Here is a 56,920-nt window from a genome sequence, read left to right as displayed (position 1 = left end):
GGCCGAGGTTTGCTTCGTCCTTAAGCATCAGATCGAACCCCGTTGCGTTACCTAGCTCCGAGACGGCGGGCGGCGCAAAGGCGAAGATCCTGGCGTCCCTAATGGTGTTGAAAAAGGCGCCAGCCTTGGCCGCGACATCGGTGACACTCAGGCCAGGCCCCGTGCGCTCGTCCCAGGGTTTGAGTTGAACAAAAGCGAAGCCCATATTTTGGCCGCTGCCCGCGAAACTGAAGCCTGACACGGAGAACACGCCTTCTACCGCATCTTTTTGATCGACCAGGAAGTGATGTTCAACTTGCTTGATAATCTCGTCCGTTCGCGCCCTAGTGGCACCTGGCGGCAATTGCATATTGGTGAAAAGCGTCCCCTGGTCCTCGTTCGGTAAAAAACCGACCGGCAACTTCATGAAGACGAAAACCACCAACGCTACAACCACCGCATAAACCAGCATGTACCGCCAACCCTTGTTCAGCATGTGGCTGACGACGCCCTGGTAACGGAGATTGCCTCGTTCAAAAGTACGGTTGAACCAGCCAAAAAAAACGCGGGTGGCCAACGTATGCCCTTGCGCAGCCGGTTTGAGCATCGTCGCGCACAAGGCTGGGGTGAGGACCAATGCGGCAAGTACCGACAACGACATCGCTGAGACAATGGTGATGGAAAACTGGCGGTAAATAACGCCACTCGAACCGCTGAAGAACGCCATGGGGACGAACACAGCAGCCAATACCAGCGCGACTCCGACCAATGCACCGGTGATCTGATCCATCGACTTGCGCGTCGCTTCCCTGGGCGGCAAACCCTCATCGCTCATGACCCGTTCGACGTTTTCAACGACAACAATTGCGTCATCCACCAGAAGTCCGATGGCAAGCACCATGGCAAACATGGTCAAGGTATTGATCGTGAAGCCGCAAACAGCCAGGACCCCAAAAGTACCCAAGAGCACTACCGGCACCGCGATGGTCGGGATCAAGGTGGCGCGAAGGTTCTGCATAAACAGATACATGACCAGAAACACCAGCACCACCGCCTCGACTAACGTACGCACGACCTCTTCAATTGAGATGCGCACGAACGGTGTGGTGTCATAGGGTTTGTGCACCTTCATTCCTTCGGGAAAGAACGTTTCCAGCTGCGCCAGGCGCGCATCAATAGCTTTGACGGTATCCAGCGCATTGGCACCGGTGGCCAACTTAATCGCCAATCCAGCCGCAGGCTTTCCGTTATAGCGACCTATCGTGTTGTAGGTCTCGCTGCCCAGTTCGATACGGGCAACGTCGCGCAAACGCACTCTCGAACCATCGGTCAGAGTGCGCAACACGATGTTCTCGAACTCCTCGGCCGTTCGCATACGGGTTTGCGCGGTGATCGTCGCATTCAGCTGTTGGTTGCTCGCTGCTGGCAGGCCACCCAACTGGCCTGCAGACACCTGAACGTTTTGCGCCTGAATGGCAGTTTTAACGTCCACCGGCGTCAGACTGAAGCTGGTGAGCTCATCGGGGTTGAGCCAAATCCGCATGGCGTATTGCGATCCGAACAAGGTCGTATCGCCGACGCCCTCAACACGACTGATGGCTTCCTGGACATTCGCCGCCACGTAGTCCGACAGATCGGAACCGTTCATGCTTCCATCTTCTGATGTAAAAGCCAGAACGTTAAGGTAGTTGCTGGCCGATTTACTGACAGATACGCCTTGCTGCTGTACCTCTTGCGGCAACAACGGCGTGGCGAGCGCCAATTTATTCTGCACCTGTACTTGGGCTGTGTCTGGATTGGTCCCGTTCTCGAATGTCAGCGTGATGGTGACGGTGCCTGAGGACTCACTGGTCGAAGCCATGTAACTCAGCCGATCCAACCCCTTCATCTTCTGTTCGATAACTTGGGTAACTGTATCCTCCAGTGTTTTAGCTGAAGCACCAGGATAGGTCGCGACAATTGCCACGGCAGGTGGCGCAATGGCTGGATATTGTGCAATAGGTAATGTCAGGACGGAGATAAGACCCGCCAGCATCACAATGATGGCAAGGACCCATGCGAAGATCGGACGATCAATAAAAAAGCGCGCCATTTTCGTCTGCTTCCTATTGATTTTCAGCGGATGGTTTCACTGCAGAAAGATCGGCAGTGTATGAGCGCGTGGGCTGCCCTGGGGCCCATGGCGTTACCTCGACCTCTAAGCCAGGCGCAGCGCGTTGCTGACCGTCCACAACCAGTTGGTCACCTGCCTGCAAACCGCTACGAATCAACCACTGATCACCAATGGCGCGGTCGGTTTCTAATACGCGACGCTCCAGCTTATTGCCGGCCCCCACAATATAAACTGTCGGTTTACCAGTGCTGTCTCGACTGACAGCTTGTTGCGGTACTAACAACCCCTGCTCTTTTATCCCTATTTGCATAACAGCCCGTACATACATACCCGGCAACAGGTCCGCATTGGGATTTGGAAACACCGCACGCAGGGTGATTGCGCCAGTATCCTGATTCACGGTTACGTCAGAGAATTCCAACCTTCCCTCCAGGGGGTAAGTACGACCATTCTCCAGCACCAGCGCTACCTTTGCGGCGTTAGCTCCGACTTTCTGGATCTCCCCCTTTGCAAGGGATTCTTTGAGGTTGAGCAGCGCCGCACTGGATTGCGTTACGTCTACGTAGATGGGGTCGAGTTGCTGAATCGTAGCCATTGCTGTGGCCTGACTAGCGGTCACCAGCGCGCCGGGAGTCACGGCTGACCGCCCTACGCGTCCAGATATCGGCGCGTCCACGTGGGCATAAGCCAGGTTGATACGACTGGTTTCCACATTGGCCTTCGCTGCTGCGACATCTGCCTTTATCTCGCCCAGGTTGGCGACGGCGTCGTCGTACTCCTGCTGACTCACCGCATTGATGATGATCAGTTCCTTGTAACGATCAGATTTTAGCTGAGCGGTTCTAAGGCTTGCCTGGGCCTTGGCCAGCGCTGCGACATTGCTGTTGTAGGCTGCTTGGTAGGGCGCAGGATCAATTTCATAGAGCGTCTGCCCAGCCTTTACGTCACTTCCTTCGCGAAAGTTCCGAGCCTTGATGATCCCATTCACCTGCGGACGGACGTCGGCGACTAAGTAAGGAACAGTGCGACCCGGTAGCTCTGTACTCAACTCAACCGGCTGCTTTTTGACCGTAATCACACCCACAACCGGCGTCCCGGCTGCAGGTGGAGGGCCCATCGGGGGTTTGCCGCACGCACTGATGAGGCAGGAAATCGCCACGACAGCGACGGATGGTAAAAGAACTGCTTTGCGCATGACGAAGCTCCAAAAGTAGGAAGACGCAAACAATAACTAAACGGTACGGTATAGTTATTTGACGATGCGTTCCAAGTCAAGCAATACTGAACGCATTGGTTTAGAAAAAGAGATTCCGCTATGAGAGTCAAAACAGAAGCGAAGCGTGAAGCTATCCTTGCAGCTGCCTCCCAGGTCTTTCAGGGTGCAGGCTTTGAAGGCGCCTCGATGGGAGAGATTGCTGCCTTGGTGGGCGGGTCAAAAGCCACGTTGTATGGCTACTTCAGCTCCAAGGAAGAGTTATTTGTGGCCGCCATGAATGAGGAAGCCGTGAAAGAGTTTGAGCCCGTCTTCGGGACACTGGACAAAGAGGTTGAAGACCTGCAAGAGACCTTGCAGGTCTGTGGCGAGCACGTATTGGAGTTCCTGTGCTCAGCGACGCGAATCCAGACACGACGAGCCATCATCGCCGAGTCCGGACGAAGCACTATCGGAAAGCGCTTTCATGAACTGGGCCCCAAGGTAGGAATAAAGAGAACAGCCGAGTTTCTCGAGAGACAAATGACCCTGGGAAACCTCAGACGATCGGATCCGCTACTGGCAGCCGCTCAACTCACCGCGCTACTTGAGTGTGAAACCGTTACACCACTGATGCTGGGCATAAAAGAAAAACTCACGAAGTCAGAGATTAAAGGTTCTGTTGAGCGAGCCGTGAAGACATTTCTTGCCGCTTATGCCACCTCACACCAGCCAACAGAAACATCAGCAGTAGGGCTAGCCATTAAAAACTCCGGGAACACCGAGTCCTACCTGTAAGAGATAACGTTCCAAAGCGTGTAGGTTTTCATGTGTGACGATCGCCCCGACGTAGCCATCAGGGCGCACCAATATCCAATCGCCCATGGCCGGCTCATACGCTTCATAAAAGTGCCCTTGTTCATCAATGACATCGCCATGGGGGCCGAAAGTATGGATATGCAGTCCTGCACGAGACGGCACAGCGTCGCGATCCAAACCATAACCCAGCAAAGTCCAATGGGGGCCTTTATAAAGATTGAACAACCGCGAAGGATGTCCGGCTGCTCCCCTGATCAGCGCATCGGGGGCTCGATCGCCCGCTGACAAACCGTCAAGTCGCTCAGGCTGTTCCTGGGACAACGTGGACTCGGGATAGCCGATATCGAGTTGGTGCACCTCGCGGCCACGGCGCATATTGCCATGCTTCTGGGCCTCGAGCAGTCGGGTCGCCAGGCCCAGCATTGACGCCGCCACCGGCCGTCGCTCCTGCTCATAACTGTCAAGCAACGCTTCTGGTGCTCCCTGGATAACTGCAGCCAGCTTCCAGCCCAGGTTATAGGCATCCTGCACGCTGGTATTGAGGCCCTGCCCCCCTGTGGGCGGATGAATATGCGCCGCATCCCCCACGAGGAATACTCGATCCATGCGGTAGTGATCGGCAAGCCGGGCATTCATCGTATAGAGTGAAGTCCAGGACAGCGATTGAACCTGAATGTCATCGCGTCCCGTGCGCTGCGCCACCAAAGTCGTCAACGCCTCTGCGGTAAGTTCAATATCACCCTCGAGAGGAACCGGCCCCTGTATTTGAAACAAGTGAGTACCAGCCAGCGGGCATAACGAGATCTGCCGAGTCATATCGCCATCGTTGAATCGGTGCCAATAATCACGCGATAAACCCGTTATCACCGCATCGACCACCAAGGCACGGACGCCTAGAGTCTTGCCTGGAAAGCCAATACCTAAAGAATGACGCACGAGACTGCGGCCACCATCTGCACCTACCAACCATCGCACACGCAGCGTTTCTTCGCCGCCCTTGCCTGCCAGTTGCGCTGTCACACCGTCAGCGTCCTGCACGAAATCGACCAACTCGCAGGAAAATTCCGGTATCTGCCCCAGTTCCATCAGGCGCTCACGCATCACCCGCTCGGTTAAAAATTGCGGCACCATCAAAGGCAAATGATAAGGTTCGGCCGAGGTTGGCTTCCCGCGTTCCATTACATCAGCGTCGCTGTAGCTACCGTCGTTGTGGTATAGCCGCTCAGGCGGATAGACGCCTCCAGCGGCAACAATTCGATCGAGGATACCGATGTCCTCGAATATTTCCTGAGTTCTAGGCTGAATACCCTTGCCGCGGGATCCGTGGAACGGCTGCGCCGCTTTCTCGATCAGACGAAATGATATTCCCCTCCTCGCTAGATCGATTGCAAGCATCAGACCAGCAGCTCCCGCGCCGCAAATCAAAACATCTACTGCAAATTGCTCTTTCATAACGCCCCCGATTAAGTGCACTATGCACATACTTGGAGGAGTAAAGTGCTGTGTCAACAAAAAAAGTGCAAAATACACATATTAGCGCTCAGCTTCGAGAGCTTCACGGAGCGTTGCTAGAGATCGTAGGTGTGATGAATCGCCCTCAGCGTGATGAGGCGATGGTGCGAGAAGCCGGTATTTCTTTAGATGGCGCCCTGTTCCCGCTGCTGGTCCTGGTGGAGCGGCTGGGACCCATTGGCATAGTCGACCTTGCTGACCGCGTCGGACGCGATTACACCACTGTCAGTCGCCAAGTTTCAAAGCTGGAGGACCTTGGATTAGTCGACCGCAAGCAAGGCAAGCATGACCGCCGGGTCCGTGAGGCCGTTGTTACCAAAGGAGGCAAGGCAATGACTGATCGCGTCGATGAGGCTCGAGAGAGAATTGGACTGTCTATTTTTGCAACGTGGAAAGAGCGAGATGTTTCAGATCTAGTTCGTCTTATGGGAAGGTTCGCCGATGACATCAAAAAAGATCACCGGATGGCTCAAAAAAATTGACTAACGATAGGGTTGGGCCGTCGACATCATGATCATTGAGAGTTAATCCATTACAGTCTTGAGTCACCGCTCAAAAAATAATTTTGTGCGATAACTGTTTGGACTTGCCCCTACCAAACCGGACACCAACTCCCCGTTAAATTGATGCTGCCGCTAAGCGCCTGAACTCCCTCGGTGAGCGATAGTTCAAGGCGCTGTGTGGATGCTGCTCGTTGTAGTGCTCGAAGGCAATTGCCAAGTTACGCAACGCCGTTTCTCGATCCGGCTTGGGCATGTGCGCCACGTAATCTCGCTTAATCGTCTTCACGAAGCTCTCGGCCATGCCGTTGCTCTGCGGGCTGCGTACCGGGGTGGTCACCGGCTGTAAGCCGATCTGTAGAGCAAACAAGCGTGTCTGTCCGGCGGTGTACGCCGATCCGTTGTCGCTTAGCCATTGCACCGGCGTGGCGGGCAGTTGATCACCAAAACGCTTCTCCACGCTTTCCAGCATCAAGTCGCGAATATCATCGCCGCTGTACCCGGTCGGGCTGGCTACCCACCAGCCTCTACACGGCCGATGACATACCCGAGATCGACGCTTTGTTGATCAGCCACGATCATTACGATCACTTGGACTATCCAACCGTTCTGGCGCTTCAGTCCAAAGTCAGAAAGGTTATCGTGGGGTTGGGTGTAGGCGCGCATTTTGAGCGTTGGGGTTACGACATGGGAGCCGTACGCGAAGCCGACTGGAACGAAGTCATCGCGCTGACACCGAACGTCAGAGTCCACGTCACCACAGCTCGACACTACTCTGGACGCACCTTTACCCGCGATCAGTCGCTGTGGGTCGGCTTTGCACTTGTGTCTCCTGAGCAGCGGTTGTTTTTCAGTGGCGACTCGGGTTATGGCCCGCACTTTACCGAGATCGGCCAGCGACTGGGTCCGTTCGACTATGTCGCCATTGATGCCGGTCGGTACGATCCGCGCTGGGCGAACGTCCACATGAATCCGGAACAGGCCGCGCAGGCAGCCAGGCTCTCATGAATCGGGCAGTGTGATCGCGAGGAAGCTGAATCGAACCGCCGGGTGATCGGATATATGCCGCTCTCCTGTCACCCGAACACCCTTCTGTACTCAGCTCATCCAGTTCCCGCCATCAACGTTGTACGTTTGTGCGACGATGTAATCGCTCTCCGAGCCCGCCAGGAAAATAGCCATTCCTACCAGATCCTCTGCCGCCCCCATTCTCCCATATGGAACTTCAAGGCCGACGAGCCGCTTCTTCTCACCTAGAGGTCGGTTCTCGTGTTTGGCGAAGAGCGCGTCGACACCGTCCCAGTGTTCGCCATCGACAACCCCCGGGGCGATCGCATTGACATTGATTTTGTGCTTGATGAGGTTGAGGCCAGCAGACTGCGTAAGGCTGATGACCGCCGCCTTGGTGGCGCAGTAGACGCCTACCAGCGCCTCACCGCGGCGACCCGCCTGGCTGGCCATGTTGATGATCTTCCCGCCATGCCCCTGACTGATCATCTGCTTCGCCGCTGCCTGAAGCGTGAACAGCGTCCCGCTGACGTTGATTGCAAAAAGCTTGTCGTAGCTTTCCCGAGTGATCTCAGTGATCGGTGCAAGATCGAACAACGCCGCGTTGTTCACAAGGATGTCCAGCTTTCCTGCGTGGGCAACGACCTCGGCGATTGCTGCATCAATGGACGCCTGGCGGGTAACGTCCATCTCCACCGCGTAAGCTTGCGGCCCAAGCTCGGAGGCCGTCGCTTGAGCTCTTTCCAAATTGATGTCGGCGATAGCGACCGTAGCGCCTTCACCGATATAGGCCTGGGCAAACGAGCGGCCAATACCGCGTGCGGAACCCGTGATCAAAGCGCTTTTACCTTCGAGACGTTTCATTGAATCTACCTTTGTGGTTCGTGGCGCGCTTCATCGAAAGAGCGCGCCTGATGGAAGTCAGGCCGCGCGTGATGCCGCAGGGCTTACCGAAAGACCGCTCTCATCAAATAGATGGCAATGAGCGACATCGAGGGTGAGATAACGCCGGGCGGCGTACGGCACTTCGCAATCCCCCTGGACACGTACCGTCAGGCTTTCTCCTGAATCGACATTCACGTGGCAGAAGGTATCGCTGCCCAGGCGCTCGGTGACATCCGTCGTGACCGGCACTTGGCCTTCAGCGCCCAGGGTCAAATGCTCCGGCCGTATCCCGATCGTCACGGATTGCCCGACCGACAACGCACTGCTGTCGCGTGGAATGAGCAAAGTGGTTCCAGAGGCGAATCTAACCTCAACCCCCGACGCACGCACGGCATACACAGTCGCCTGCAAGAACCCCATTTTTGGTGTCCCAAGGAAGCCGGCAACGAACAGGTTGGCAGGGTGATGGTAGAGCTCGAGCGGCGAACCAATCTGCTCGATCCGCCCTGCGTTAAGCACAACGACCTTGGTGGCGAGCGTCATGGCTTCGACCTGGTCATGGGTCACGTAGATCATGGTCGCCTGCAGCTCCTTATGCAGTCGGGACAGCTCCAAGCGCGTCTGTACACGCAGCGCAGCATCAAGGTTCGACAGTGGCTCATCGAAAAGGAAAATCTTCGGGTTTCGGACAATCGCACGACCAATCGCGACCCGTTGGCGCTGACCACCTGACAACTGCTTAGGCTTGCGGTCGAGCAGAGAACCAAGCTCGAGAATCCTTGCGGCCTCGGCGACCTTCCTTTCCACATCCGGCTTCTTCTCACCGGCCAGATCCAAGGCAAATGACAAATTCTTGCGTACCGTCATGTGCGGATACAGAGCATAGGTTTGGAATACCATGGCCAGGTCTCGCTTGGCGGGAGTCACCTCAGTGATGTCTCGGCCGTCGAGCTCGATCGTGCCGCTCGTGACGTCTTCCAAACCTGCAATCAGGCGCAACAGGGTCGACTTGCCACACCCCGACGGCCCTACAAACACCACAAATTCCTTGTCCTTAACCTCGAGATCGATGCCCTTGATGATGGACAGTCCCTCGAAACCTTTCTTGAGATTTTCTATTTTCAAAGTGGCCATGCGTAAAGTCCTGTAAGAAATTGGAGCCTTCGCGAAATCATTGAATGCTCGACGTCGTCATTTGACGGCGCCAAAGGACAGCCCACGAACCAATTGCTTCTGACTGATCCAGCCGAAGATCAAGATAGGTGCGCAGGCCAATGTGGAAACTGCGGAAAGCTTCGCCCAAAACAGACCCTCAGGGCTCGAGTAGGAAGCGATCAGCGCGGTCAGAGGTGCGGCGCTGGAGCTCGTCAGGTTGAGCGACCAGAAGGCCTCGTTCCAGCACAGGATCATCGACAGCAGCATGGTCGACGCCAGTCCACCCTTGCTGATGGGCAGCAGCACGCGCAGCATCTCCTGTCCCAGGGTCGCCCCGTCCAGCCTGGCCGCCTCCAGAATCTCCCGGGGAATGTCTTTGAAGTACGTGTAAATCATCCACACCACGATGGGCAGGTTGATCAGGGTGTAGATCACGATCATCGCGATCCGGGTGTCCAGCAACCCCGCCCCCTTCGCCAGAAGGTAGATAGGCATGAGCACCCCAACTGGAGGAAGCATCTTGGTCGATAGCATCCAAAGCAGCGTCTGCTTGGTGCGCTTGGTCTCATAGAACGCCATCGAGTAGGCCGCCGGCACCGCGATCAGCATGCACAACGCTGTAGCGGAGAAGGAAATCAGCACCGAGTTCCACGCAAAGTGGAAGTAGTCACTGCGCTCCTGGATGTGCAAGTAATTCTCCAGCGTAGGCATGAAGATGAACTGTGGCGGCGTAGCGAAGGCATCGATCTCGGTCTTGAAACTGGTAAGCACCATCCAAAAGATCGGAAAGAACAACAGCAAAGCGGTGACCCAGGCCAAGGTGCCGAGCAGTACGCTTTGTAGAGACCGGGATTGTTTAAGCGTCATCATGGCGTTGTCCTCAGGCTTTGTCGGTCAGGTTCTTGCCAATCATGCGCACCAGCACAATCGCCGCGATGTTAGCGATCACCACCGCAATCAGACCACCGGCCGAGGCCATGCCCACATCGAACTGCACCAGTGCCTGGTTGTAGATCAGATAGGCGAGGTTGGTCGAAGCGAACCCAGGTCCGCCATTTGTCGTGGTGAAGATTTCTGCAAATACCGACAGCAGGAAAATCGTCTCGATCATCACCACCACCGCGATGGGCCTGGCCAAATGTGGCAGGGTCAAATGCCAGAAGATGGCCAGGGCACCCGCCCCATCCAATCGAGCGGCCTCTTTCTGCTCTTGATCGAGCGACTGCATGGCTGTCATCAGCAACAAGATCGCAAAAGGCAGCCACTGCCAGGAAACGATGACGATGATCGAGAAGAGTGGGTAATGAGCTAGCCAATCGATGGGCTGTGCCCCGAAGAACTTCCATACCGCCGCGAGGATCCCGGAGACAGGGTGGAAGATCAGATTCTTGAAGATCAGCGAACCCACTGTAGGCATGATAAAAAAAGGCGAAATGAGCAGCACCCTGACGATGCCGCGTCCAAAGAACTCGCTTGCCTCAAGCAAGGCTGCAATCAAGACACCAAAAATCACGCTGATCAGCAGCACGCTGCCCACCAGTATCAACGTGTTAAGCGCTCCGGGAAGAAAACCCGAATCTGTCACGAAATAGGCAAAGTTCTCCAGGCCAACGAACTCGTTTTCCCCTGGATTGAGCAGGTTGTAACGGATCACCGAAAAATAAACGGTCATGGCCAGCGGCACGATCATCCAGAGCAACAAAAGTGCAACCGATGGCGACACCAGAAACCATCCTGGATTGATCAAACGGCGGGCGCGTGATGGCGCCGAGGCCGCAAGCTGGGCTCGAATAGTGGACGTGTTCATGATTATTTACCTGTGCGGCTGTGACCGCCGGCGCTAAGCCGGCGGAGGTAAGGGGCTATTTATTTTTTGGGATAGCCCGCACGCTTCATCTCGCGCTCGGTTGTGGACTGGGCAGAAGCCAGCGCTTGCTCAACCGACATTTGTCCTGTCAATGCTGCGGAGAAAAGCTTGCCTACAGATGTACCGATCGACTGAAACTCGGGGATCACCACGTATTGAATGCCCACGTACGGAACGGGCTTGGCTGAAGGCTGCGACGGGGCAGCGTGCTTCATCATTTGCAACGTTACCTGAGCAAACGGCGCGGCCTTGAGGTAGGCGTCACTGTAGGTCGAGATGCGTGTTCCGGGTGGCACGTTCGTGATGCCATCCTTATCGGTAACTAGCTGGATGTACTCTTTGGAGGTGGCCCAGGTGACGAAGGATTTGGCGGCCTCTTTGTGCTTGGAGGTGGCAGGAATTGCCAATGACCAGGCATATAACCACGAGGACCCCTTGTCGGTAACCTCGATAGGCGCAGGCGCGAAACCTACGCTGTCTACCACCCGGCTCTGCTCCTTATCGGTGGTGAAAGATCCAGCCACGCTTGCATCAACCCAAATCGCACATTTTCCACTGTTGAAAAGGGCCAGTGTTTCGTTGAACCCGTTACTGGATATTCCCGGAGGACCGTATTTCTTCAGGGTATCAACATAAAACGTCGCTGCTGCCTTCCACTCAGGACCATTGAGTTCAGGCTGCCATTTCTCATCGAACCAGCGCGCCCCGAAGGCGTTGGCCATCGTGGTAAGCAAGGCCATGTTTTCGCCCCAGCCAGCTTTGCCACGCAAGCACATGCCATATTGATCTTTCGAAGGATCATTGAGCTTGGCAGCGAACTCGCCCAGTTGCGACCAGGTCGGCTGTGCCGGCATCGTCAATCCTGCTGCCTTGAACAGATCGGTGCGGTAGTACGTGATGGTGCTTTCGCCGTAGAACGGCAGTGCGTAGAGCGTATCGTTAACGGAAAGGCCCTGGCGTACGGCAGGAAAGATATCGTCGACGTCGTAGCCGGCCGGGAGGTCCTTCATCGGCTCTAGCCAGTTCTTGGCACCCCACATCGGGGTCTCGTAGGTGCCAATGGTCAACACGTCGAACTGACCACCTTGAGTGGCAATGTCAGTGGTCAGGCGCTGACGCAGAACGTTCTCTTCGAGCACGACCCAGTTCAGTTTGATGTCGGGATGCTGCTGCTCGAAGACCTTGGATAGCCGTTGCATTCGGATCATGTCACCGTTGTTGACCGTCGCGATGGTCAGCGTCTCAGCGGCATGGCTGGCAAGGGCGAATGACAGACCAGTAGAAAGAATTAGCGCATTCGTAATCTTCATGGGGCTCTCCACTCCAAGCCAGATGACCGGAGCTATTATTGTTGTTGTTCACCACTGGTGGGCAAATCAAGATCGCATCGCAGTGGTGGGCGAGTTGATTAAATCACCTACCCGACCCGCTCTCAAACGAATCCAGGACGCCGAATTGATACTTTTTTGATCGCTGCACCCTCCCCTAAACGAAATCAAAAAAGTATCACTTAGCTGCAATAGATGAACTACCAGTCCTGAGCGAGATCGGCGTATGGTTAGCGCATTCGATCCATAGAACAACTATAAAAGGGGCACGAGATGCCTGATAACCGCGCTGCTTTGTTCGAGCACCGACCAGCCGACCTTGAGGTCATCCTTCCTGAACCCGATCAGAGCTTTCGATGGTACGAGCACGACTATCCATACTCCCTCGCCCGCTGGAACCACCATCCTGAATATGAAATCCACCTGATTCGGCAAGGAAGTGGCAAGCTCTTGGCCGGGGATTACATCGGCCCCTTCACCGCAGGACATGTCGCACTGATTGGCCCAGGTCTTCCCCATGATTGGATGGGAGATATCGCGCCGGGAGAACAGCTCGTAGGCCGCGACGTGGTTCTGCAGTTTGATGGCGCCGCCCTACTCGACCTCCGAGGCTCATTGCCTGAGCTATCGGAGCTGAAAACGCTGTTTGAGCTGGCACAACGTGGGATCGAGTTTACTGGGGGGACGGCCGTGGAGGCCGCTTTGCTGCTTGAGGGAATCGGCAAGGCGACGGGGCTTCAGCGCCTGATCATATTCCTGCAACTGATACACACCCTCGCAAGGGCGCCAAAGCTCGAAATTCGGGTATTGGCCAGCGCCTGCTACTCACCGTCCTTGAACGAACGCAGCTCGGAGCGAATTAATCAGGCATTCGACTACCTGATCAATGAGCTCACATCTGACGTCCGGCTATCTGTCATCGCCGAGCGAGTAGGGATGAGCGAGGCCGGTTTTTCACGCTTCTTCAAACGAATCACTGGCCACGGATTCATGGACCTGATGCGCAAGCTGCGCATCCAGCGTGCATGTCGGCTACTCGTCCAGACACAGCTCTCGGTCGCCGAAATCTGCTTCGAGGTTGGCTACGAAAACGTCTCCAATTTCAATCGCCACTTCCGTCATGAAATGCATCAGACCCCGAGCGACTACCGGCGTACTACCGCCATGAAGCTCTTCAACCGAGACGGTCTTCACCCATCGCTACCGATCGCGCAGGTGCGGTGAGACAGCGTCTAACGATGTGACGCACGATCGTGTCCCCAGCCCGATACAAGAGAGGATGAATATGCAATTGCCGAGCGTTGTTGTGTTTGGTGAAGCACTGACCGACGTGGTTCAACATTCACCCGGACGGTGGCAAGGCTATCCAGGTGGCGCGCCCTGGAACGTGGCCCGCGCAATGAGTCGCCTGGGCGTGCCCACTGCCTTCGCCGGCTCGATCAGTACCGACTCACTGGGTGATGAGCTCGCACAGCAATCGAAGATTGCCGGTCTGGACATGAGATTCCTCCAGAGAGTTGACGCTGACCCTCTGGTAGCAATCGTGCCCTCCAGCCACCCTCCCCGGTATTTCTTTGCGGGCGAGGCCGATCTACTTTTTGATGTGGACCAACTCCCGGCAGGTTGGTTGGATGCGGCTCGACTCTGTCACTTCAGCTGTATCAGCCTTGCCCGTCAGCCATTGGGGGACAGGCTTGTTGAGGTGGCCAGGAGGGTGAAGGAAGAAGACAAGCTGATTAGCTATGACCCGAACTGGCGCAACCTGATGGACACCCGCTACCGCGAGCTGACTTTCCCGGCCATGGTGGAGCTTGCAGACATCATCAAGCTCTCGGATGAGGATCTTCGCCAGATATACCCTGGATTGAACGAAGAACAGGCGCTTCAAACGTTGCGGACGATGAATGCTAGTGCGCAGATTCTTTTCACCCGTGGAGCGAAAGGTATGGCGTTGTATGCTGCCGACGTGAAGTTTGAACAGCCCGCGATCGCCGTTGAGGTCGCTGATACGGTAGGTGCCGGCGATTCGAGTATGGCCGGATGGCTGGCCTCGACGTTGTTAGGCATCCAAGAGCCCCATGCACGATTGGAGTTTTCCGCTGCTTGTGCGTCAGTGTCTTGCTCGCATGTCGGGGCTTACGCGCCTAGTCGTGAAGAGGTTGAGGATTTGCTATCAAACCGCATGCAACATCAGCGCTGAAATTCGCATTACGTACCGCCATTTTGTCAGGAAGGCGGGACTCAAGAAGCACTGAATTGTTGGCGCTGATGCGATTTAGACCCAGGTTACTGATTTTATCTGACCCATGTGCAGCCTCTGAAATCCCACGCAAGGTCATCGCTTGCTGAGTATTCGAATGGGTCAATGACTTCCGGCGGCGTGGGTCAAAATCGCATCAGCGCCAACATCGAGAGCACCAAGACGATGATCGATCGGGTTGAAGCGCAGTTCGACATCAAGCCGTAACGCCTCATCGGCGGTACCGAGTACGGTACAGCGCCGATGTTGGCCTGGATGGTGGAGGAAAAGGACATCGAACCTCACGTGCCGATGCGGGACAAAACAGAGGTCAAACAATCCAACCTAATATGGAGATCCACTGAGAGCCATCCGAATCCAACTGGATCTCTGCCAGAAAATCGCCAGTCGCGATCGCTCGCACACCCGGTTCAAGTGGGGGCAACATTGGGGGCACATTTGAAATTTTTCTGCCTGAAAATGTTGTTCTAGAGCCTAGTCAAAATGTTTGCCGGGGATCCTGAGAGTCGTCTGGCAGGCTGTTTAGCTGAGCATTTCTGGCTTTCCACAAACCATGGAACTCCATTCACTTCCGGTAGATTGCTACATTGGGGGCACATCTGAGGGCATGATGAAGGGGAACGCTATCCCTTTCGGAAGCGGGACGTGAAGATTTTTTTTCTGAAACTTGCGGTATTCCTCCTCCCCCTGACTCTGAAACACTGCGTCCGATGCCAACAAATCAAACACAGCGCTGGAAGCGACGCCGATCACCAGGCGATTTTCTAACTCGTAGGGCATTGGAACCTCTCTTGATGCCTCTAAACGCAAATATTGATGGGCATCGAACATGCCGATCGATTTCAGGGCGGATCGAAAAGCACACATCGCGCGCCTCCTCCCACGCACAGCCAGGCATATCAATCTGCAAATCAATCTGCAGCTTTATTATGGGCGGATGACTTTGAACCTTGCTGATTGGCGCCGAGTCAGCTATCACCTGATCGCCGGATGTCGGCCCCAAGCTATTGTCCTGAGCGAAAATGGCATAATATGCCAACAATCAAAAGTACCTGTTTGCATAGAACTGGAGCTAGTTATGGCGACGCGAAACGTTGTGCTCACCCCTCACCAGGAACAGGTTATCCATGACTTGGTGCAGTCCGGCCGTTATCAGAATGCCAGCGAAGTGATGCGAGAAGGTTTACGTTTATTGGAGCAGCGCGTCGCCGAAGACACCGCCAAAATTGAGGCACTGCGCCAGGCGACCTCGATCGGCATCATGGATCTTGAGCACGGGCGCTTTACTCAGGTGAACGAAGGGGATCTGGAGCACTACCTCGAGGGCTTGAGCCTGGAGGCAACCCTCCCCGCGAGAGAGAAACACTGAGCATGCCGCAGTATCGGATTTCCAACCCGGCGCGCGCCGACATTGTCGACATCCTTAGGCTCTCCCAGACGCAGTTCGGCGATCAAGCACGCCAGCGCTACCAGGCGCTGATCCTCGCGGCGCTGCAAGCGCTTGCCGACACGCCGTATCCCCTTGGCAGCCACGACCGCGATGAGCTTGCACCGGGCCTTCGCAGCTATCACCTCATCTACTCACGCCAGCAGGCCAAACAAACCCATGGAACGGTCAAAAGCCCACGCCATATCGTGTTCTATCGTGTGGCAAACGACGACGTGATCGAGGTCGTCAGACTCCTTCATGACGCCATGGAAGTGCAGTTGCACTTGCCTAACGACTGATCAGCGACCTGGCCAAACGGCTTAACTGGCCAGGAATAGCGAAGGTAAGGCGCCCCTCTATATCTCAACCTGAGCGCCCTCGTTGTCAGCCGATTTAGGCGTTTTCCGTGACCAAGCGCCTAGCATTCGCTCCAGCTGTCGATGGACACGAGGATCGATGCCCCTAGCGACCAGAGCCCTGGCAACATCACGCAGAGCACGAGCATCTCGCGAGTCAATTTCAGGATAGGTGCAGAGAGACAGACCCGACAACTCCACTTAAGGATATCGACTCATACCCCATATCCTCTTCCGAACAACCAGGGATTTGCCACATTAGGGTTGTTCATCCAGTATAAGGAGGCGCACCAAATACCAGCCGCGGCCACCCAGGCCCGTGCCAAAAATCGCCATTCGCGATCGCTCGCACCGGGGGTGTGAGCCGCATAACTTGAGTATACCCCCCCAACAGGGTGACGCGGCGCCGGCTTTTTCCTGCTCGCCGATCACCAAAAGGTAAGGCACTTTCTGCAGAGTGGCTTCGCGGATCTTGTAGCCGTTCTTCTCGTTACGCAGGCCCACTGCCGCGCGCAACGATTTGAAGCGTCCTTGGTGAGACGTCGTATTGTTCATGGGTTAACTCCTGATTACGGATGGGATCGAGGCGGTTTGGCAAACCGGATCAAAGATGCAAGGCGGGCTTGGACTGGTGAACGCCATGGGCAGAAGGGACGCGGACCCGCAGCGCAATCAGCAGTGCGGCCAGCAGCATCAGCACGGCCGCTGCGACGAATACGCCTGCGCTGCCACCGAGGCTGAACACTGCACCGCCAGCGGCCGCGCCTGTGGCAATGGCGGACTGCACAGATGCCACCACCATGCCCCCGGCGCTTTCCGCCTGATCAGGTACCGCACTGGCAACCCAGTTCGACCACGCCACCGGCACACCACCAAAGGCCAACCCCCAGATCGCCAGGAGTACCGCCTGCCCCGGCACCGATGCCGGCAACAGCACCAACGCCAGTGCTGCAACACCGACCAGCGCGGGCATCAATACGAGAGTGGCCAGCGGGTGGTGCTCCAGCAGCTTCCCGGCCAACAGCGTGCCGGCGAAGTTCGCCACACCGAACCCCAGCAGCATCAGGGACAGCCCTTGTGGGCCGATGCCGGTAGTCCCTTCAAGGAATGGCCGAACGTAGGTGAACATAGCAAAGTGGCCGCTGTGCACCAGCACGCAACCGAACATCCCCATGGCGATACCCGGGCGCTGCAACACCTCGAGTACGGTGCGCAGACGTGCCGGCCGGCGCGGCGCAAGGCGCGGCAGAGTGAACGACTGGAACGCCAAGGTCACCATGCCTACCGCCGCTGCTGCAAAGAACGCGCTGCGCCAGCCATACAGCCCGCCCAGATAGCTGCCCAGCGGCACGGCAACGACCGTCCCGATAGCAATGCCGCTGAAAATGATCGACAGCGCCCGGGGCAACAAAGCACTCGGCACCAAGCGCATCGCTACCGCCGCCGCCATGCTCCAGAAACCGCCAAGGGCAATGCCCAGCAAGATGCGCATCAACAACAGCACCGCGAAGCTGGAGGAAACGGCGACCAACAGATTGGAGGCGACCATCAACGTGGAAAAACCCAGCAACACCCAACGTCGGTCGATGCCGCGGGTCAGGCCAGGCACCAGCAAGCCGGCGAACAGCGCCACCACGGCTGTCACCGTTACCGCCTGGCCAGCCAGCGCTTCGGACACTCCCAGGTCGGCAGCCATCAGCGTCAACAAACTGGCCGGAAGGTACTCAGCGGTCAGTAATCCGAACACCCCCATTGCCAACGAGAAGACGGCCATCCACGCGGGGTTCGCGGGCTCTACATCCAAGCCGACGCCGGAATGGCGGTCGGGTACGGCATTACATACACAGTCGGTCATCGTACGGATCTCCCTATCTTCATTGCGAACCGAAGTCTAGGCGCCGGGATCCGGATGATCTATGATCGAAAATCTCTATTTTTTGACTAAAACACCTGAACAATGCCTACTGATCAGTTTGCTCTCTCCTCGGACCTCATCAACGAACTGTTGCGCGGTATGCGCCTGCGTGGTGTCGAATACCGGCGTATCCAGGCAGGCCCTACCTTCGGTTTGGGCTTCACGGAAAAACCTGGGCACGCCTGGTTCCACTTCATAGCCGTCGGCAATGCGGTGCTGCGAATGGAGGATGGCACCACCTACGAGCTGTCTGCCGGCAACGCCGTGTTCATCTCCCATGGCGCCGCCCATCAACTGTTTTCACATCCGGACGCGCCTGTTCTAGACATCAACCGTCTAGACGGCACCCCGCTCGGTGACACCGTCAGCGCGGTGGATACCGGAACCGATGCCAGCCCCACGCCGAGCACTATTTTGTTCAGTGGTTGTATGGAGTTTGAACTGGGCAGTATCCATGGCCTTGGCAGGCTGATGCCGGGCCTGATGCTGATTGATGCCGGCGGCCAGCGTTACCCCGGGCTGGTACCGATCCTGACCACCATGGAACGCGAGGTCAGCGCCGCACGTGTCGGCTTCGCCGGTATCCTCGCGCGTTTGGCCGACGTGGTAGCTGCCATGGTCGTTCGCGGCTGGGTGGAGTGTGCCTGTGGGAATGCTTCTGGCCTGGTCGCCGCCTTGCGCGATCCACGCTTGGCCGGTGCACTGCTTGCGCTCCATCAACAACCGGGCCGCGACTGGACCGTTGCGCAGTTGGCAGAGCACTGCAATACCTCACGCTCGGTCTTCGCGGACCGCTTCCAGGTGACGATTGGCATGGCCCCACTGCGCTATGTCACCGAACTGCGAATGCGGCTTGCGAGCCAGTGGCTGACCCTCGAAAGGCTACCGATTGAAGAGGTAGCGCAGCGTTTGGGCTATACATCCCAGGCCGCTTTCAGTCGTGCATTCAAGCGCATTACGGGCAAGACACCGGGTTTGAGTCGTAAGTGTCGGCGCTGATGAAGAATTGACCCATCTGCCGAAAAAACGCTGACCCAAGCAACCTTCAAGGCTACCGCCATCTGTGCTGGGCATCTACCTATCCATGTTGGGGCAGTCTTGCCCCAGCAGGGAGGGCAATTGTGCATCACCGCCAACAATCATCAATCAAATCGGCGTTCTTGTTTCTGTGTTTCCCGGGATTCCGTGAAGAACCCTTTTTTATGGGTCGCGGTAGAGACGGCAGTTACCTGCCGCCCTCGCCCAGATAAACGACGTGTCAGTGAACGCGTGTCAAAGGACAAGGACGGCAAACGCGCCCCCGAAAGGCTTGTACCTCCAGCTGCGAGGGAAACAAGGATCGGTGGGTACTTCAGACCTTCCTTAGAGCCAGAAATCGAAATGGCGCTCTTCAAAACTTTGCGCCCTACCCTGTTTGAGCAACACACGAATGTCCGGTCCAAGCAGGTCCTGCGGACTATCCAACGGCCTGACTGGAGACGCCTCGAAGCGTCGAATGTTGGCACTAACTTGCTCCAGAATGTGACGGTCCTGACGTAGAATCACTCGAAAGAACCGACGCAATACACTGCGCTTAAGCGCAGCAGGAAGCCAGCCGTGTGCCGTCGCAATCCGAGCAAACAAGCGTACCTGATCACCACAAGGCGTCAGCCAAACACTGACTAGCAGATTGAGGCCATCGCGGTGATCGCGGTACTCGACTTCCAATAGGCCTGGCAAACGGAAGCGCCCCATACTGCTACCACGCTTACGTTCGAACAATTGCGAGATCAACCCAGACTGCTTTCCTTCCTCGCTGTATATCGCCTCAATGCCGTCGGTAAGTGGACGGACCCGAACACTGATCCTTTGTCGTTTTTTGTCACGTCGGATCCACCCTGCATGAACAAAGTGAGTATGAAACCCGTCAAGGAAATTCTCTGCAGCATCCTGCTGTGAACACCGTATCTGATCGGTGATCCAGAACGTGTCGAGTTGCTGGTTTACTGCGGGAGCAACGGGCGGCTGCGGCGGTTCCTCGACACCGAGACTGACCCACACCAAGCCATGGGCTTCGCAAATAGGCAGACTGTCGAGCAGCGGTTTGCTGCACCTCGTCAGATCCACGCCGGGTACTCGAGTGCAACGTCCATCAGCTGCGAAGCGCCAACCATGGTAAGGGCATTCGATACTCCCATCACGGACTTTACCTAAGCTCAATTGCGCGAAGCGATGCGGGCAGCGATCCGGCAATGCGGCGGGACGTCCTTTCTCGGCGCGGAACAGTACCAGCGGCATGTCATACACCTGGCATGCCAATGGGGCATTTCGCAGTTCGTGACTGAGTGCCACCGGCCACCACTGGGTCTTAGGATTCACAGTTTTAGCTTTCTCATCATAGGCACACCGATGCCGTGCAATAGACTGGCGAGCACGCCCCATACCAGTCGACGCCCCCAGGACAGATGAGCGACGTAGACCAGACTGTATTCAATGTGCGGCTGGCCGCCGCGCAACCGCTTGAACTCTGCGGCGCCGGAGCTGAAATTAAGCACTTGGCGGCGCTCGACGGCTTCTAGAAGACACAGATGCGTCAGTTGACGATACAACCCAACGCCTTGAGGGAGCGCAGTATCGTAGCCAACAATCGGAGCGCTAATGACTGCCTCATTGGCAAACCAGCCCAGCGCACCGTCAATACGCCCGTCAGGCCCACGCAAGACACGCAGTTCGAGCCAACCTTCACGTTGACCACGTTGAATCCATTTTGCGCTGTAGTGCGGGTTCAAGCGGCAGTACTTGTTCAGATAAAGAAGGTTGTAAAGGTGTTCAATGCGCTGATAATCGTCGTCGCTCAGCGCTGCGCCCGGAACCACTTCATACGGGCTTCGCCTCAATAGTGTGCTGTCCAGACGGGTGTTGTGGTGTTTGAGCAATGGCGCCCTTATCCCGGCGCGACCATCAAATACATAAACTTGCCGGCTCGGGATACTCAGGTAACCAAGGGCCTCCAAGCACCCGCGTAGTTCTCGATTACTGAAGTCATTAAGGGATCGGAAACCAATCCCATGGTCGGGGAATGTTCGCCGCAACAACGCCGTGATCGCCGGCAGTTCGGCAACGCTCCATTGCGCCGGGTAAAGATTGGTAGACAGCAGCCAGTTGTTCACCTGGACCAGTTTGTCGACTTTGGCTGCGCTGAGCAACCGATCAACAATTCGAGTCAGGAGCGTCAGTGGCCAAGTCAACCATGGCCGACCAAGGCGCTTTAGTTCTTCGCGAGCATAACCGCTGTAGGTAGTTTTGGGAGATACCACGTAGCAATTGTCGTCCGGCTCATTGCCGTCGGTGATGCTAACCGGAAACTGCTGCGTACCCGTGTCGAGCAGCGCCATACGGGCACGCACATTACCGATTGATCCCCCGCTAACGAAGGCCCGAACGTACTGCTTGGCGAAGCTATCATCCAGGTTGGGAGGCTCACTGAGCAACTGTTCCTCAAACAACATTTTCATCCTGCTTGCTCTCCCAACGGTTCGCCGTTCCACTCGATGTCCGCAGTGGACGCAGCCAGCAAGCCGCAGCGTCGGGACGCGGCCCTGGAGATGATTTCTGCGAGGCTCAAGACCTGCGCGGTCAACGGCCAGGCGTCACCTTTCTGGACGATCACCTCCCGTGCCGCAGCGTAATCACGCCAGAATGGCATGCTCAAGACGCGCTGCGGTGCCGCTAGTAGCAGCATCGCCAGTGCAATCATTCGTGGTTCTGCTGTAGGTTCCAGCACGCGCTCGGGTGGATCGCTCAAGCAGCTCACCAGGAACTGCCGCTGGGTGTCGAACAGGTGTATGCCGCTGGTGGTTCGAGGGTTGCACTCCAGCACATGGAAACGTCCGTCGCGGTCCTCAATAAAGTCGAAACCCACTTGGCCGGTGTAGCCTGTTTCGCTGCCAAATTGCTCAACGAACTGGCGCACGGGCTCCGGAGCGCTCGGCTGGAAGTAGATCCCCGAGCCACGGCCCGCCCGATAGCGAGGGTGATAGCAGCTGTGGGCGCGCAGGATGCCGTCGATCAGCACACTGAAACTGCAAAACTCCCGTCCCTCGATAAACCTTTGCGCTACCCACGGTGCGGCATGGGTGGGCTGGACCTTGCGCAACAGTTTTGTGGACGGGCGAATCAAGGCTTGTGAGGCGAAGCGCGAGTACGCAGGTTTTAGCACCCACTGTGCGGCGTCGTTCTCAAAGGGGAGCAATGCCTGATGATCCATCAGCAAATGGGTTTCGGGCGCGTTCAATGCCCAGTTCTGGGTCATTGCCGCGAAATAGCCTTTGTGATGCAAGCGGTGCAGAAGCTCAAAGTCGGCGGTCATTATCCGGCACAAAGGAGCGAGTCGTTCGAGGCCATGCGCCAAGTAAAACACTTCCTCGCAGGTCGGTAGCAGTAGGTCGATGCGCTGTGTCTCGATCACTGTCGCAAGCGCTTCGATCCAGGCCTCTGGGTCCTGCCGTGGTTCCGGCAAGCGCACAAAGTGCTGCACCGAACGACTGAAACGACTGAGCGGATAGCTCAGCGAATCGCCTACGCTGACGCGCCATCCGGACTCATCAAATGCTCGGGCCCACTCCAGACAGGCCGGCGCGCGGGCGCCGAGAATCAATACCTGCATGGCAAACCCTCGGGCAGTTGTAGGAGTTTTAGGCGTCGACGTTTAACGTGAATGGGCGGCGCTTGCCAATGACCGAAAGTCAGCATCGGTGATTGCAGGCCCTGCTGGGCACACAGTGCGTGGATACTGGCACTAACGGCTAGGCACAGGTCCGCATGGTTGTCGGCGGTTAGTAGGTTTATCTGCCAGTGCAAACCTATCTGACAGATTTCATATTCCTGCAACGTGGCGCCGAGCATCAGTAACGTGCGCCTCAGCACGTCGGGATATAGCGCCAGCAGCTGAAGTCCGGCCAGGTCGGGCAGCCAAAGAATTTCATCAGCACGGCCTTCGACGGCGGCTATGGCCCGTTCGGCTCGCCCACAGGCGCAAGGCGTCTCGGCAACCCGCAAAATGTCGTTGAGACGGTAGCGTACGATCATCTGTGTGCGCCGGGAAAAGTCGGTGATGATCGGTTGAAACCTGGTGCGCTCGGCGTCCAGCCAATCCACCTCGATATGCAGATGGCTTTCGTTCAGGTGCAAAGTACCTTGCTCACAGGTGTAGCCAAGGAAGCCTTCGCTGGCCTGATAAATCTGCTGTGGTGCGACGCCAAACGCCGCTTGGACTACATCAGCGTCGGTGCTTTCAAGCACTTCGGCCACCGACAGAATATGCGTGGGGCGAACTGTCAGACGCCCGGCCAGCGCGGCTTCGGCGAGGCCACGCAGGACGGTGGCCGGCGCTACCAGCACATCGGGATTCTGTGTGTTGAGATGCTCAAGCGACGCTTCCAGCCCAAGAGTCAGGTCGTGAAATCGGAAGTCGACCCGGCGACTGGCCAAGGTGGTATAGAGGCGGCTGTTGGCGCGCAGGAAAAATGCGACCCGCAACGGCGCGCGCCAAGGGCACAGCAAGCGTGGCAGCAGGTGGCGAGGCAGCGTTCGTGCCAGCAGAATGCCGGCCCAGCACTGGCGCTCCAGCGCACTGACCAGAAAGACGCCTTGATTACCCGAGGTTCCGCTCGACAACCCTACGGTGATGTCGCCCAGCGTCGGGTTGAAGTCGCGAGAATCTTCCGCCTGACGCGCGATCGGCAACACCTGCTCCAAGCTCAGGCCACGGGTGTTGAACCCGCCGAAGTCGCCCATCAAGGTGGCTTTGTCCATCAACGGCAGGTCAGCTAGTTCGGTAACGGTCAGGTCTTTAAAGCGCCGGCTCTTGGGTAAAACGTGCTGCAGGAAGTGCCTCAACTGCCTGGCCTGCCACGCTTCCAGTTGGTCTCGCCGGGTGAACTGCAGCCGATGGCGGCTATGGATAAAACTCAACGCGCTGCGCAATGTACCGATCAATCCGTCACTGCTCATCGGTGTACGCCTTCCAGGCCTGGGAGCAATGAGATGGCAACACCATCACCTCGGGCTCACGACGGATCAACGTGCCCAAGTCGCTATAGGTCTGGCGATAGTGTTTGGCGTCGTGGCTGGCAAACCAAAGCGCGGGCGCGGCAGGCAGACGCCCCGCGCGGCAGGCGGGCACTGACCAGCAAGCGTCCGCCACCAGAAACACCGGATGCCCCTGCGCATCTGGGATAAACAGGCCGAGTTGGCCTTCACTGTGCCCTGACAGCGGCACTGCGATCAAACTGCCGTCGCCGAGCAAGTCGAAGCCTTGACTGAAAGGCGCCATCCACCCTGGTAGCGCCGCACTTTTGCAGTGGTCGGCAAGAGTAAGGCGGGCGCTGAAATCTTCAGGCAACAGCGCCGGTAGATGACCGCCGAATGTGGCGCGCCATCGATGGCCGCGCAGGCGCTCGATATGTTGGCGACCGGCGTCAAGGGCGATGAACGTAGCCTGGGGGAAGTCGCGAAGTCCAGCGATGTGATCGCCGTGAAAGTGCGAAATGATCACGGTGCTGATGTCATGTGCGCCGATACCGAAGGTTTTCAATTGGGCGAGCAGTTGCTCCTGCGCCGGCAGTTGCACCGGCACCGCGCTGCGATAGAGGCGTTCGGGTAGCGTTTGTGTTGCCTTGAAAAAGTGTTCGGCGTAGCCCGTGTCGTACAGGATCCACCCTGCATCGGGATGGCGAATCAGCCCGCACAGCGCCGGAAAACGTACCGGTGCCCACCGCCCGCCACGATCGGCCATGCATTCCAAGTGCCGGCACCAACCGGCCCGCAATACGTTGAGGCTGACCGTACGGCTCATGCTTGTGCGCCTTGTTGGGCGAGCCACCACTGCGCGTGCTGGCGAATGCCTTCGTCCTGAGTGATCACAGGGCAATATCCCAACTCCGTACGAATGGCGCTGAGGTCCAGGGTCTGGCTGAATGCGAGCACACCCACGCCATAGCGTGTAAGCAGCGGCTCGCCATCGCTGCGCAGATGGGCGTTGAGTTCCATCACTCGCGCAACCGCATCCACTAGCCGCCACGGCAACCGCCGGGTGCGCAGGTTCAAGCGAAATTGCTCGGCGACGCAGCACAGCAACTCTTCGAAGGCCACCGGCGTGCCGTTACTGACGTTGTAGGTGCAAACGGCTCGCGGCAGCGGTCGCGTCAGGCTCAACTTCACCGCGTGCACCAGATTGTCGATGCAGGTGAGGTCCAGCTGCGACCGGCCGCCGCGCATCAACGGGATCGGTCCACGCCGCATGACACGCAGTAGGCGTGGCATCAGCGTCCCATCCCACGGACCAAACACCGCTCGGGGGCGCAGGATCACTGCTTCGGCGAGCCCGGCGGCGTGCACCCGAGTTTCGGCCAACGCCTTGCTGCGGGCGTACTCGTTGACGGGGGCTGGCAGTGGTTCGTCTTCGCGGATGCGGAGGCGGTCACGGAAGGCGAAATACAGGCTGGGGGTCGACAAGTGTACCAAGCGATTCACCGTGTTGACGCGACAAGCCTGGAGCACTTCGTCGGTGGAGTCCAGGTTGGCACGGGCAAACGCCTGCGGCGTACCCCATGGTGAGGATAGCGCCGCGCAATGGACAATAGCGGCACAACCTCGCGAGGCGTCGATCAGCGAAGTGGTGGCCGCAGGTGTTCCGTGCTCTAAAGGAAGCCAGCGCACGGGCGCCGGGCTGTGACGAATAACTGCGGCTGCCGCCACGGCGTTGCGGCCGCTGAACTGCACCTCGCAGCCTTCGGCGGCCAGTTTCCAGACAATGTGTCGGCCAATGAATCCGGTGCCGCCAGTAACTAAAATCTTCATCAGTACTCCAGGATCACACCGCCAAGCGACAAGCCCGCGCCGGAGCCAATCACCATCAGCCGTTGCCCGCGCTGAATACGCTGGTCGCGGATGGCGATGTCCAGTGCAGTGGGCAACGAAGCGGCGACCTGATTGCCGTGCAGAGCAAAGATATCGATAATATTTTTCGGGCCGAAACCCAGTCGCTTGGCCGCATGTTGCATCGCTTGTTGGCTGGCCTGGTGAGGGATAACCCAGTCGATCTGCGCTTGAGTCAACCCAGCCTGGCCCAGCAATTCATCTACCAGTGCGGGCAGGTGCTTGGCCGCAAGCCGGAACACGCTTTTACCGTGCATTGAAAAGCTGGTCAGCGGCTCGAATGGGACATCGATCCGGCGAGGATGAAAGCGTGAGCCTCCAGCAGGAATCTGGCATAAATGCGCGCCTTCGGAAAATGTCCTGAGGCAGGAGGCCATGATCTTTGACCCACCATCGCTGACGCCCAGCACCACGGCTGCAGCACCGTCGCCAAAAATCCCGCAAACCTCCACATGCTGCCAGTCCAGCCCGCACGAAGCGATATCCGAACAGACCAATAGGATGCGCTGGTAGCGCCCGGCAATCAGCGGCCACGATAGCGTGTCGAAGGCGGCGATGAAACCCAGGCAGCTCGCGTTTATATCCATGGCTGGAATGCCGGACTGACCCAATCCTAATTCACGGTGTAGCAAGGCGGCATTGCAGGGCAACCCCTGGTCCATCGTACCGCTGGCGCAAACAATCAAATCGATCTGTTCCAGCGTGAGAGCGGCGGCGCGCAGGGCGCGGCGCGCCGCAACGGCACCAAGGCTGGCAGCGGTTTCGGTGGTACTGGCAACATGTCGTTGAACGACGCCGCTGATGCGCGCCACGCTGCCCGCGATCAGCCCCAGCTCAGCGTCAAGCTCGGCACTGGTGACAATCCGCTCAGGTAGCGCATGCCCAGAACCCAAAATCGCCACGGGGCGGGAAGCAAACGGTGAGTTTTGTGAAGTTTGCATTCAAATTCCATTGGGAACGATTAATCATCAGACGATGAATCTTTAAAGGGGCGGTTGCAGGAGCTGAGTGCAACACGGTTATTGAATTGACGCGGGAGCATCATGCCGCATAGCCATGGCTTCCTGCATCACCTTGGCCATCACTTCGATTGGGTATTTGAAGTCGAAGCGCTTACGTGGGCGACTGACGGATCAAACCGTTGATGTTCTCGTTGCAGCAGCCGCGCATCGGCCGGAATTCCGGCAGCCCCCCCCAGCGCACGAAGACAACTTGATGTTGCAAACCCAGGCCGTCGCCTGTTGCGGGCCTGGGCCATTCGCCAAACTTCAAGCGCAGAAGCTACGGTCGCAGGTAGGCAAACATGTGCTGTACATAATCGGCTTTCCCGAGAGGTACACCATTATGACGCAAGATGTTGTATGCCGTGACCAGGTGAAAGTAGAACTGTGGAGCAGCCCAGTTCACAGCGTATTCACTGCCGGTCATATCGAAGACTATGCCATTAGGTAACTCTATAGTGATTTTTCGCTCAGCCCCTTCCTCTATTTGAGCCCGGTCCGACGAATCAAGAACTGCCAAAGTACGTTCGATTTGTACCTTCGCTGCCGCCAAGTTTTCGGGAGGAGTGAGTGATCGCACCGGCTGTTGTGTAAGTCGCTGAACCGCCTCCTGCGCTTGCGTGCAAGCGTACTGAATTTGTCGGGCTAGATCATGCATGTCCGGTGCTAGTCGAGATCCAAGCAGAATTTGCGGGTCGTAACCGCGCTCTAGAGCAGAGGCCTCGCCCTTAGATAAAAGAGACGATAACGCTCGCAGCATTTGCGCGAAACAAGGGATGGTAACGGAGTAAACCGACATATCTTTTCCCTGAGTAGTCATTCAATACGAGCCAAAAGGATCGGTCTTTCTCCCGATCAGCTGGCTGAATCCTAGCAGACCGTTGAACGTCTTCCGCCAACACCCCGCAGCCCCTACCCCGCCTCTATTACCTCAGCACTCCCCTCCGCGCCCAACGGCAACCAGCAGGTGGTCCGAGTGCTGAGGAATACACGCAACCCACATCTAGGTTTCGCCATAAACCATGGCCATCAGACAGAGCCAAGCAATTTTCCATGGGTTGCGGCTTAAAACTTCGCTGGCCACCGCGCAGATGTACCCGCGAATCGGCCGGGATGAGCCCATCCGCGCTCCACGCTTCAACCCTGGCGAGTGCACGTTGTAACCGGTGATGCCAGGGAGCGTCTGTCTATGGCTATCGGCGCTATAGACAATGACCCACAGCTCAGCAGCGACATGCAGGATGCCTACTTCTACTACCCGAACGAATGGGTCACGCCTTATATCGAGCGCAGGCGCAAGGTGGGTTGGGACCTCTATGGGCTGCTTGGCATCGCCAAGGGGGAAAAGCAACGTATGCACCAACAGCACGGGCGCAATGACCGTTTCTTCGACGCACTTGTGGGCTTGCTGTTCACCGTGGACAAGGTGTTGGATGGACGATGGCATGTTTTTGCAAAGCGTCATGCTGGCAGCACGCGGGCGAGGTTTGCACACTTGCCCGCAGGCCGCATTCCTGAAAGACCACAATGTCATCTCAGAAATATTGAACATCCCCGCCGATCAGATGCTGGCGTGTGGCATGAGCCTTGGTTACGCCGACCCCACGGCCATTGAAAACACGTTGGTTACCGCACGAGAGCCTGTCAGCGCCTTCGCCGTTTTTCATCACAATAAATAAGGAAGCCGGCCGATAACGCCATGCCCGCCACGTTGATGGATCGAGATTGAGCTTCACGCATCAAGACGCTCCGCCCTGCCACCGCCCGCCGCTTCCCGCTGCCAGGCCTGGTGCATGAGATCGACAACTTCTTCGTCCGACGTCTGGGAAAAATTCAAATACCAATAACCGATCGACATCATCCACTCGGGAACGAGCGGGCAAATCACTTCATTCACTTCGCTGCGCAACGCCTCGACCGTTTCCAGCGGACCAACCGGCACCGCGACAACGATGCGCGCCGGGGACTGCACGCGTACCGCATGGACCGCTGCCATCATGGAGGAACCGGTTGCCAGGCCGTCGTCGACCAGGATCACGACCTGGTCCTTGAGTTGCGACGGCGGGCGATTTCCCCGATAGACCTGTTCGCGCCGGGACAATTCCTGCGTTTCCCGCGCAACCACGGCCTCGAAACTGGCACGGTCGATCGGGTGCACCCGCAACGCGTCGTCATTGAGGATTTGTATGCCACCGCTGGCAATGGCGCCCATGGCAAACTCCGGGTGCGACGGGATGCCGAGCTTGCGCACCAGCATCAGGTCCAGGCGGACGTCCAGCGCCGTCGCGACTTCATAAGCCACCGGGACGCCGCCACGGGGCAAGGCGAGGATGATGACGTCAGTTCTGTTGGCGTATTTGAGCAAGGGCTCGACCAAGCGCCGACCGGCCTCCGTGCGGTTCGGCAACGTGGTTTGCAATGAGGGGCTCTGAATCATGGGGAACCTCCTGAGGCAATGATGTTATCGACGATCCTGGCCGCGACTGATGGCTAGTACGTTGCGGCGGGCCGCCGGCGTAGCGCTGCAACGGACACCTGCGCTGCAGATTCACCATCCTCTGTCAGGGCAACCTTGGCGTTGATATATATCAAGGACCTTCGTCAGCCAGCCATCACCTGGAGCTTGTCATCAAGGTCGATGAAATCGTCGGCCTGCCAATCCCAATCCTGAGCGTCGGCGGCATCGGGAGCCGGTGCTCCACCGTATTCCATGGGCCGGTCGATATAGGCGGTCAACAGGCCGCAATCCCTGGCCGCCGCAAGATCGCGGTGGTGGCAAGCCACCAGGCAGAGTTCATCGGGCTTCAGGTCCAATGCCCTTGCCGTGGACAGGTACGCGGCAGGATCCGGTTTATAGGTTTGCGCCAATTCCGCCCCCAGCAGCGCGTCCCACTGCAAGCCGTTGTAGCGGTTCATGGCAATCATCAAGGCCACATTGGCATTGGACAAGGTCACCACCGCAAAGCGTCGACGCAACAGGGCCAGTCCCTCGGCCACGTCAGGCCAAGGGTCCAGGCGGCGCCAGGCATGAGCAAGCGCGTGCAATACCTCGGGGGTAACCTGATCGACTTCCAGGCCGTAAGTCGTCAACAACTGGAGCAGTGTCTCGTAGTGCAATGTGTCCAGGACCACGAAGCCTCCATGCCCCTTGATGCACTCGCGCAGCGCTGGCGCATACAACCGGCGCCATTGCATTGCAAATTCTGTGGGGCTGACAGCGGGCAAGTAGGTCGACACCAATGGACTCGCCTCACGTGCGATGCCTGAATGCCAATCAACCACGGTGCCGAACACGTCGAATGCCAACGCTCGTGGAAGCGTCATCGCAAGACTCCTCTGGTATTAGGTCCGGCCTGGCACACCGGCCGCCGAGGCACTGTAACGCGGGAACTCAAAGAGCTTAGCCTTATCCTTTTCAAGCGCCATCGATACTGCGCAAGTTCCTATAGCTTGTGACTGCCCAACACCTGATACCGTTGCGGCGCTACCTTGCGCAGTCGCGCCGCGAGGAACACGCCAGCCAGCAGGGCTGCGGGAATGATGGCGCAGAGCCCGTATGACAGAGCCTTGCTCGCGCCCGTTAGCACATCGAAATGCACCACCGCGATAAACAGGACCACCAATAGCGCAAGACAAGAAAACCCCGGAAAAATCCGCCCGCGCCAGATCCCCAGCTTGAGCTCGGGGTGGCGCTGGGCAAAGGCCCATACCGCCGCGGACGTGAGCGCCATCAGCAAAATCACACAAAGCGTCGCCAGGTTGGACAGCCAGGCGAACAGCTGCAGGATCGGATCGGCATCCATCGCGGCGAAAATCAGCACGACCACGGCGGAGATCAAGCTCTGCAACGCCGAGCCCATGTGCGGGCTCTGATGGACGCGATGGGTGGTCCCCAACCGGCTGGGCAGCAAGCCGTCACGCCCGATGGCGAAGAAATAACGAGCCGCGGCATTGTGGAAGGCCAACAGCCCGGCGTAGATGCTGACCATAAACAGCACGCGGATGACCTGGGTCAGGTGCGGGCCGACAAAGTGATCGGACATGCCATAGATAAAGGTCGTCGGGTCCTGCAAGGCTTGAAGCGTGGAGACGATTTTGTCCGCCCCTACGCCAATCACCATCGACCAGACCGACAGCGCGTAGAACCCACCGATCAGCAAGACCGAACAGTAGGTGGCAATCGGGATCGTACGTTGCGGGTTCTTGGCCTCTTCGCCGTAAATCGTGGTGGCCTCGAAGCCGATGAACGCGGCGAAACAGAACAGCAAGCCAATCGACGGTGTGCCGCTGAACACGTGGCGGCCCTCAAACGCGTCGAGATTGATGCCACTGTCGCCGCCGGTGCTGAGAATGGCGAAATCCAGGAGCAGGATTGCCAGGTATTCGGCGATCACAATGACCGACAACACCCGGGCCGACAGATCGATCTTGCGATAGCCGAGAATCGCAACGCTGGCCATCGCCATCAGTGAGTACGACCACCAGGGTAATACCAGGCCGAACACGCTTTGCATCGTGCCGCTGACCACCCCACCGAACATGCCATACAGGCCGACCTGGAGGATGTTGTAGGCAAACATCGCCAGCACCCCCGCCGCCCCACCGGCCAGGCTACCCAGGCCGCGCGAGGTGAACGCATAGAAACCGCCCGCGTTGGTGACGTGCCGGGACATGGTCGTGTAGCCGACCGAGAACGCCAATAACACCAGCAAGGCCAGGATCAGCAACGCCGGTGTGCCGGCACCGTTGCCCAGCATGATGCCAATGGGAAAGCCGCCGGCGATGACACTCAAGGGGCTGGCCGCCGAAACCACGAAGAAGATGATGAAGCCGACACCCAGGGCCCCACGCTTGAGCTCCGTGGAGCTGTTGACCGGGAGAAGTACACTCATGTTTTCTTGACCTTATTGTATGAGGCAGGCGCTGTAGGATCGATGCAGTCAACCGCTCACCGTCACCGAGTAGCGTTATTGTTCTTGTCGCACGCTGGATTCGATCCTATGCCTCTCCCTGAACACCCCACTATCCCAAATCGGTAACCAGAGACCGCTTCTCAAAAAAAACAGATGACCGTTATCCGTCCGCCAGTATTCAGGCAGAGGCGCGGTCGTTGATGGCCGCACGGGCAGTATGGGAAGGCAGCTCGGCGAACAGTTGCTGATACTCCGCTGCAAAATGGCTGAGGTGATAGAAACCCCATTGGGCAGCGACATCGCCGATCGAGAGATGCGACGCCTGGGTGGACATCAAGGTCCGGCGTACACCGTTAAGCCGCACGGAGCGCAAGTAATTGAGTGGGGTTGTCTCGGCAACCGAGCGGAAGCTGTTCTGCACGGTACGTCGACTCACCTGGAGTCGCTGGCACAACTCGTCCACGCTGGGCACGTTGTTCAGCTCCGCGGTCGCCAGGCGATGGCACTTCTCGACAATGAAGCTGCGTGTGGAGCTTGGCGAACGCTGCTGCTTGTCGCAGGCCGGATCGGTCATGAGTTGCAGCAGCTCGTCGAGCATGGCCTGTTCCAGCTCCTGATCTTGCGCATTGTCGAGTTCTTCGTTCGAGAGCGCCTGGGAGAATGCCACCAGCATCCGACGTCGAGCGTCAGCGTAGCGTTGCGTGGGGAGTCTGATTACGGGTTGGCGGAGTAACTGGCTGATTTCCTTGGCCGACGCGGTTTGTGCCAACGCCTGTTCGAACAATTCACGTTCGAAGGTAATGGCCAGCAGCTCCATGCCCATCGGCATGTGGAACATGAACTCCTCGCCGCCATGAAGAAAGAACAGGCTGCTCTCGTCCACCTCCCGACCCTGCATCCGGATCGAACCCGGGACGGTGATGGGCACGGCAAAGCACATCTTGCCTCGGGGGGCGACGCCATGCTGCACCACGCGTTGGTTGATCTGCTCGCGGAATACGTGGCAACGCCCCGTCGTCAACTGTATGAGCGAACTCTCGGCCGTACCAGCGGTTAACTGGTTGTAGTCCTGGCTCCACTCCTGGACGGTGGCGGCGTGGACATGGATGTCACGAAAATGGCTGATGTTCTGATTTTTCATGATGACGAAAGCCTCGGCGAATATTCTTGTTTTTAGAATGCCTTGTTGCGCGATATTCTCACATTAAGAGAATTCTGCAAATTCTCTTTGAGTCATGTCAGTCCGTGGGTGCTCACGCTCTAGGCGGCCCGCCCAATGTGCCGATTCGGGCTACCGGCCAGGAACGGCCCGCGAGGATGATCGGGACACTGAAACCGACATCCTGAGAGACCGTCATGAGTGAAGCCAAACTAGAATCCCTCCATTTCGCCGATGCCCCGCGGATTACCACCGCCATTCCTGGCCCCAAGACCACCGAGGCCCTGGCATTGTCGGCGCGTACCGAGTCGATGGCTCGCGGCGGCGCACGCATGCCCGTGGCCATGGACCGGGCCTTCGGCGCGACCTTCAAAGACGCCGATGGCAACACCTATATCGACCTGTCCGCTGGCGTGGGCGTCAGCAGCGTAGGCCGCTGCCATCCGAAGGTGGTGCAGGCCATTCGCGAGCAATCCGAGGTGCTGATGCATGCGTTGGAAGTCAACAGCACCCGTCGCACCGAACTGGCCGCCAAGCTCTGCGAAATCGCACCCGACGGCTTGCGCGGCGACTGCATCACCTTCTTCACGCAAAGCGGCAGCGATGCGCTGGAGGCGGCCATCAAGTTCGCCAAGCGCGTCACCGGGCGGCATCAGATCATCGCCTTCCACGGCGGCTACCACGGCGTGTGGAACGCCTCCGGGGCGCTCACCACAGGCACGGCCTACCGCAAGGGCTACGGCGCCCAGATGGGCGGGGTCATTCATGCGCCCTACCCGTATGCCTACCGTTTCCCCTTCGACACCACACACAAAAGCGCCGAGCAGATTGCCGGCGACTACGTGGATTACCTGCTGAACACCCCCTACACCGCCGCCGATGACGTGGCCGCCGTGATCGTGGAACCCGTGCAGGGCGAAGGCGGTTACGTGCCCCCCTCGCCGGAGTTTCTGCAACTGTTGCGCAAAGCCTGTGATCGTAGCGGCGCGCTGCTGATCGTCGATGAAGTGCAGTCCGGCGCGGGACGTACCGGCAAGATGTGGGCGGTCGAGCATTCGGGCGTGAAGCCCGACATGCTCACCTTCGGCAAGGGCATCGGCAGCGACTTGCCGATGGCGGGCCTGATCATGCGTTCGGACCTGGCAGCCGCGATTCCTGACGGATCAATGCCCAACACCTTCGCCGCCAACTCGTTGTCCGCGGCGGTGGCGCTGACCAACATCAGCATCCTTCAGGACCCGGAGCTCGATCTGCTCAACCGCGCTCATACGCTGGGGCTCCAAGCGCAGGAACGTATCCGTGGCTTCGACAGCCCATTGGTCGGTGAAGTCCGCGGTCGCGGCCTGATGATCGGGATCGAGCTGGTCGAAGACCCGGTCACCAAGGCGCCACTGGCACCGGACAAGATCGGCCAACTCATGGGCTACCTGTTGAACCACGGGGTGCTGATGATTCCCTGCGGTCGCTACAGCAACGTGATGCGGGTCATGCCCTCGCTGACGATTTCGCGCGCGCTGTTCTTCAAGGCCCTGGACATCTTTGGCGACGCCCTGGCCTCCCTCAAGGGATGAGGTGTGTATCCCCCGACGACTCCATATCACTCAGGGACTGCAAAATGACTCAACACCTGAAACACTTCATCGAAGGCGCGTCCTTCGAGGCCTCCGACGGCCGTCGCATCACACTGGTCGACCCCGTGACAGAACAGATCTACGGCAGCTCCGCGCGCGGCACGGCCGAGGACGTGGACCGCGCCGTAGCAGCGGCACTCACCCAACTTGAGCGTGGCGCCTGGAGCCAGCTCGACGGCGCCCAGCGTGGCCGGCTGTTGTCGAAGCTTTCGGACCTGGTGGAGCGCGACACCGACGTGCTGGCTGATCTGGACGCTAATGCCATTGGTCGCTCACCGGTCGAGCCGCGTCGGCTGGACGTACCCAACGCCATCGCCAACCTGCGCGCCGCTGCCGGCTGGGCCAACCAACTGGAAGGTCGCACCATTCCTACCGGCGGCTACTTCGGCACCAAGGCCCTCTCGTACACGGTCCGGGAGCCGGTGGGCGTGGTCGGCGCCATCGTTCCCTGGAACTCGCCACTGATGATCACAGTCTGGAAGCTCGCGGCTTTGCTGGCCGCCGGCTGTACGGTGGTCATCAAGCCTTCGGAAGAAACGCCGCAGTCGGCCCTGCACCTGGCGGCGCTGGCTCTGGAAGCGGGCTTCCCCGACGGGGTGATCAACGTGGTCACCGGCTACGGCAACGAGGTGGGACGCGCCCTGTGCGAGCACCCGCACGTCGCCAAGATCAGCTTCACCGGCAGCCCCGAGGCCGGACGCGAAATCCAGCGCACCGCCGGCGTACTTTTCAAGCACGTGGCCTTGGAGCTGGGCGGCAAGAGCCCGCAGATTGTCTTCGACGACGCTTCGTTCGAGGACGCGTTGTTCGGCTGCTCACTGGGCCTGTTCGCCAACCAGGGGCAGGTCTGCGCGGCGGGCTCGCGCATCCTGGTCCAACGCAACATCGCAGATCGCTTCGCCGCGGCGCTTGCCGACGCCGCGCGAGCCGTCAAGGTCGGCGATCCTCGCCAACCCGACGTACAGATGGGACCGGTGGCCAAGAAAGCGCAATTGGATCGCGTCAACCGCTACATCCAATTGGGCATCGACCAAGGTGCCACCCTGTTGGCCGGCGGTGTGTCGAACCCTGAGCGGGGCTGGTTCGTCCAGCCGACGATCTTCGCCAATACCCGCAATGACATGGCGATCGCCCAGGACGAGATCTTCGGCCCCGTCGGCACGGTGATCACGTTCGACAGCGAAGATGAGGCGGTCGCACTGGCCAACGATTCCACCTACGGCCTGGCGGCCACGGTCTGGACCAGCGACCTGGTGCGGGCGCACCGCGTGGCGGCGGCGGTCAAGGCCGGTGCCGTGGGCATCAACTGCTGGAGTCCGCTGGACGCCAACCTGCCCTGGGGCGGCGTCAAGGCCAGCGGCGTTGGCCGTGAAGGCGGATTTAGCGGCGCACTGGCCTATACCGAGGAGAAAGTCATCACCGTACTACTACCTAGCTGAGAACAAAAAACCGCACTGGCCGGACCACCCTCCAAGCCCCTGTGTCGTGGAGGGTGGTCGTTAAAACGTGCATTTGCGATGCCTTGATGATCGATGGAGAGACCGCGATGAATCCGGTAAATCAAACAATAATTGATCGGTATCCGACGTCCCTGCGGATGTTGCACTGGGTGCGCGCCGTGCTCATCGCCGGCCTCCTCTGGGCAGGCTGGCACATGACTGGGCTCGATGATGAAGTGGCGAGCAAATATGAACTCTATTACCCGTGGCACAAATCCTTCGGGGTACTGGCGTTTCTGCTGGCCCTGATTCAGATCACCCTGCGCGTGCGCACCCCCAGGCTGCCGCAACCGCCGCAGACGCTGGCGCGGTATGAGCGAGTTTCCTCAAGGCTTGCGCACCGCACCTTGTATGCACTTCTGGTGATCGTGCCGTTGATGGGCTATTCGATGTCGAGCACCTATACGATGAGTGACGGGGTGTTCTTTTTCGGGATAAACCTTCCGGAACTCCTTGGGAAAAATGACGACTGGTTCGTTGTCTTCCAATGGCTGCATAAGGTGCTCGCCTACACCCTGCTCGGTCTGATCCTGGTGCATATTGCCGGCGCCCTCAAGCACCGGTTCTTTGACCGGGACCCTCGAAGCGATGTTTTGCGCCGTATGCTGTGACGCTGACTTGACGAGGCATTGGCGCAAGGTGCCAATGCCTCGGGGCACAATATGAGCGTGATGCAAGTATTATCGACAGGTGCTTAAGCTATTCGTTACCGCGGCAACGGATATATACCCTGCCGAAAATCCACTCATGAAAACCATGCTCGAAATCGAAGATCAACTGTTCAAGCCTACGGTACCCAACGACGAAACAACACGCTGGCATTGACCCCTCCGAACCCAAATCCATTGGAAAGCGCATGGGTAATCGGCATCTTCCTGGCGTTCAAGCCGACCAGATCGAGCCCCGCTGCGGCCTCGTCAGGATGAACCAGGTTCAACGTGGGCGGTACGACCTGGTCACGCAGCGCCAACACCGTAAAAATAGCCTCGATACCGCCAGCCGCCCCCAGAAGATGGCCGGTGGCCGATTTGGTGGAGGTGATCGCCACATTGGAATCGCGCCCGAACACCGAACCAATCGCGGTCAGCTCACCGTTGTCACCAACCTGGGTGGACGTCGCGTGGGCATTGATATGTTGCACGTCCGAGGGGCTGACAGCGGCCTGGCGCAGTGCCTGTTCCATCGCACGTCGGGCGCCGTTGCCGTCTTCCGGGCCCGCCGTCAGGTGATAGGCATCGGCGCTGGTGCCATAACCCGCCAGCTCCGCCAGGGGCTTGGCGCCACGAGCGAGGGCGTGCTCCAGTGACTCGATCACCAGCAACCCGGCGCCCTCGGCCATGACAAAGCCGTCGCGATCACGATCAAAGGGCCGTGAGGCCTCTTGCGGGCGCTCGGCAAAACCGGTGGACAGTGCGCGGGCGGCAGCAAAGCAACCCAGGGTCACGCGGTCAATCGCCGCTTCCGTACCGCCGCATATCGCGATATCCGCTTCGCCGCTTCGGATGAGCCTGGACGCGTCGCCAATGGCCTGAACTCCGGCCGCACAGGCGGTTACCGGCGCGCCCAGAGGTCCTTTGAAACCGTGCCGAATGGAAACGTGCCCCGCGGCCATGTTGGCGAGAAAAGCAGGTGCCGTGAACGGCGACAATCGGCGCGGGCCACGCTCATCGGTGGTGCGTACGGCACCGGCAATGGCGCCAAAGCCACCCACGCCCGAGGCGATGAGAGTCGCCGTCCGTTCCTGGCCGTTGGCATCGGTCGGTTGCCAACCTGCCTGTTGCAATGCTTCTTCGGCCGCCACCAGCGCGAACTCGATGAAGCGATCCATCTTCTTGCGATCCTTGGCCGCAATGATGCGCTCCGGGTCGTAACCGGCGATGGCGTCCTCTTCCAACGTAGGCACCTGGCCGCCCACGGCCACGCCGGTTCCCTCGGTAATGTCGTCAGACAGGATACGAATGCCAGAGCGCCCGGCCAGCAGGCGCTGCCAGACTTCTTCGACGCCACAGCCCAACGGGCCGACAATGCCCACGCCGGTGACGACGATGCGTTTTTGACCTTGGGAAGTCATCATTGGAACCTCTTCATATCTCAGTCAATGTCACTAAAAAGCACAAGTGCGTTTGTTTAAACCTGCGGAGCGGTTTGAGCATGCGTTGAATGGTCAGGACGGATCCTGAACCAGATGGAATACATCGCTGGCAGGAACACCAGCGTCATGATGGTGCCAACGAACGTGCCCCCGATCAGTGTGTAGGCCAGCGTCCCCCAGAAAACGGAGTGTGTCAGGGGGATGAACGCCAGGATGGCCGCCAGCGCCGTCAGCAGTACCGGACGGGCCCGTTGTACCGTGGCTTCGATGACCGCATGGAACGGGTCCAGTCCTTCCTGTTTGTTGTGATGGATCTGCCCGATCAGGATCAGCGTATTGCGCATCAGGATGCCCGAGAGTGCGATCAGGCCGACCAAGGCGTTGATCCCAAACGGCTGCTGGAAGATCAGCAGGGTCGGCACCACGCCAATCAGGCCCAGCGGTGCGGTGAGGAACACCATGATCATGGCCGAGATCGAACGCACCTGCACGATGATGATCAACAGCGTCAGGGCCACCATGATCGGCACCAGCGGCACGATCGCCTTGCCGGCCTTGCCCGATTCCTCGATGGCCCCGGCCTGCTCGATCCGGTAGCCGTCAGGGAGGCTGGCGATGATCGGCTGCAGTTGCTTGACGATCGCGCTCGATACGTCTGGCGGCTGCAAGTCTTCGGCAATGTCACCGCGCACGGTGATGGTTGGCGTGCGATCACGTCGCCGCAGGATCGGCTCCTCCATGCGCACATCAATCTCTGCGACCTGGGACAGCGGAATGCGCTGGCCTGCCGCACCCACCAGGGTAAAGCCCTCGATCCTGGCCGGATCGAGCCGGATATCACCGGCAGCACGACCGACCACCTGCACTGAGCGGATGTCCTCGCGAACCGCCGTGATCGGTACCCCCGAGAGCAGGAATTGCAACTGCTGGGCAATGGCATTTGACGTCAGCCCCACCGCCTGCAAACGATCCTGGTCCAGACTGAAATGCAACGTCGGCGTCAGCGCCCCCCAGTCGGTATTGACGGTCCGCATCAGCGGGCTTGCCTGCATGACACTCTGGACCTGGTCTGCGATTTCACGCAATTTCGACGGCTCAGGCCCCATCACCCGGTAGGCAACTGGAAATGGCGAATACGGACCGAACACCAGTTGCGTTACACGGATACGCGCCTCTGGCGCGAGCCCCTCGGCAGCCGCCTCGCGGAGACGGAACTTGAGGGTCTCGCGCGCTTCCTGGCTCTGCGTCAACACCACGATCTTGGCGAACGAAGGATCGGGCAGTTCCGGCGCCATCGCCAGGTAGAAGCGTGGCGCGCCTTGGCCGATATAGGTCGTGACGATTTTTGACTCATCCTGTTTCTGCAACCAGGCCTCGACCTTGGCAGTGGCGGCGCTGGTCTGCTCGATGGAGGTTCCATAGGGCATCTGCACCTCGACCATCACCTCGGGACGGTCTGACGTCGGAAAGAACTGTTTCTTGACCAGGCTCATGCCGAGAATCGCCACGACAAATGTCGCGATCACGGTGCCGGCTACCCACCACTTGCGCGCGATGACGCGGGTCAGGACCTGGCGAAAGCGATTGTAATGACGGGTGTTGTAGATTGCCGCGTGACCGCCCTCGACCTGCTTGATGTCCGGCAATAGCTTCACCCCCAGGTAAGGGGTGAACGCCACCGCCACCACCCAAGAAGCGATCAGGGCAATGCCGACGATCCAGAACATGTTGCTGGTGTATTCGCCGGCGGTCGACTGCGCGAAACCGTTGGGCATGAAGCCAATCGCCGTTACCAGCGTACCGGACAACATCGGTGCGGCGGTGTGGCTCCAGGCATAGGCGCAGGCTCTGATCCGGTCGTAGCCCTCCTCCATTTTCACCACCATCATTTCGATCGCGATAATCGCGTCGTCCACCAGCAGCCCGAGTGCCAGGATCAACGAACCCAGGGTGATCCGGTCGAAGTTCTTTCCGGTGGCCGCCATCACCACAAACACTATCGCCAGTGTCAACGGTACGGCGGCTGCGACCACAACGCCTACACGCCAGCCCATGCTGAGAAAGCAAACGAGCATTACAACCAACAGCGCGACAAAAAATTTGACCATGAACTCACCGACGGCCGAGTCAATGTTCACGGCTTGATCGGTGACCTTGGTCAGCGTCATGCCCAGTGGCATGCCTTCATTGATCTTGGCGGTCTCCGCGTCCAGCGCCTTGCCCAGGTCCAGGCCGTTCCAGCCCTCACGCATTATGACCCCCAGCAACAAGGCCTCTTCGCCATTGTTGCGCACCAGGAAAGTGGCCGGGTCTTCATATCCTCGCTCGACTGTCGCGACGTCCGAGAGCTTGAGCGTGCGGCCTTGAATCACAAGGGGCGTGTCACGAATGTTCGCCAATTTATCGAAGGCGCCGTCCACCCGCAGGACGACCTGTGGTCCGTTGGTTTCGATCGAGCCAGCGGGCGTGAGTACGTTCTGATTGTTCAGCGCGGCGAAGATATCCTGGGGCGAGACGCCCAAGGTGGCCAGTCGATCATGGGAGAACGACACAAAGATCCGCTCGGGCTGCTCACCGATGATGTTGACCTTATTCACGCCCGCCACGTGCAACAGGCGCTGGCGCAACGACTCAGCATCACGCACCAGCAGGCGCTGCGGCTCGCCTTTGGCTTTCAGGGCGAACAGCGCGAACGTCACATCGGAAAATTCATCATTGACCATCGGCCCAATCACGCCCACCGGCAACTTGAGTGCTTCGTCCTGGAGTTTTTTGCGCGCCTGATAGAACGCCTCCTGCACTTGCGCAGGTGGCGTGCGATCGACCAGCGACACCATGGTGAACGCCAGGCCGGGACGGGTGTAGGTGTCCGTGCGGTCGTACCATTTCAGCTCTTGCAGGCGTTTTTCAAGCGGCTCGGCGACCTGGTCCTGCATCTCCTGGGCGGTCGCGCCCGGCCATGCGGTGATGACGGTCAACTGCTTGACCGTGAACGGTGGATCCTCGGCACGCCCCAACTGGAAGAACGCCAAGGTGCCCGCGACGGCAATCAGGAAGATCAGGAACACGGTAATGGAGCGCTCGCGAACGGCGAGTGCCGATAAATTGAGGCTCATTGACGGCTCCCGACAACCTTCACATCACCCGGTTGAGCCAGTCGCACTTGCTCACCCTCACGCAGCAGGTGGGCGCCGAGCCCGACAATACGCTCGCCCACATTGAGATTGCCGGCGACTCGCGCAGTGTCATCACTCAAACTCAGAATTTGCACAGGTCGCCAAGTGACTTTCGCCGGTTCCCCCTTTATGACCCACACGCCGGTGCCGTTGCCCGGGTCAAAAACGGCAGCGATCGGCACTTGCAGTGCCTGGCGTTGCACGCTGTCTTCGGCGATGCGAAGCGTGACGGTTGAACCCAGCGGCGCATTGGCCAGCGCACCCTCCAGCACATACCGCGCCTCGAAGGTACGCGTCACGCGGTCAGCCGAATCCGAAAGCAGCCTCAGCTTCGCGGTGACCGCTCCGGTGGTGACGCCATAACGCGTCGCCTGCGCGGTAGCGCCTGCGGCAGGTCGAAGAGTCTCGGGCAATTGCACAACGGCTTCGCGCTGCCCTGCCCGCGCCAGTCGAACCACGGTTTGCCCGGGGCTGACGACTTGCCCGGGCTCGGCCAGCGTTTCCATCACAACACCGTCAGCATCGGCGAGCAGCACGGCATAACCAGACGCGTTCTGGGCGACGTCAGCCTGCGCTTGCGCAGCACTGAGTTGTGCCTTGGCAGTATCGGCAGCAGCTTTTATCTGGTCATAGCCCGATGCGGAAATAGCGCCTGCGGCGACCAGGTCGCGATAGCGTGCCTCGTCATCGGCGGTCTGCTTGGCCCGGGCCCGAGCGGCAGCGACCGCCTCCTGTTGGGCTCGCGCCTGCAGCCCCAGGTCGATGGGGTCGAGGCGCATCAACGGCTGCCCCCGTTTGACGACCTGTCCGCTATCGACCAGGCGCTCAAGCACCTTGCCCGCTACCCGAAAGCCCAGATCACTCTGGACCCGAGCCGCCACGACGCCGGTAAAAGATCGCGAGAGATCAGACGAACCCTGGACTTCAGAGACCCGCACCAAGGGCGCAAGCGTGCGTGGATCTTTAGCGGTGGATGAGTCGCCACACGCCGTCAGGACGAGAGGCAACAAGCAAACGACAAAGGTGACAGGTCGAAGCCGGAGCATAGGTTCCCTTTTGGGCAGGTAGGACAGGAGCCTCATTCTCAATCTAGTGACCATTACTGTCAATCGTCACAACTCATCACGGAGCACTCATCCCAGCAATACTTGCCGATTTATAGGTAACCACGCGACTAAATCCTATGAGTGCTTATTGACAGATTGTGACCACAATATAATATAGTCACAACCCATCCACGGCTCCAGGAATCTCAATGTCGCCCCTCCACCCCGCTGCTTTGCTGGTGAGCTTCAGCTTGATGACAGGTTGCACGGTCGGTCCGGACTACCAGCGTCCGGACGCTGCGCTGGCGCATCGTTACCTGGGCCAGGCGTCTGTCGAGCAGAGGTCCGCAGCGACATCGGCCAGCCTCGTCGCGTGGTGGGAAGGCTTTGCTGATCCAGTGCTCAGCGACCTGATTGCCCAGGCACTTGAGCAGAACCTGGACCTGGCCCAGGCTTCGGCCCGCGTCACCCAGGCACGGGCAGGCCTGGGGGCTGCAAATGCCGCGTTATTGCCCTCTGGAAACATCAGCGGGCAGGCCGCGCGCTCATACCAATCCGTGGAAACACCCCTTGGCCAAGTGCTGAACTCGACGCCTGGATACGATCGGTACGGCAACGCCTACGAACTTAACGTGGGGGCCAGCTGGGAAATCGACCTCTTCGCCAGCCTGCGCCGTGGACGCGAGGCCGCATTGGCCCAATACCAGGCGTCTGAGGCTGGCGTCGCGGCCACACGACTGGTCGTCGCCGCGCAGACCGCCGATCTCTACATCACCGCCCGCGGGTTGCAGGTACGGCTGGACATCGCCAATCAACAAGTCAAGACACAGCAGGATCTGTTGGAGAAAGCCCAACTGCTCTACAGCAAGGGCGTTGCGGCCAGCTATCAGGTTCAACAGGTCGAAGGCACCCTGTCGCAGGTCCAGGCGACGGTGCCCGTGCTGCAGACCGGCCTGGATGCCGCCATGAATGCGCTGGATGTCATGCTTGGCACGCCGCCCGGTACCCATCGCACGCAACTGGCAAACGGACGAAGCATCCCTCTGGCGCCACAGATAACGACTATGGGAACCCCCGCCGATCTGCTGCACCGCCGACCAGACCTGATCGTGGCCGAGCGCCGTCTTGCCGCCTCCAATGCGCGTATCGGCGAGGCCGTCGCTGAGTACTACCCGAAATTTTCCCTCAGTGCGTTACTGGGCAGTGCCACAGCGGTTTCCGGCGGCAACCTCTTCACTGGCGATGCCAGCCAGGCGGCCGGCGCACTGGGCCTGCGCTGGAGACTCTTCGACTTTGGCCGCATCAATGCGCAAATCGATCAGGCCAAGGGGCAGGAAGCCGAAGCGCTGGCGACCTACCGTCAGTCCGTATTGCGGGCCACCGAGGACGTCGAGAATGCCTTCTCCGCGCTGGTGAATCGAGAATCCCAGGCGAGCACCCTCACCCAGGGCGAAACCTCGCTGACGCAGGCCCGCCAATCGTCATTCATTGCCTATCAGAAAGGCACGGCCAGCCTGATCGATGTTCTGAATGCCGACGCGACGCTGCTGCAGGTCTGCGATGCACGGGCGCAAGCGCGCACGGAATCGGCACGGGCGGCGGTGGCGGCATTCAGGGCGCTCGGTGGTGGCTGGCAGCCTCCTGAGGCCCAGACAGTGGCAATTCGCTGAGCTGACCAGATAACCCAACACTTGCGCCCCCTCTCCTTCAGCTCACAACCAGAGAACAACGACATGAAACCGAACGAACGCTCCTGGGTGCTCATCACTGGCGCCTCAAGCGGATTTGGCGAAGAGTTTGCCCGGCAATACGCTGCACAGGGAAAATCGCTCGTCCTGGTAGCGCGCAGGCTGGATAGACTCGAGGCGCTGTCGGCGCAGTTGCGCGAGCGCTTCCACATTGATGTGCTCGTCGAGCAAGTCGACCTGTCCTCAATCCCCGCGATCATCGATCTGCACGCGCGACTGAGCGAGCGCAATATCCTGATCGATGTGCTCATCAACAATGCCGGCCATGGCTTGCAGGGACCTTTCCTGACTCAGTCCCTGGACCAATCGCTGGCGATGATCGCCCTGGATATTGCCAGTGTGACGGCCCTGACCCATCTCTTCGCAACTGACATGCGAATCCGCCAACGTGGACAGATCCTTATGGTCGCAAGCCTGCTGTCCTTCCAGGGCGTAAAGAACTTAGCCGTTTACTCTGCCGCAAAAGCCTACGTACTTCGCTTCTCCGAAGCCCTTCATCGCGAACTCAAAAACGAAGGCATTGCCGTGACAGCCCTTTGCCCGGGCATGTCGGACACCGGGTTTGCAGAGAGCGCCAGACAAAAGCTCACACCGGCTTTGAAAATGGTGATGATGCAACCCCAGCCTGTGGTGCGCGCAGGAATCCGAGCACTGCAAGCCGGACGCATGAGTGTCGTTCCGGGGCTTGGCAACAAGGCAATCACTGTCCTGACCTGGGCCACGCCACGCTGGTTTCATCAAGGCCTCATGGCACGCATCATGGGCGTTTGAGCAGGGCTGCTTTTACCCTGGGAAACGGCATTCTGAAGGTCGGGGGACAATGCACGCGCGCCCCCCGACCTTTAGAGCGGTGATCGATCAGAAGCGATAGCTAACGGAGGTACCCAGGCCGCTCGCGCTGTTCCTGTACTTGGAGCTGTAGGCACCTCTGGTCGGCGAGGTTTCGTTGACCCGTACGCTCTCCTCCCACAGATAGGAATAAGCGACGTCGATCGTGACGTTATCCACTGGCGTCCAACCAGCGCCGAAGCTGACGATTTTTCGGTCGCCGGTAGGAATGCGTGGCCCACGGTTGGTGTTGTTGGCGGGCGACTGGTCGACCGAGAAGCCTGCGCGCAGCACCCACTGGTTGTTCAACTGATACGACGTGCCAATGGCGTGTGCCCACGTATCGTGCCAATTCTGCTCTTCGGTGATGGTGCGCAGCGCGCCGCTCAATAAAGGTGGCAAGCCCGTGTTCTCAATGGTCAGTTCCTTGAAGCGACTCCAGCGTGTCCAGGTGCTGCCCGCGTACAAGGTCCAGTCATTGGCGAGCTGGTGAGTCAGCGAGATGTCCACGGACTCCGGGGTGTCCACATCCAGTGAAGCATCATAGCTGCGCCCGCTAAGCCCTATCACACTGAAGATGCCGTTGCTGACCTTGGTCTTGGCATCCAGGTGGTAGCTGACCTTGGAATGGTAGGTCAACCCCACACGGGTCCGATCTGTCGCCTGCACCAGAACACCAGCATTGAAACCAAGGGCCGTATCGTCGCCGTTGCTTTTGAGTTTTCCATCATTGCGACCCGGGCTCAGTGGGTTGGGCACTGTGCCGGTTATCTCGCCACTGATACGGTTGACCGTCGGGCCGAATCCGATCGAAACCCTGTCATTGAAGGCATAGCTGATGGTGGGCTGGAACGTGAGCGTCGTGACTTCGCTTTTGTTGCCGTAGTAGCGCCCGGCAAAGTCGCTGCCGTAATCGGTAATCAGGCCGAACGGCACATAGAAACCCACGCCGAACGCCCAATGTTCATCGATGGGCTTGACGTAGTAACCCATGGGCACAGTGGTCGTGGGCACGACGTCGCCGTCTTCCTGGCCGCCAAAGGTACTGCGAGTCTGGCTGATGTCATTCTTCGCGAAGAGCGTCGCCGCCCCCAGGCTGACCTGCTCTGATTTGAGGCGAGACATGCCCGCGGGGTTACCGAAGACGGTGCTCGCGTCCTCGGCCGAGGACGAGCGACCGGCAAACCCCGATCCCATCCCGCTGATGCTCTGTTCATTGAGGGCAAAACCGCTTGCAAGCACATGAGAAGTGGCGAACGCAACGACGAGGCCTACGGGGGCCTTGAGTATTATTTTTTTCATTATTGGGACTCTTGAATTGGAACTATGGGGGGTTGCAGCCTGGGTTGTTTGTATTAGGTAAAAATCGCCACTGTCTGGCGCGCCCAAAGCACGCGGCGGCCGCTTTCGTCCCATATTTCCATGTCCTGTAGCGAGTACCCTTCCAGCGCCTGCTGGCTGAAAGAGCTGACAAGAAACCATTCGCCGGCAGCGGCCGGCTGCGGTAGGTCAATCATCCAGGACGCGGAGCTGATAGCGGCGGGTTCGGTGAAACAGGTCATGGCGGCCGGCGGCAAACTGTCAGCCAGTGCAATCAGGGCAACGGCCGGATCCACGCCCTGGGCATCCAGATGGCGTACCCACATCAATAATTCGGGACTTTCGGCACCGGACACCGGCAGCGAACCACCCGCAGGACGCATCTCGAAGTTATAGGCGCAAGCCGGAGCAATCCTGGGCGGACTTGAACGGAGGGAAGTCCGCCGGACGTTCCCGCAAGACCGCCTGCACCGACAACGCTGCCGAAAGCCCGCCAAAGATGGTACGACCTTGCTGCCAGTTGGGCGGAGAAACAAAGGGGGCGTCTGGATCGAATTGCTGCAGCAGTTTGGCAAAGCTCGTCATACCGACGCCCCAGGCTAAGAGCAGATACGCCATATTTATTCATGTGACCATTTGTGTCAATAGTCACAAACTGGATAAATAAAGGCGACTATCCGCCGCTGGAGCGGGAGGCGAATCGGATGGGTAAAGCGCCTGCAATGGCCTGGGTGCAATCTTCAGCCACAGCTTAAGGCATGAGGCTGCGCAAGATCAGGTTGCAGGTGAGCGTGGGGGCAACCTCGACGTAATCCAGGCTGTACTGCAGCAGCAACGGATTGACGAAAGGCCGCAGCGCCAGATGGATCGCATCTACGGTTTCGTCCAGTGGCGTCTTGCGTTCGAACTCGCCCAGTTCCCGTCCCTCGCGCACGATTTGCAACACGAAGCTCTTGATCCGTGCGTTATAGACTTGCGAACTGGGCCATTGCTCCGACGCGGAAAACGCCGCAATGTCATAGAGCTTGCGGTCATTGAAAAACAGGTTAACGCCTGTGGTGATCAGGGCCTTGACCAGGCGGCGAAAACGCTCCGTCGCTGAAAGCCCGTCTTCACTAATGGCCTGCTCCACCGCCGCGACGATTTCTGCCAGGCACTGGCTACAGATGGCCTCGCCAATCGCCTGCTTGGAGTCGAAGAACTTGTAGATGTAGGCCTTGGAGAACCCGATGGCCTTGGCCAGGTCGGACACCGTGGTCTTGCCATAACCGTATTGACTGAAATGCTCGTTGGCCGCCGCGACAATCTGGTTTCGAATGTCGTGATCGGCGGGGCCGCGGGTGCTGGGCGAAGGTATTGAGGGCTGGTTCATGGAGGCAGCTTACGCATCCTGAAGATCGTTGACAACTTGTGACCATTAAGCAATAGCGTCACAAGCCAGCCACTATCAAGCTGTCGGCACGCCCCTTCCTTCTATTTGGCAAAAATCTGGCTCTTCTCCTTGAACGCCTTGAACTCCAGCGCATTACCGCAAGGATCGAACAGAAACATCGTGGCCTGCTCCCCCACCTGCCCCTTGAAACGTACGTAAGGCTCGATCACGAACTCGGTGCCAAAGGATTTCAGCCGCTCGGCCAGCGCTTCCCACTCCTGCCAACCCAGAATGATGCCGAAGTGAGGCACCGGCACGTCGTGCCCATCGACCAGGTTGCCGTGCACGCTCTCTTGGGAAGCGGTCTTTGGCTGTTCATGGATAACCAACTGGTGGCCATAGAAGTTGAAATCGACCCAGTGGGCACTGGAACGCCCCTCTTGCAACCCAAACACTTCGCCATAAAAGGCCCGGGCGCCTGGAAGGTCATAAACAGGGATTGCGAGGTGGAATGGGGAAAGGCTCATCACGGCTCCTGTTGCTTTTTATAAGGACCGGGCCATCGTAAGGCTCGGTTCCAAACAAGAAAAACAATATATTTCTCTCAGTAACACAATTAATATTTGTGAATGATAAAAGAACTCAAGACTCTTATCGCCGTAGCACGGGAAGGTACTTTCGCTGCCGCAGGCCATAAAATCGGCCTCACCCAGGCGGCGGTCAGCGCACAGATCCAGCGTCTGGAGGCCGAGCTTGGCTTCGAGATTTTCGACCGCAAGGGACGCACGGCCCACCTCAATCGGATGGGCCATCAAATACTCTTGCAAGCGCAAGAGTTGTTGCGCCTTTACGACAATCTTGGCGCGAGCCCTGCCGGGCTTGCCCCCAGCGTGCTGGTGAACATTGGCGCTATCGCTTCGGTGCAGCGCTCCTTCCTGCCAGACGCGCTCGCCAGGTTTCACCAACAATGTCCGCAGTGCCGCACGCGGGTGCTGCCTGGCGTGTCGATGGAGTTGATCAACCAGGTGGATGCCGGCGAAATCGACATGGCCGCCATCATCCGCCCGCCTTTCTCGCTGCAAAGCGATCTGCGCTGGATGACCCTGGCGCTGGAGCCGTATCGGCTGATCGTTCCGAGCACGCTCCCCGGAGAAGACTGGGCCGAACTGCTTGGCAGCCAACCCTTCATTCGTTATGACCGGGCGTCGTTCGGTGGCCGGCAGGTGGACCGTTTCCTGCGCAAGATGCACTTCGCCTTGCATGAAGTCAGCGAGCTGGATGAACTGGAGGCCATCATCAAGCTGGTTGGAAACGGCGTCGGTGTGGCCCTGGTACCGCAAACCGCGAGCCATCGCCAATGGCCTGAGGGTATACGCGCCCTCGACCTCGCAGAGCACACCTTCCACCGTGATGTCGGGCTCGTCCATCGACCTCGACAAAGCCTCACCGAACCCGCGGGGATACTGGTGCAATTGATTGCCGAGCAGGCCCAGGCCAACGGACCAATCCCATAACTGAAGTGGCTTGACTCAACTCACAAAGCACGCGCGTCCTCAACACCCGCGGGGGTACGCTCACAAGCCCCCACCTGCGGCACCAGACGAATATCGACACGCCGATTGGCCATTCGCCCAGCCTCGGTATCGTTGTCGGCAATCGGCTGGCTGTCGGCGAAGCTCTGTACAGCGAAACAATCGACGGGGATGCTTCCCACGCGCTGCATCCAGTCGCGCACGGCTGAGGCGCGGGAATGTGACAGTTGGAGGTTCTGTTCGACCGAACCAGTTGCATCGGTGTGTCCGGCGACAATGATCAACCAGCCTGGTTGAGCCTTGATATCGATCAGCGCCTTGACCAACACGTCGGTCGAGCCAGGCTTGAGCGCCGAACTGCCGGCGTCGAACAGTGACAGGCTGTCCAGGCGCACGGGATCGGGCAAGACCACTTTTTTCTCCGCCTCCAATAACCCAGCGCGCCAGGCAAACCCAGCCGCCAGGGCAAGCACAAGCGCCGCCGAGTAAAGGCACAGCATCAATCGCCTCTTGCCGGTTTTCATGTTCGGCGGCGGCAGGATCCTGATCGGCATCGCAAATGCCGGCTCCGATAGTCTGATGGGCAGCAACGCCGTTTCGGCGCCAAAATCGATCCGTTCCAAGCGCTGGATCAGACTTTTGACCTGCTGCTGCAAAGCCTGGAGTGTCATCAACGGCATGGATGTGTGGCTGACCAAGCGTTCATTCAGGCATGTCAGTGCATGATCCAACTCCAGCAATGTGCGCAGGTTGCAAGCTGTCAATGCCAGGCTACGCAGCAGCGTGTGAAGTTGGGCAAACAACCACCCGAGGATATCCAAGCGCACTGACACCGACGACGGCCATAAACTCGACCATTGGCCGCTGAGGGTCTTGAGCAATCTCACCCCTTGGACCATGCCATCCAAACCGTGACGCTGACTACGAGCCAACGCATAGAAACTCACGGTTTGCAGTTCCACTCCGTTCAATTGCAATAGCACAAGACACAACTGCTCGACTTTTTGCCAATCCACATCGGGACAGGCAGGATGGCCCAGCTTGGCCAACTCGTCGCGCAACGCGGCGAATTCAGCGTAGCCGCGCGGATCTGCGCCGATGCGAACATGCATTTCAAACAACGCGCTCATCGCGCTTCCTTTCCATTGTCCATTCCCGGCTTCGACAGGCAGTGCTGCCGCTTGAGGTGACGGACCAGGACTTTGCCCTCCGACCCCAGGGTGGTCCCGAACGTGACCCGTTGCCCCCCTTCTAATTGCACGTCCAGGGCACAGTCCAAATGCCCCGGCAGCGCCTGCGGCAACAACTCAATGGCAAGTGCCATCAACCGTGGTTCGTATTTGAGCAAGGTGTCGGTCATCGCTGCGACCAAGGTATGGGCGGTCGCCGGCAACCCTTGCAGGATCGTCCCCATATCCGGCAACCCGTAATCTGGCAGATGACTGAGTGTTCCCGCCCGGCAGTTAAGGATGCGTTGCAGATTGTCCAGGACCGACAGTGTGTGTTGGTCCTGCTCGCTGACGCGATGCAAATCCAGTTCACCGTCGAAATTTTGCAGCAGCACTTCATAGAGCGAAGGGTTGAGTTCAGTCATGGCTCATTCCTTTGGCAAGGGGCGTAAGGTCAGATGGTTATCGCCCATCTCGATCACTCGTGCTCGGTCCGGGTCCAAGTCATCGCGTGTCAGCATCAGGCGCCAAGTGTCCAACCGGGTATCAGGGCTGCGAAACAGAGCCACCAAAGCGACAACCCGGGCCTGCTTGTCCATAGGCACGGTCAACTGCGCCCCGGCCCCTGGTTTCACCACCACGGCTCGTTTATCCAGCAACGCGCTGTCGAGCAGGCTATCGTCACCGTTCAACAGACCGTCGTAGGTTGCCCGCTCCAATGCTTTGCTATCGCGCAATTGGTACACCCGCACCAGGGTCGGCAGCGACAATGCGCTCATGTCCGCCGCATCGGTGTTCAGTGTCGTGCGAGCATTGAAATCCAGATACAGGGTTCTCACCGGTTTATAAAAAATCGCCTCGGCGGTGGACGTGGTGCCCTCCTTGACGGTCTGGGCCACTCCACACCCGCCAAGCGGTACGGCGATCATCGTCAGTATCAACAGGTTAAAAACGGTACGTGACATGCTGTGTTTCCCTGATCCGTGGGTTGGTAGAAAGGCCTTGATAGCGGCCCAGATTGATCGTGAGGGTGTCGTGCTCTGCCGCCTGCCAGGCGTCTGAACCCAAGCCCAGGACACCGGTCATGCCCAGTCGTATGGGGGCATGACCCAATATCGGAGCCGGCAGGCTGCGCACCGCAAGCGTCAATTGCAGCATCACGTTGCAACGCCACCCCAGGTAAACCCCCAGCAGCACAATCAAGTCGCTGTGCAGTGCGCCGCCGGGCAACCAATCATTGGCCTCCTGCTCCTGTTTGGTGAACAGAGTCAGGTGCAGGTGGCTGTTAACGTCCTGACCGACAGCGCCTAGCGGCGTCCCCTCGGACAAACTCACCGGGCGACTCGGGCAAAGACTGGCCGGTTGCGCCAAGTCAATTCTCTGTGTCCAGTGCGGGGTAATCCGCGCTTGGGTATTGGGCGCCAGCAACTTGACCAGCGCGTCGATGCCCTCGGCGTTGCGGGTGGGCAGACGCATGACGCCGAGCAATGCAAGAAAACGCGATATGGGCGTCGTTATGCGCCGGGCGGTTCCGGGAATACCCAGTCCGATCAGCCCCAACAGACATTGCGAAGTCGAATCGCTGCCACCGGTTTCGAAAGTGGCCGGATAGGAATACTTGCGCCAGATCCGGTAGAACTGGGTAAAAATCCGATGATTGAAAATATCAAGGAAGGCTTCCAGCGCCTCATGCCCTTCCCGGCGCTGGGCAATGTCATCCAGGAAAGCCGTTGGCATGGGCGAGTCGACACCGTACAACCCCAGCAGGCGGGTGCGTACCGTCGCCGGTCGCTGTGGTTTCTCCTTATCGAGTTCGATCGCTTTCAGTTCGCCGGCGGGAAAGCTCATGCCGGCGTCGGGTCGAAAGCGCACCGGGTCGTCCGTCGGGCGCGAAGTGCTGCCCAAGAGCGGATAACTGGGTAAAGCCTGTTCCAGTAACTGACAAAATCGATACACGCTGGCCTCGGCCGCTCGCCCCTCAAGGGCTTCCAGCAAACCGCCAGCGTTTAACCGGGAATACGCTGACTGTGGTTCTCGCTCCATCGCAGGCATGCTCCAGTGGGTTGAAGAATCAGTGTGAGCTGAGTGAACAAATGGATATCCGCGTAGAGCGCAAAAAAGCGATTGAGCATCTCCCCGAACAGATTGATGTCGCCCTCCCCCGAAAAGCCATTGGCATCCAGGGTGATTTCGATATCCACGCCACGCAGCAGGAAGCCTTTTTCGAAACGTTGGACCAAGTGATGGCTCACCTCGACGATCGCCGCCAGGCGACGCCGATTCAACTCGCTGCCCGTCCAGTCATACAACGCCAGCGTTCCGCGCAATACCTCGGCACTTTCGAGCATCGGCAAGAAGTTGGAGCCCAAGTGGCTGAGGATGCGCCAGTGAAAACGGTCACGGTTCGGCGGGTAGCACGGCAACGTCGGTGCACAGAGGTTGCGCACCCGTAGACCGAGTTGGGTGGACTGCACCGCCGTATCGAGCAAAGTGCTCTGCAATGCCTTGCGTGGCAGCTGGCCGTGAGTGCCGGTCAGACGTAATGACAGGCACTCACTTACGCCCAGGCGGTCCTGGTCGAAACCCTCGCCCCCCAGGATCAGCCAAGTGTCATGCAAGCCGTTGGCAGCCCGTTTCAAGCGGGTATGGAAATAGCGCTCTGGCGCCTCATCCCGCAACATGCCGCCCTTGTGGCGAAAGCTGGTGAAAGGCACGTAATCCAGGCGCTCGACGCCCTTCGATGCAGTGACCTGGTCCACCGAATAGATTTCCATATGGCCGTCTTGCAAGCGCATGGGTCGCAGCAGGTAATCGGTTTGCAAGATGTCCAGCGCCAGCGGGTCGGATTCCAGCACGAAAAGATTGATCACCGGCACGGCGTGCAGGCGGATATGTTCGGCACTCAGGTCATAGGTGTGAGGCCAGGATTCACGCAGCACCACTTCAAGTTCAAACCAGGGCACGCCCGAGTCAATGCACAACTGGTCCAATCCACAGAGTGTGACGAACATGAATTTTTCCCGGAACGTGAAGTACTCCAGCAGCAACTGATAACCGCTGAAGGCGCTGTCGCCCTTGGGCCACAGCCGATCCTCGTCGGCAAACCCCTTGGCCGCGAAATACCCATCCACTGGCTTGCGGTCCGACTGCCCGGCCAAGCGCACATACATCGCCTGCCGGTTCAAGGTCAGGGCTTGGTGCAGCGCGCTGGCCAGCGGCGCATCGGCGTTCAAGTACAGCGGCAAGCGGCTCAGGTCGATCTGCGCCCAATCGATGGACGCGGCACGGGCAAAGCGCAGGCGCAGCAACGAGCGACCATCGGGTTCATAGTCCCGCTCCACGGATGTCAACGCCAGCGGCTGCAGCGTCAAGTCTTGCGTAGTGGTGTAGCGGCAACAGGTACGCTGCGGCCCTATGGGTTGCGACAATATCTCGAACCCCTGGGCGATCCGTTCGCTGCGCTTGATTTGCGCAAGATCGGGCACCAACTCGACGATCGACAACGACGGAATGGTCCGCAAGTAATGTGGCCACAGCAGGCTGACCAAGCCTTCGGTCAGTTCCGGCAGATCATCGTCGAGCTTTTCTCGCAGACGCCCCATCAGGAAGGCAAAGCCCTCGAACAGGCGTTCGACATAAGGGTCCCGGGCTCCCGGTTTATCCAGGTTGAGTTGCGCCGCCCGATCCGGAAACGCCTCGGCGAACTCCTTGCCGGCCTCACGCAGGTAACGCATTTCGGCATCGAAATAGCGCAGTGTCAGATTGTCCATGTCCATAAAGAATCCTGATCAATAGGTGTCAACCGCAAAGCACTGCGGCACGTACCGGATCGATGGCCACCAGCGCCGCCAGCAACCCCTCCATCCGTCGAGCGAGGGCGGGTTTATCGGCGTCATTGCGCTGGGCTTTCAAGCGCAGCAACTTGAGCAGCCGGGCCTTGACCTCGAAATACAACTCGGGCTCCCACGCGTGCAGGTCGTGGTGCTGCGCGGTGGCATCCAGCTCCCCCAGCAGATGAATCGCCAAGTCAGTTTTGCCAAACTGCTCGGTCATCCGAGCCATCAACAGGCGCAGCAGCCAGCGTTGGCGTCCGGTCTGTATGTCCGGGCGCGTCGCCAGCCAGGCCAACGCTTGCTCTACCCCTTCCCTGTCGGCCTGCGCCAGGGCTTCGCCTTCCAGCGATAAAATGTCGGCATCGACGGTGCTCGGTGCGGGCGATGGAGCAGGCAACCATTGTTGAGGACGATTGCCGATGACGTGCTGGGCGATCCATTCACGGGTGGTCTCATCGGCCAAGGGCGTCCCGTCGCTCCAGCACAACAGTTCCAGCCCCGGCAACCGATCGAGGAGCATGCCCAGGTCACGCTGGGTGATATCGGCCCAGCGATCCTGAGGCGCGGGTTGTTTGCTCAGCGCCTGGTACACGTACCACTGCAAGTCCAACCAGAAATGATTCACGCCTTCGGCATAGATCCGTTCCACCTGATCGAGCAACTCACTCCAGCCTTGTTGCAGATACAAACGCTTGAGTTGTGCCCGATGATCTGCGCGCGGCGGCGCCAAACGGGTGTTGCCATCGGCAGCCTGGGGTGGCGCTTGATGTATCGTGTCCCAGCGCAGGCTCTTCATCAGTCGATGGGCTGCCAACCACCCTTGAGGCTGATCGCGTAAATAACCGGCCAAGGCCCGGCCAGTGTCCAACAGATCCCGACCGGACCTGATCACTGTGGCCGACGACGTCCCATTCGATTCCTGGCTGGCCGTGTTCTGCGGGACCAATGCCTCCATGCCTCCAGACTGCGCCAGCCGGGCAGAGAGCGCGGCGTACAAAGGCCCCAGGCACGGGCGTTGATCTTGAGACCATGAATCGAGGCCCTGCTCCAGCCAGACCAACGCCGCGACGGTGCGCTCGGCTTCGGCCTTCACCACCTCCGGATACAGCGATAAGGTATCCAGCACCTTGCTACCGGCCAGCCACTGCAACGCCAACTTGCGACTGTTGGGCCGTACGGGCAGCACCGTCTCGGCGAACCGCTCCACCAAGGCCGCCAGCAGGCTCAGGCCATCGGCCAGCCCCGCCTCACCGTCCCTGTGCAAACGCGCCCACAGGTAATAAGTGGCCACGCGCAGATCCTTACAGGCCTTGGTCAGTAGCTTTTCAGCCAGTTGGATCACCCGTTCGGCATCGGCACCGGACAACTTGTCGACTTCTTCGCGCATGTGCTGGAAGTCATCGTCGTAACCAGGGTCGTCGCCCACGGGAGACGCATCGCTGATGGGCTGTAGCCAGGGTTGCCAACGGGGCATTTGTTCACGGGCAATCGACAGTGGGTCGCGCTCGCCCAGGCAACGGGCGATCAAACTCTGCAGGCTCATTCGAATCGCTCGTTGCGCGCATAGCCCGCCGCTGCTCCACCCTCGGTGAGAAATACCTGCCCCGGCAACGTAAACCCTCGTAGCCTGAGCAACGCCATCGGCCCGGCGTCCAGCTCGGTGCGCAAGTGCCAGGTCAAACCCAGCCCATCGGGGGCCTTGAGCACCATGCGGTAGCGGCTGTCGCCATCGTCCAGCGCCGTGAACGTGGCTTGCTCGAGCAAGCGAATCAGCCCCCAGGTGCCGGCGTAATCGCCGAACAGCCGCTCGCCGGTGTGAACGCTGGTCCAAGTCAGGCTCACGCCGGGGTAGTCGCTACGCCCCGGCCAGCCGAAGCGCTGCCAGCGCTCCTTCTGGTTGAAATACTCGTGTTTTTCACCGTTGAGGATGAAGGTGGTCTGCACGACGTCGCGCACGCCTTTGCCGCTCAGCTCAAAACTCAGGCCCAGGTTGCCGTCGGTGTAGAGCACGTCGGCCAGGTCGCTCAGTTGATTGACTGCCGCGAGGAACTTGGGATTGACCCGCAAGCCGCGACCATGGCGCGGATCGGCCACCCAGCGATTGCCTTCCTTGCGCAAGACGCCGCTCAACTGGCGGTGCAGGAAGCGTTCGATGCGCCCCGTGTCGGCGCGGATCATCTGCCCCAGCATTGGCAACGAAGCATCGCTGGCGGTTGCGGCGAACGGATAACGACCGGTGAAGGCCGCGTTCCAATGCGCGACGATCGAGCGCTGCCACTGGCTGTTGAGGCCCGCCGCTGACGGTTGCAGCACGCGCTGCCAGGCTTGTTCCAGCGGCTGCACGAACATCGTCTCGCCGATGCCGG

Annotated in this window: 52 protein-coding genes and 4 pseudogenes (1 of these 56 cut by a window edge); 16 read left to right on the top strand and 40 right to left on the bottom strand. The window is 58.9% G+C overall.

All coding sequences use genetic code 11. The annotated features are described in order from the left end of the window. Together AACY42_RS20930 and AACY42_RS20925 are read right to left on the bottom strand one after the other, a co-directional pair. A protein-coding gene (locus AACY42_RS20930) for an efflux RND transporter permease subunit (protein ID WP_339482029.1) crosses the window boundary here: on the bottom strand, positions 1-2,071 show its 5' portion. Its footprint begins 1,085 nt before the window's first position; the window shows 2,071 of its 3,156 coding nt (coding positions 1-2,071); its start codon is at positions 2,069-2,071; the stop codon falls past the left edge of the window. 13 nt (positions 2,072-2,084) lie between these two features. Next, positions 2,085-3,287: an efflux RND transporter periplasmic adaptor subunit gene (locus AACY42_RS20925; RefSeq protein ID WP_137211870.1), complete on the bottom strand. Its 1,203-nt coding sequence runs from the start codon at positions 3,285-3,287 to the stop codon at positions 2,085-2,087. 120 nt (positions 3,288-3,407) lie between these two features. On the opposite strand from AACY42_RS20925, the gene AACY42_RS20920 reads away from it, so the two are divergent. Beyond that, positions 3,408-4,082: a TetR/AcrR family transcriptional regulator gene (locus AACY42_RS20920; protein ID WP_137211869.1), complete on the top strand. Its 675-nt coding sequence runs from the start codon at positions 3,408-3,410 to the stop codon at positions 4,080-4,082. Here the strand turns inward: AACY42_RS20920 and AACY42_RS20915 are convergent. Next, positions 4,041-5,555 carry an FAD-dependent oxidoreductase gene (locus AACY42_RS20915; RefSeq protein WP_339482026.1) on the bottom strand — a complete coding sequence of 505 codons (1,515 nt, stop codon included), beginning with the start codon at positions 5,553-5,555 and terminating at the stop codon, positions 4,041-4,043. The two genes, AACY42_RS20920 and AACY42_RS20915, sit on opposite strands and share 42 nt — an antisense overlap. Before the next feature lie 50 nt (positions 5,556-5,605). On the opposite strand from AACY42_RS20915, the gene AACY42_RS20910 reads away from it, so the two are divergent. Beyond that, a complete protein-coding gene (locus AACY42_RS20910; protein WP_339482024.1) occupies positions 5,606-6,097 on the top strand; it encodes a MarR family winged helix-turn-helix transcriptional regulator in 492 nt (163 codons plus the stop codon). A gap of 136 nt (positions 6,098-6,233) precedes the next feature. On the opposite strand, the pseudogene AACY42_RS20905 reads toward AACY42_RS20910, so the two are convergent. Next, positions 6,234-6,635, bottom strand: a pseudogene (locus tag AACY42_RS20905) (integrase core domain-containing protein); the annotation flags it as partial. On the opposite strand from AACY42_RS20905, the gene AACY42_RS20900 reads away from it, so the two are divergent. Then, positions 6,530-7,123 carry an MBL fold metallo-hydrolase gene (locus AACY42_RS20900; RefSeq protein WP_339482053.1) on the top strand — a complete coding sequence of 198 codons (594 nt, stop codon included), beginning with the start codon at positions 6,530-6,532 and terminating at the stop codon, positions 7,121-7,123. The pseudogene AACY42_RS20905 and the gene AACY42_RS20900 overlap by 106 nt on opposite strands. Positions 7,124-7,213: 90 nt before the next feature. Here AACY42_RS20900 and AACY42_RS20895 read toward each other — a convergent pair whose 3' ends face one another. The 5 genes from AACY42_RS20895 to AACY42_RS20875 are packed head-to-tail and all read right to left on the bottom strand — an operon-like array spanning position 7,214 to position 12,340. Then, the gene (locus AACY42_RS20895) at positions 7,214-7,987 is read right to left on the bottom strand and encodes an L-iditol 2-dehydrogenase (RefSeq protein ID WP_339482023.1); all 774 of its coding nucleotides are present in this window, start codon (positions 7,985-7,987) and stop codon (positions 7,214-7,216) included. Between the two features lie 57 nt (positions 7,988-8,044). Beyond that, positions 8,045-9,142 carry an ABC transporter ATP-binding protein gene (locus AACY42_RS20890; RefSeq protein WP_339482022.1) on the bottom strand — a complete coding sequence of 366 codons (1,098 nt, stop codon included), beginning with the start codon at positions 9,140-9,142 and terminating at the stop codon, positions 8,045-8,047. 57 nt (positions 9,143-9,199) lie between these two features. After that, positions 9,200-10,033: a carbohydrate ABC transporter permease gene (locus tag AACY42_RS20885; RefSeq protein ID WP_339482021.1), complete on the bottom strand. Its 834-nt coding sequence runs from the start codon at positions 10,031-10,033 to the stop codon at positions 9,200-9,202. 10 nt (positions 10,034-10,043) lie between these two features. Further along, positions 10,044-10,970 carry a carbohydrate ABC transporter permease gene (locus tag AACY42_RS20880; RefSeq protein WP_339482020.1) on the bottom strand — a complete coding sequence of 309 codons (927 nt, stop codon included), beginning with the start codon at positions 10,968-10,970 and terminating at the stop codon, positions 10,044-10,046. Positions 10,971-11,029: 59 nt separating this feature from the next. Then, entirely contained in the window at positions 11,030-12,340 is a 1,311-nt protein-coding gene (locus AACY42_RS20875; RefSeq protein ID WP_339482019.1) for an ABC transporter substrate-binding protein, read from the bottom strand. 291 nt (positions 12,341-12,631) lie between these two features. Between AACY42_RS20875 and AACY42_RS20870 the strand changes: the two genes are divergently transcribed. The 3 genes and pseudogenes from AACY42_RS20870 to AACY42_RS20860 all read left to right on the top strand — a co-directional run. Continuing rightward, positions 12,632-13,582 (top strand): AraC family transcriptional regulator, encoded by a 951-nt coding sequence (locus AACY42_RS20870; protein WP_339482018.1) that lies wholly within the window; start codon positions 12,632-12,634, stop codon positions 13,580-13,582. A 61-nt stretch (positions 13,583-13,643) separates the two neighbouring features. After that, the gene (locus AACY42_RS20865; RefSeq protein ID WP_339482017.1) at positions 13,644-14,558 is read left to right on the top strand and encodes a carbohydrate kinase family protein; all 915 of its coding nucleotides are present in this window, start codon (positions 13,644-13,646) and stop codon (positions 14,556-14,558) included. Positions 14,559-14,756: 198 nt separating this feature from the next. Next, a pseudogene (locus AACY42_RS20860) lies at positions 14,757-14,945 on the top strand (IS5/IS1182 family transposase); the annotation flags it as partial. A 282-nt stretch (positions 14,946-15,227) separates the two neighbouring features. On the opposite strand, the pseudogene AACY42_RS20855 reads toward AACY42_RS20860, so the two are convergent. Further along, positions 15,228-15,398, bottom strand: a pseudogene (locus AACY42_RS20855) (5'-nucleotidase); the annotation flags it as partial. A 298-nt stretch (positions 15,399-15,696) separates the two neighbouring features. Here AACY42_RS20855 and AACY42_RS20850 point away from each other — a divergent pair. Further along, complete coding sequence (locus AACY42_RS20850) at positions 15,697-15,987, top strand: type II toxin-antitoxin system ParD family antitoxin (protein ID WP_032698686.1); 291 nt, start codon at positions 15,697-15,699, stop codon at positions 15,985-15,987. Between the two features lie 2 nt (positions 15,988-15,989). Next, the gene (locus tag AACY42_RS20845; protein WP_339482016.1) at positions 15,990-16,346 is read left to right on the top strand and encodes a type II toxin-antitoxin system RelE/ParE family toxin; all 357 of its coding nucleotides are present in this window, start codon (positions 15,990-15,992) and stop codon (positions 16,344-16,346) included. A gap of 57 nt (positions 16,347-16,403) precedes the next feature. On the opposite strand, the gene AACY42_RS28750 is transcribed toward AACY42_RS20845, so the two are convergent. The 3 genes and pseudogenes from AACY42_RS28750 to AACY42_RS20830 form a co-directional block, all read right to left on the bottom strand. Continuing rightward, the gene (locus tag AACY42_RS28750; protein ID WP_445261527.1) at positions 16,404-16,604 is read right to left on the bottom strand and encodes an integrase arm-type DNA-binding domain-containing protein; all 201 of its coding nucleotides are present in this window, start codon (positions 16,602-16,604) and stop codon (positions 16,404-16,406) included. 213 nt (positions 16,605-16,817) lie between these two features. After that, positions 16,818-16,946: pseudogene (locus AACY42_RS20835) on the bottom strand (His/Gly/Thr/Pro-type tRNA ligase C-terminal domain-containing protein); the annotation flags it as partial. A gap of 61 nt (positions 16,947-17,007) precedes the next feature. Continuing rightward, positions 17,008-18,258, bottom strand: coding sequence for an MFS transporter (locus tag AACY42_RS20830; protein ID WP_339482014.1), 1,251 nt, complete (start codon positions 18,256-18,258; stop codon positions 17,008-17,010). A 102-nt stretch (positions 18,259-18,360) separates the two neighbouring features. On the opposite strand from AACY42_RS20830, the gene AACY42_RS20825 reads away from it, so the two are divergent. Next, positions 18,361-19,317, top strand: a complete 957-nt coding sequence (locus AACY42_RS20825) for an AraC family transcriptional regulator (protein WP_339482012.1) — start codon at positions 18,361-18,363, stop codon at positions 19,315-19,317. Between the two features lie 363 nt (positions 19,318-19,680). Here AACY42_RS20825 and AACY42_RS20820 read toward each other — a convergent pair whose 3' ends face one another. From AACY42_RS20820 to AACY42_RS20785, 8 genes are all read right to left on the bottom strand, one after another. After that, on the bottom strand, positions 19,681-20,739 hold the full coding sequence (locus AACY42_RS20820; RefSeq protein WP_339482011.1) for a Rieske 2Fe-2S domain-containing protein: 1,059 nt from the start codon (positions 20,737-20,739) through the stop codon (positions 19,681-19,683). Beyond that, complete coding sequence (locus AACY42_RS20815; RefSeq protein WP_339482010.1) at positions 20,673-21,812, bottom strand: hypothetical protein; 1,140 nt, start codon at positions 21,810-21,812, stop codon at positions 20,673-20,675. The genes AACY42_RS20820 and AACY42_RS20815 overlap by 67 nt, the downstream gene beginning before the upstream one ends. Continuing rightward, the gene (locus AACY42_RS20810) at positions 21,809-22,963 is read right to left on the bottom strand and encodes an ATP-grasp domain-containing protein (protein WP_339482009.1); all 1,155 of its coding nucleotides are present in this window, start codon (positions 22,961-22,963) and stop codon (positions 21,809-21,811) included. The genes AACY42_RS20815 and AACY42_RS20810 overlap by 4 nt, the downstream gene beginning before the upstream one ends. After that, complete coding sequence (locus tag AACY42_RS20805) at positions 22,951-24,309, bottom strand: F390 synthetase-related protein (RefSeq protein ID WP_339482008.1); 1,359 nt, start codon at positions 24,307-24,309, stop codon at positions 22,951-22,953. Before AACY42_RS20805 ends, AACY42_RS20810 begins: the two co-directional genes overlap by 13 nt. Beyond that, positions 24,299-25,153, bottom strand: a complete 855-nt coding sequence (locus tag AACY42_RS20800; RefSeq protein WP_339482007.1) for an MBL fold metallo-hydrolase — start codon at positions 25,151-25,153, stop codon at positions 24,299-24,301. The genes AACY42_RS20805 and AACY42_RS20800 overlap by 11 nt, the downstream gene beginning before the upstream one ends. Then, entirely contained in the window at positions 25,150-26,157 is a 1,008-nt protein-coding gene (locus AACY42_RS20795) for an NAD-dependent epimerase/dehydratase family protein (protein WP_339482006.1), read from the bottom strand. Before AACY42_RS20795 ends, AACY42_RS20800 begins: the two co-directional genes overlap by 4 nt. After that, positions 26,157-27,047 carry a 3-oxoacyl-[acyl-carrier-protein] synthase III C-terminal domain-containing protein gene (locus AACY42_RS20790; protein WP_339482004.1) on the bottom strand — a complete coding sequence of 297 codons (891 nt, stop codon included), beginning with the start codon at positions 27,045-27,047 and terminating at the stop codon, positions 26,157-26,159. Before AACY42_RS20790 ends, AACY42_RS20795 begins: the two co-directional genes overlap by 1 nt. A 469-nt stretch (positions 27,048-27,516) precedes the next feature. After that, entirely contained in the window at positions 27,517-28,035 is a 519-nt protein-coding gene (locus tag AACY42_RS20785) for a DUF1993 domain-containing protein (RefSeq protein WP_339482003.1), read from the bottom strand. Between the two features lie 412 nt (positions 28,036-28,447). Between AACY42_RS20785 and AACY42_RS20780 the strand changes: the two genes are divergently transcribed. Continuing rightward, a complete protein-coding gene (locus AACY42_RS20780) occupies positions 28,448-28,915 on the top strand; it encodes a nitroreductase family protein (protein WP_339482002.1) in 468 nt (155 codons plus the stop codon). 53 nt (positions 28,916-28,968) lie between these two features. Here AACY42_RS20780 and AACY42_RS20775 read toward each other — a convergent pair whose 3' ends face one another. The 4 genes from AACY42_RS20775 to AACY42_RS20760 all read right to left on the bottom strand — a co-directional run bounded on the left by AACY42_RS20775 (position 28,969) and on the right by AACY42_RS20760 (position 33,290). Further along, positions 28,969-29,673 carry a phosphoribosyltransferase gene (locus AACY42_RS20775; RefSeq protein WP_339482000.1) on the bottom strand — a complete coding sequence of 235 codons (705 nt, stop codon included), beginning with the start codon at positions 29,671-29,673 and terminating at the stop codon, positions 28,969-28,971. 164 nt (positions 29,674-29,837) lie between these two features. Then, complete coding sequence (locus tag AACY42_RS20770; protein ID WP_339481999.1) at positions 29,838-30,560, bottom strand: haloacid dehalogenase type II; 723 nt, start codon at positions 30,558-30,560, stop codon at positions 29,838-29,840. A 119-nt stretch (positions 30,561-30,679) separates the two neighbouring features. After that, complete coding sequence (locus AACY42_RS20765; protein WP_339481998.1) at positions 30,680-32,128, bottom strand: APC family permease; 1,449 nt, start codon at positions 32,126-32,128, stop codon at positions 30,680-30,682. Between the two features lie 199 nt (positions 32,129-32,327). Beyond that, positions 32,328-33,290 (bottom strand): helix-turn-helix domain-containing protein, encoded by a 963-nt coding sequence (locus tag AACY42_RS20760; protein WP_339481997.1) that lies wholly within the window; start codon positions 33,288-33,290, stop codon positions 32,328-32,330. A 215-nt stretch (positions 33,291-33,505) separates the two neighbouring features. Between AACY42_RS20760 and AACY42_RS20755 the strand changes: the two genes are divergently transcribed. The 3 genes from AACY42_RS20755 to AACY42_RS20745 all read left to right on the top strand — a co-directional run bounded on the left by AACY42_RS20755 (position 33,506) and on the right by AACY42_RS20745 (position 37,049). Next, positions 33,506-34,879 (top strand): aspartate aminotransferase family protein, encoded by a 1,374-nt coding sequence (locus AACY42_RS20755; RefSeq protein ID WP_339481996.1) that lies wholly within the window; start codon positions 33,506-33,508, stop codon positions 34,877-34,879. A 44-nt stretch (positions 34,880-34,923) separates the two neighbouring features. Then, positions 34,924-36,378: an aldehyde dehydrogenase family protein gene (locus tag AACY42_RS20750; protein ID WP_339481995.1), complete on the top strand. Its 1,455-nt coding sequence runs from the start codon at positions 34,924-34,926 to the stop codon at positions 36,376-36,378. A 107-nt stretch (positions 36,379-36,485) separates the two neighbouring features. Next, positions 36,486-37,049, top strand: a complete 564-nt coding sequence (locus tag AACY42_RS20745) for a cytochrome b (RefSeq protein ID WP_058545861.1) — start codon at positions 36,486-36,488, stop codon at positions 37,047-37,049. 176 nt (positions 37,050-37,225) lie between these two features. On the opposite strand, the gene fabF is transcribed toward AACY42_RS20745, so the two are convergent. From fabF to AACY42_RS20730, 3 genes are read right to left on the bottom strand one after another with little or no spacing between them, the layout of a single operon-like run. Then, positions 37,226-38,512, bottom strand: coding sequence for a beta-ketoacyl-ACP synthase II (fabF, locus tag AACY42_RS20740; protein WP_339481994.1), 1,287 nt, complete (start codon positions 38,510-38,512; stop codon positions 37,226-37,228). Between the two features lie 53 nt (positions 38,513-38,565). Next, on the bottom strand, positions 38,566-41,646 hold the full coding sequence (locus AACY42_RS20735) for an efflux RND transporter permease subunit (RefSeq protein ID WP_339481993.1): 3,081 nt from the start codon (positions 41,644-41,646) through the stop codon (positions 38,566-38,568). Beyond that, positions 41,643-42,752, bottom strand: a complete 1,110-nt coding sequence (locus AACY42_RS20730) for an efflux RND transporter periplasmic adaptor subunit (RefSeq protein WP_339481991.1) — start codon at positions 42,750-42,752, stop codon at positions 41,643-41,645. The genes AACY42_RS20735 and AACY42_RS20730 overlap by 4 nt, the downstream gene beginning before the upstream one ends. A gap of 209 nt (positions 42,753-42,961) precedes the next feature. On the opposite strand from AACY42_RS20730, the gene AACY42_RS20725 reads away from it, so the two are divergent. Continuing rightward, the gene (locus tag AACY42_RS20725; RefSeq protein WP_339481990.1) at positions 42,962-44,422 is read left to right on the top strand and encodes a TolC family protein; all 1,461 of its coding nucleotides are present in this window, start codon (positions 42,962-42,964) and stop codon (positions 44,420-44,422) included. A gap of 63 nt (positions 44,423-44,485) precedes the next feature. Then, the gene (locus tag AACY42_RS20720) at positions 44,486-45,271 is read left to right on the top strand and encodes an SDR family NAD(P)-dependent oxidoreductase (protein ID WP_339481989.1); all 786 of its coding nucleotides are present in this window, start codon (positions 44,486-44,488) and stop codon (positions 45,269-45,271) included. Between the two features lie 87 nt (positions 45,272-45,358). On the opposite strand, the gene AACY42_RS20715 is transcribed toward AACY42_RS20720, so the two are convergent. From AACY42_RS20715 to AACY42_RS20695, 5 genes are all read right to left on the bottom strand, one after another. Beyond that, positions 45,359-46,630 carry an OmpP1/FadL family transporter gene (locus AACY42_RS20715; RefSeq protein ID WP_339481988.1) on the bottom strand — a complete coding sequence of 424 codons (1,272 nt, stop codon included), beginning with the start codon at positions 46,628-46,630 and terminating at the stop codon, positions 45,359-45,361. A gap of 53 nt (positions 46,631-46,683) precedes the next feature. Beyond that, positions 46,684-47,004: a hypothetical protein gene (locus AACY42_RS20710; RefSeq protein ID WP_339481987.1), complete on the bottom strand. Its 321-nt coding sequence runs from the start codon at positions 47,002-47,004 to the stop codon at positions 46,684-46,686. Between the two features lie 34 nt (positions 47,005-47,038). After that, positions 47,039-47,233: a hypothetical protein gene (locus AACY42_RS20705; RefSeq protein ID WP_339481985.1), complete on the bottom strand. Its 195-nt coding sequence runs from the start codon at positions 47,231-47,233 to the stop codon at positions 47,039-47,041. A gap of 166 nt (positions 47,234-47,399) precedes the next feature. Next, positions 47,400-48,020, bottom strand: a complete 621-nt coding sequence (locus AACY42_RS20700) for a TetR/AcrR family transcriptional regulator (protein WP_003202289.1) — start codon at positions 48,018-48,020, stop codon at positions 47,400-47,402. 101 nt (positions 48,021-48,121) lie between these two features. Next, on the bottom strand, positions 48,122-48,547 hold the full coding sequence (locus AACY42_RS20695) for a VOC family protein (protein WP_339481983.1): 426 nt from the start codon (positions 48,545-48,547) through the stop codon (positions 48,122-48,124). Between the two features lie 102 nt (positions 48,548-48,649). On the opposite strand from AACY42_RS20695, the gene AACY42_RS20690 reads away from it, so the two are divergent. Beyond that, positions 48,650-49,534, top strand: coding sequence for a LysR substrate-binding domain-containing protein (locus tag AACY42_RS20690; RefSeq protein WP_339481982.1), 885 nt, complete (start codon positions 48,650-48,652; stop codon positions 49,532-49,534). 20 nt (positions 49,535-49,554) lie between these two features. Here the strand turns inward: AACY42_RS20690 and AACY42_RS20685 are convergent, their stop codons facing one another. From AACY42_RS20685 to AACY42_RS20655, 7 genes are all read right to left on the bottom strand, one after another. After that, complete coding sequence (locus AACY42_RS20685; RefSeq protein WP_339481980.1) at positions 49,555-50,682, bottom strand: OmpA family protein; 1,128 nt, start codon at positions 50,680-50,682, stop codon at positions 49,555-49,557. Next, the gene (tssE, locus tag AACY42_RS20680; protein ID WP_339481979.1) at positions 50,679-51,146 is read right to left on the bottom strand and encodes a type VI secretion system baseplate subunit TssE; all 468 of its coding nucleotides are present in this window, start codon (positions 51,144-51,146) and stop codon (positions 50,679-50,681) included. The genes AACY42_RS20685 and tssE overlap by 4 nt, the downstream gene beginning before the upstream one ends. A 3-nt stretch (positions 51,147-51,149) precedes the next feature. Then, a complete protein-coding gene (tssJ, locus tag AACY42_RS20675) occupies positions 51,150-51,686 on the bottom strand; it encodes a type VI secretion system lipoprotein TssJ (protein ID WP_339481977.1) in 537 nt (178 codons plus the stop codon). Then, positions 51,667-52,764 carry a type VI secretion system baseplate subunit TssG gene (tssG, locus tag AACY42_RS20670; protein ID WP_339481976.1) on the bottom strand — a complete coding sequence of 366 codons (1,098 nt, stop codon included), beginning with the start codon at positions 52,762-52,764 and terminating at the stop codon, positions 51,667-51,669. The genes tssJ and tssG overlap by 20 nt, the downstream gene beginning before the upstream one ends. Next, complete coding sequence (gene tssF / locus AACY42_RS20665; RefSeq protein ID WP_339481975.1) at positions 52,728-54,497, bottom strand: type VI secretion system baseplate subunit TssF; 1,770 nt, start codon at positions 54,495-54,497, stop codon at positions 52,728-52,730. The genes tssG and tssF overlap by 37 nt, the downstream gene beginning before the upstream one ends. Before the next feature lie 22 nt (positions 54,498-54,519). Next, complete coding sequence (gene tssA / locus AACY42_RS20660; protein WP_339481974.1) at positions 54,520-56,097, bottom strand: type VI secretion system protein TssA; 1,578 nt, start codon at positions 56,095-56,097, stop codon at positions 54,520-54,522. Beyond that, a partial coding sequence (locus AACY42_RS20655) for a type VI secretion IcmF C-terminal domain-containing protein (RefSeq protein WP_339481973.1) occupies positions 56,094-56,920 on the bottom strand: 827 nt, incomplete at its 5' end. The genes tssA and AACY42_RS20655, both read right to left, overlap by 4 nt.

The sequence above is a fragment of the Pseudomonas sp. RL_5y_Pfl2_73 genome, assembly GCF_963970515.1.
Taxonomy (GTDB): Bacteria; Pseudomonadota; Gammaproteobacteria; order Pseudomonadales; family Pseudomonadaceae; genus Aquipseudomonas.
This window is presented reverse-complemented; position numbering and strand designations above follow the sequence as displayed.

Excerpts from the sequence above, each read along its gene's own strand:
- AACY42_RS20925 (WP_137211870.1), bottom strand. The coding sequence starts at position 3,287 with ATGCGCAAAGCAGTTCTTTTACCATCCGTCGCTGTCGTGGCGATTTCC.
- AACY42_RS20920 (WP_137211869.1), top strand. The coding sequence starts at position 3,408 with ATGAGAGTCAAAACAGAAGCGAAGCGTGAAGCTATCCTTGCAGCTGCC.
- AACY42_RS20915 (WP_339482026.1), bottom strand. The coding sequence starts at position 5,555 with ATGAAAGAGCAATTTGCAGTAGATGTTTTGATTTGCGGCGCGGGAGCT.
- AACY42_RS20895 (WP_339482023.1), bottom strand. The coding sequence starts at position 7,987 with ATGAAACGTCTCGAAGGTAAAAGCGCTTTGATCACGGGTTCCGCACGC.
- AACY42_RS20890 (WP_339482022.1), bottom strand. The coding sequence starts at position 9,142 with ATGGCCACTTTGAAAATAGAAAATCTCAAGAAAGGTTTCGAGGGACTG.
- AACY42_RS20885 (WP_339482021.1), bottom strand. The coding sequence starts at position 10,033 with ATGATGACGCTTAAACAATCCCGGTCTCTACAAAGCGTACTGCTCGGC.
- AACY42_RS20880 (WP_339482020.1), bottom strand. The coding sequence starts at position 10,970 with ATGAACACGTCCACTATTCGAGCCCAGCTTGCGGCCTCGGCGCCATCA.
- AACY42_RS20875 (WP_339482019.1), bottom strand. The coding sequence starts at position 12,340 with ATGAAGATTACGAATGCGCTAATTCTTTCTACTGGTCTGTCATTCGCC.
- AACY42_RS20870 (WP_339482018.1), top strand. The coding sequence starts at position 12,632 with ATGCCTGATAACCGCGCTGCTTTGTTCGAGCACCGACCAGCCGACCTT.
- AACY42_RS20865 (WP_339482017.1), top strand. The coding sequence starts at position 13,644 with ATGCAATTGCCGAGCGTTGTTGTGTTTGGTGAAGCACTGACCGACGTG.
- AACY42_RS20850 (WP_032698686.1), top strand. The coding sequence starts at position 15,697 with ATGGCGACGCGAAACGTTGTGCTCACCCCTCACCAGGAACAGGTTATC.
- AACY42_RS20845 (WP_339482016.1), top strand. The coding sequence starts at position 15,990 with ATGCCGCAGTATCGGATTTCCAACCCGGCGCGCGCCGACATTGTCGAC.
- AACY42_RS20830 (WP_339482014.1), bottom strand. The coding sequence starts at position 18,258 with ATGACCGACTGTGTATGTAATGCCGTACCCGACCGCCATTCCGGCGTC.
- AACY42_RS20825 (WP_339482012.1), top strand. The coding sequence starts at position 18,361 with ATGCCTACTGATCAGTTTGCTCTCTCCTCGGACCTCATCAACGAACTG.
- AACY42_RS20820 (WP_339482011.1), bottom strand. The coding sequence starts at position 20,739 with ATGGGGCGTGCTCGCCAGTCTATTGCACGGCATCGGTGTGCCTATGAT.
- AACY42_RS20815 (WP_339482010.1), bottom strand. The coding sequence starts at position 21,812 with ATGAAAATGTTGTTTGAGGAACAGTTGCTCAGTGAGCCTCCCAACCTG.
- AACY42_RS20810 (WP_339482009.1), bottom strand. The coding sequence starts at position 22,963 with ATGCAGGTATTGATTCTCGGCGCCCGCGCGCCGGCCTGTCTGGAGTGG.
- AACY42_RS20805 (WP_339482008.1), bottom strand. The coding sequence starts at position 24,309 with ATGAGCAGTGACGGATTGATCGGTACATTGCGCAGCGCGTTGAGTTTT.
- AACY42_RS20800 (WP_339482007.1), bottom strand. The coding sequence starts at position 25,153 with ATGAGCCGTACGGTCAGCCTCAACGTATTGCGGGCCGGTTGGTGCCGG.
- AACY42_RS20795 (WP_339482006.1), bottom strand. The coding sequence starts at position 26,157 with ATGAAGATTTTAGTTACTGGCGGCACCGGATTCATTGGCCGACACATT.
- AACY42_RS20785 (WP_339482003.1), bottom strand. The coding sequence starts at position 28,035 with ATGTCGGTTTACTCCGTTACCATCCCTTGTTTCGCGCAAATGCTGCGA.
- AACY42_RS20780 (WP_339482002.1), top strand. The coding sequence starts at position 28,448 with ATGACCCACAGCTCAGCAGCGACATGCAGGATGCCTACTTCTACTACC.
- AACY42_RS20775 (WP_339482000.1), bottom strand. The coding sequence starts at position 29,673 with ATGATTCAGAGCCCCTCATTGCAAACCACGTTGCCGAACCGCACGGAG.
- AACY42_RS20770 (WP_339481999.1), bottom strand. The coding sequence starts at position 30,560 with ATGACGCTTCCACGAGCGTTGGCATTCGACGTGTTCGGCACCGTGGTT.
- AACY42_RS20765 (WP_339481998.1), bottom strand. The coding sequence starts at position 32,128 with ATGAGTGTACTTCTCCCGGTCAACAGCTCCACGGAGCTCAAGCGTGGG.
- AACY42_RS20760 (WP_339481997.1), bottom strand. The coding sequence starts at position 33,290 with ATGAAAAATCAGAACATCAGCCATTTTCGTGACATCCATGTCCACGCC.
- AACY42_RS20755 (WP_339481996.1), top strand. The coding sequence starts at position 33,506 with ATGAGTGAAGCCAAACTAGAATCCCTCCATTTCGCCGATGCCCCGCGG.
- AACY42_RS20750 (WP_339481995.1), top strand. The coding sequence starts at position 34,924 with ATGACTCAACACCTGAAACACTTCATCGAAGGCGCGTCCTTCGAGGCC.
- AACY42_RS20745 (WP_058545861.1), top strand. The coding sequence starts at position 36,486 with ATGAATCCGGTAAATCAAACAATAATTGATCGGTATCCGACGTCCCTG.
- fabF (WP_339481994.1), bottom strand. The coding sequence starts at position 38,512 with ATGATGACTTCCCAAGGTCAAAAACGCATCGTCGTCACCGGCGTGGGC.
- AACY42_RS20735 (WP_339481993.1), bottom strand. The coding sequence starts at position 41,646 with ATGAGCCTCAATTTATCGGCACTCGCCGTTCGCGAGCGCTCCATTACC.
- AACY42_RS20730 (WP_339481991.1), bottom strand. The coding sequence starts at position 42,752 with ATGCTCCGGCTTCGACCTGTCACCTTTGTCGTTTGCTTGTTGCCTCTC.
- AACY42_RS20725 (WP_339481990.1), top strand. The coding sequence starts at position 42,962 with ATGTCGCCCCTCCACCCCGCTGCTTTGCTGGTGAGCTTCAGCTTGATG.
- AACY42_RS20720 (WP_339481989.1), top strand. The coding sequence starts at position 44,486 with ATGAAACCGAACGAACGCTCCTGGGTGCTCATCACTGGCGCCTCAAGC.
- AACY42_RS20715 (WP_339481988.1), bottom strand. The coding sequence starts at position 46,630 with ATGAAAAAAATAATACTCAAGGCCCCCGTAGGCCTCGTCGTTGCGTTC.
- AACY42_RS20705 (WP_339481985.1), bottom strand. The coding sequence starts at position 47,233 with ATGACGAGCTTTGCCAAACTGCTGCAGCAATTCGATCCAGACGCCCCC.
- AACY42_RS20700 (WP_003202289.1), bottom strand. The coding sequence starts at position 48,020 with ATGAACCAGCCCTCAATACCTTCGCCCAGCACCCGCGGCCCCGCCGAT.
- AACY42_RS20695 (WP_339481983.1), bottom strand. The coding sequence starts at position 48,547 with ATGAGCCTTTCCCCATTCCACCTCGCAATCCCTGTTTATGACCTTCCA.
- AACY42_RS20690 (WP_339481982.1), top strand. The coding sequence starts at position 48,650 with ATGATAAAAGAACTCAAGACTCTTATCGCCGTAGCACGGGAAGGTACT.
- AACY42_RS20685 (WP_339481980.1), bottom strand. The coding sequence starts at position 50,682 with ATGAGCGCGTTGTTTGAAATGCATGTTCGCATCGGCGCAGATCCGCGC.
- tssE (WP_339481979.1), bottom strand. The coding sequence starts at position 51,146 with ATGACTGAACTCAACCCTTCGCTCTATGAAGTGCTGCTGCAAAATTTC.
- tssJ (WP_339481977.1), bottom strand. The coding sequence starts at position 51,686 with ATGTCACGTACCGTTTTTAACCTGTTGATACTGACGATGATCGCCGTA.
- tssG (WP_339481976.1), bottom strand. The coding sequence starts at position 52,764 with ATGGAGCGAGAACCACAGTCAGCGTATTCCCGGTTAAACGCTGGCGGT.
- tssF (WP_339481975.1), bottom strand. The coding sequence starts at position 54,497 with ATGGACATGGACAATCTGACACTGCGCTATTTCGATGCCGAAATGCGT.
- tssA (WP_339481974.1), bottom strand. The coding sequence starts at position 56,097 with ATGAGCCTGCAGAGTTTGATCGCCCGTTGCCTGGGCGAGCGCGACCCA.